General features: G+C 60.3%; 51 protein-coding genes and 4 pseudogenes (2 of these 55 running past the window's edge). 24 read left to right on the top strand and 31 right to left on the bottom strand.

Annotated features, from left to right (window positions below):
* The 6 genes from hslU to AC3WQN_RS09255 all read left to right on the top strand — a co-directional run.
* Window positions 1-731, top strand: partial view of an ATP-dependent protease ATPase subunit HslU gene (gene hslU / locus AC3WQN_RS09280; protein WP_103401307.1) — the 3' portion only. It extends 607 nt beyond the left edge of the window; only the last 731 of its 1338 coding nucleotides appear in the window; its start codon lies off the left edge, out of view; its stop codon occupies window positions 729-731.
* 218 nt (window positions 732-949) lie between these two features.
* Entirely contained in the window at window positions 950-1330 is a 381-nt protein-coding gene (locus AC3WQN_RS09275) for a gamma-butyrobetaine hydroxylase family protein (protein ID WP_095078009.1), read from the top strand.
* A 241-nt stretch (window positions 1331-1571) separates the two neighbouring features.
* Entirely contained in the window at window positions 1572-3251 is a 1680-nt protein-coding gene (gene phaC / locus AC3WQN_RS09270; RefSeq protein ID WP_103401308.1) for a class II poly(R)-hydroxyalkanoic acid synthase, read from the top strand.
* A 157-nt stretch (window positions 3252-3408) separates the two neighbouring features.
* Window positions 3409-4266, top strand: a complete 858-nt coding sequence (gene phaZ / locus AC3WQN_RS09265) for a poly(3-hydroxyalkanoate) depolymerase (RefSeq protein ID WP_103401309.1) — start codon at window positions 3409-3411, stop codon at window positions 4264-4266.
* Between the two features lie 112 nt (window positions 4267-4378).
* The gene (gene phaC, locus AC3WQN_RS09260; RefSeq protein WP_103401310.1) at window positions 4379-6061 is read left to right on the top strand and encodes a class II poly(R)-hydroxyalkanoic acid synthase; all 1683 of its coding nucleotides are present in this window, start codon (window positions 4379-4381) and stop codon (window positions 6059-6061) included.
* A gap of 62 nt (window positions 6062-6123) precedes the next feature.
* A complete protein-coding gene (locus AC3WQN_RS09255) occupies window positions 6124-6744 on the top strand; it encodes a TetR/AcrR family transcriptional regulator (protein WP_103401311.1) in 621 nt (206 codons plus the stop codon).
* Window positions 6745-6858: 114 nt separating this feature from the next.
* On the opposite strand, the gene AC3WQN_RS09250 is transcribed toward AC3WQN_RS09255, so the two are convergent.
* From AC3WQN_RS09250 to AC3WQN_RS09240, 3 genes are all read right to left on the bottom strand, one after another.
* Window positions 6859-7644, bottom strand: coding sequence for a phasin family protein (locus AC3WQN_RS09250; RefSeq protein WP_103401312.1), 786 nt, complete (start codon window positions 7642-7644; stop codon window positions 6859-6861).
* A 10-nt stretch (window positions 7645-7654) separates the two neighbouring features.
* Window positions 7655-8077 carry a phasin family protein gene (locus tag AC3WQN_RS09245; RefSeq protein ID WP_103401313.1) on the bottom strand — a complete coding sequence of 141 codons (423 nt, stop codon included), beginning with the start codon at window positions 8075-8077 and terminating at the stop codon, window positions 7655-7657.
* A 254-nt stretch (window positions 8078-8331) separates the two neighbouring features.
* Window positions 8332-8607 (bottom strand): polyhydroxyalkanoic acid system family protein, encoded by a 276-nt coding sequence (locus tag AC3WQN_RS09240; RefSeq protein WP_103401314.1) that lies wholly within the window; start codon window positions 8605-8607, stop codon window positions 8332-8334.
* Between the two features lie 155 nt (window positions 8608-8762).
* On the opposite strand from AC3WQN_RS09240, the gene ubiE reads away from it, so the two are divergent.
* From ubiE to AC3WQN_RS09180, 12 genes and pseudogenes are all read left to right on the top strand, one after another.
* Entirely contained in the window at window positions 8763-9533 is a 771-nt protein-coding gene (ubiE, locus tag AC3WQN_RS09235) for a bifunctional demethylmenaquinone methyltransferase/2-methoxy-6-polyprenyl-1,4-benzoquinol methylase UbiE (RefSeq protein ID WP_095078001.1), read from the top strand.
* Complete coding sequence (locus AC3WQN_RS09230) at window positions 9533-10156, top strand: ubiquinone biosynthesis accessory factor UbiJ (protein WP_103401315.1); 624 nt, start codon at window positions 9533-9535, stop codon at window positions 10154-10156. Before ubiE ends, AC3WQN_RS09230 begins: the two co-directional genes overlap by 1 nt.
* Window positions 10153-11757: a ubiquinone biosynthesis regulatory protein kinase UbiB gene (ubiB, locus tag AC3WQN_RS09225; protein WP_103401316.1), complete on the top strand. Its 1605-nt coding sequence runs from the start codon at window positions 10153-10155 to the stop codon at window positions 11755-11757. The genes AC3WQN_RS09230 and ubiB overlap by 4 nt, the downstream gene beginning before the upstream one ends.
* Window positions 11758-11838: 81 nt before the next feature.
* A complete protein-coding gene (gene hisI, locus AC3WQN_RS09220) occupies window positions 11839-12240 on the top strand; it encodes a phosphoribosyl-AMP cyclohydrolase (protein ID WP_095144618.1) in 402 nt (133 codons plus the stop codon).
* The gene (locus AC3WQN_RS09215) at window positions 12233-12565 is read left to right on the top strand and encodes a phosphoribosyl-ATP diphosphatase (protein ID WP_103401317.1); all 333 of its coding nucleotides are present in this window, start codon (window positions 12233-12235) and stop codon (window positions 12563-12565) included. Before hisI ends, AC3WQN_RS09215 begins: the two co-directional genes overlap by 8 nt.
* Window positions 12566-12590: 25 nt before the next feature.
* Window positions 12591-12869: a twin-arginine translocase TatA/TatE family subunit gene (locus AC3WQN_RS09210; protein ID WP_103401318.1), complete on the top strand. Its 279-nt coding sequence runs from the start codon at window positions 12591-12593 to the stop codon at window positions 12867-12869.
* Between the two features lie 10 nt (window positions 12870-12879).
* Window positions 12880-13299 carry a Sec-independent protein translocase protein TatB gene (gene tatB / locus AC3WQN_RS09205; RefSeq protein ID WP_103401319.1) on the top strand — a complete coding sequence of 140 codons (420 nt, stop codon included), beginning with the start codon at window positions 12880-12882 and terminating at the stop codon, window positions 13297-13299.
* Window positions 13296-14090: a twin-arginine translocase subunit TatC gene (gene tatC / locus AC3WQN_RS09200; protein WP_492589066.1), complete on the top strand. Its 795-nt coding sequence runs from the start codon at window positions 13296-13298 to the stop codon at window positions 14088-14090. Before tatB ends, tatC begins: the two co-directional genes overlap by 4 nt.
* The gene (locus tag AC3WQN_RS09195; protein ID WP_103401415.1) at window positions 14087-14794 is read left to right on the top strand and encodes a 16S rRNA (uracil(1498)-N(3))-methyltransferase; all 708 of its coding nucleotides are present in this window, start codon (window positions 14087-14089) and stop codon (window positions 14792-14794) included. The genes tatC and AC3WQN_RS09195 overlap by 4 nt, the downstream gene beginning before the upstream one ends.
* Before the next feature lie 235 nt (window positions 14795-15029).
* Window positions 15030-16088 (top strand): annotated as a pseudogene (locus tag AC3WQN_RS09190) (methyl-accepting chemotaxis protein); the annotation flags it as partial.
* Window positions 16074-16946, top strand: coding sequence for a methyl-accepting chemotaxis protein (locus AC3WQN_RS09185; RefSeq protein ID WP_492589484.1), 873 nt, complete (start codon window positions 16074-16076; stop codon window positions 16944-16946). The pseudogene AC3WQN_RS09190 and the gene AC3WQN_RS09185, both read left to right, overlap by 15 nt.
* 198 nt (window positions 16947-17144) lie before the next feature.
* The gene (locus tag AC3WQN_RS09180; RefSeq protein ID WP_103401417.1) at window positions 17145-20000 is read left to right on the top strand and encodes a phosphatidylinositol-specific phospholipase C domain-containing protein; all 2856 of its coding nucleotides are present in this window, start codon (window positions 17145-17147) and stop codon (window positions 19998-20000) included.
* A gap of 82 nt (window positions 20001-20082) precedes the next feature.
* Here the strand turns inward: AC3WQN_RS09180 and AC3WQN_RS09175 are convergent, their stop codons facing one another.
* The 20 genes and pseudogenes from AC3WQN_RS09175 to hutU form a co-directional block, all read right to left on the bottom strand.
* The gene (locus tag AC3WQN_RS09175) at window positions 20083-20553 is read right to left on the bottom strand and encodes an HIT family protein (RefSeq protein WP_103401418.1); all 471 of its coding nucleotides are present in this window, start codon (window positions 20551-20553) and stop codon (window positions 20083-20085) included.
* A gap of 66 nt (window positions 20554-20619) precedes the next feature.
* The gene (locus AC3WQN_RS09170) at window positions 20620-21354 is read right to left on the bottom strand and encodes an amino acid ABC transporter ATP-binding protein (protein WP_095077991.1); all 735 of its coding nucleotides are present in this window, start codon (window positions 21352-21354) and stop codon (window positions 20620-20622) included.
* Entirely contained in the window at window positions 21347-22306 is a 960-nt protein-coding gene (locus AC3WQN_RS09165; RefSeq protein ID WP_103401419.1) for an amino acid ABC transporter permease, read from the bottom strand. The genes AC3WQN_RS09170 and AC3WQN_RS09165 overlap by 8 nt, the downstream gene beginning before the upstream one ends.
* A 182-nt stretch (window positions 22307-22488) precedes the next feature.
* A complete protein-coding gene (locus tag AC3WQN_RS09160) occupies window positions 22489-23286 on the bottom strand; it encodes a transporter substrate-binding domain-containing protein (RefSeq protein ID WP_103401436.1) in 798 nt (265 codons plus the stop codon).
* A gap of 192 nt (window positions 23287-23478) precedes the next feature.
* Window positions 23479-26049: a glucans biosynthesis glucosyltransferase MdoH gene (mdoH, locus tag AC3WQN_RS09155; protein ID WP_103401420.1), complete on the bottom strand. Its 2571-nt coding sequence runs from the start codon at window positions 26047-26049 to the stop codon at window positions 23479-23481.
* Window positions 26042-27835 carry a glucan biosynthesis protein G gene (locus AC3WQN_RS09150; protein ID WP_178081929.1) on the bottom strand — a complete coding sequence of 598 codons (1794 nt, stop codon included), beginning with the start codon at window positions 27833-27835 and terminating at the stop codon, window positions 26042-26044. The genes mdoH and AC3WQN_RS09150 overlap by 8 nt, the downstream gene beginning before the upstream one ends.
* 307 nt (window positions 27836-28142) lie before the next feature.
* Entirely contained in the window at window positions 28143-28580 is a 438-nt protein-coding gene (dtd, locus tag AC3WQN_RS09145; RefSeq protein ID WP_103401422.1) for a D-aminoacyl-tRNA deacylase, read from the bottom strand.
* A complete protein-coding gene (pip, locus tag AC3WQN_RS09140; protein WP_103401423.1) occupies window positions 28577-29548 on the bottom strand; it encodes a prolyl aminopeptidase in 972 nt (323 codons plus the stop codon). Before pip ends, dtd begins: the two co-directional genes overlap by 4 nt.
* Before the next feature lie 353 nt (window positions 29549-29901).
* A complete protein-coding gene (locus tag AC3WQN_RS09135) occupies window positions 29902-31083 on the bottom strand; it encodes a hypothetical protein (RefSeq protein WP_103401424.1) in 1182 nt (393 codons plus the stop codon).
* Window positions 31084-31198: 115 nt separating this feature from the next.
* A pseudogene (locus AC3WQN_RS09130) lies at window positions 31199-31681 on the bottom strand (alpha/beta hydrolase fold domain-containing protein); the annotation flags it as partial.
* A gap of 106 nt (window positions 31682-31787) precedes the next feature.
* Window positions 31788-32504: pseudogene (locus AC3WQN_RS09125) on the bottom strand (glycine betaine ABC transporter substrate-binding protein).
* 206 nt (window positions 32505-32710) lie between these two features.
* Entirely contained in the window at window positions 32711-33514 is an 804-nt protein-coding gene (gene hutG, locus AC3WQN_RS09120) for an N-formylglutamate deformylase (protein WP_103401425.1), read from the bottom strand.
* A gap of 10 nt (window positions 33515-33524) precedes the next feature.
* Window positions 33525-34730, bottom strand: a complete 1206-nt coding sequence (gene hutI / locus AC3WQN_RS09115; protein WP_103401426.1) for an imidazolonepropionase — start codon at window positions 34728-34730, stop codon at window positions 33525-33527.
* A gap of 17 nt (window positions 34731-34747) precedes the next feature.
* Window positions 34748-36157, bottom strand: coding sequence for an amino acid permease (locus AC3WQN_RS09110; protein ID WP_103401427.1), 1410 nt, complete (start codon window positions 36155-36157; stop codon window positions 34748-34750).
* Window positions 36158-36237: 80 nt separating this feature from the next.
* On the bottom strand, window positions 36238-37776 hold the full coding sequence (gene hutH, locus AC3WQN_RS09105; RefSeq protein ID WP_095148232.1) for a histidine ammonia-lyase: 1539 nt from the start codon (window positions 37774-37776) through the stop codon (window positions 36238-36240).
* Window positions 37777-37889: 113 nt separating this feature from the next.
* Entirely contained in the window at window positions 37890-39413 is a 1524-nt protein-coding gene (locus AC3WQN_RS09100) for an HAL/PAL/TAL family ammonia-lyase (RefSeq protein ID WP_103401428.1), read from the bottom strand.
* 156 nt (window positions 39414-39569) lie between these two features.
* The gene (locus tag AC3WQN_RS09095) at window positions 39570-40394 is read right to left on the bottom strand and encodes a quaternary amine ABC transporter ATP-binding protein (protein WP_095144604.1); all 825 of its coding nucleotides are present in this window, start codon (window positions 40392-40394) and stop codon (window positions 39570-39572) included.
* Entirely contained in the window at window positions 40391-41242 is an 852-nt protein-coding gene (locus AC3WQN_RS09090) for an ABC transporter permease (RefSeq protein ID WP_095077980.1), read from the bottom strand. The genes AC3WQN_RS09095 and AC3WQN_RS09090 overlap by 4 nt, the downstream gene beginning before the upstream one ends.
* 69 nt (window positions 41243-41311) lie before the next feature.
* On the bottom strand, window positions 41312-42280 hold the full coding sequence (locus tag AC3WQN_RS09085; protein WP_103401429.1) for an ABC transporter substrate-binding protein: 969 nt from the start codon (window positions 42278-42280) through the stop codon (window positions 41312-41314).
* Window positions 42281-42510: 230 nt separating this feature from the next.
* Complete coding sequence (gene hutU / locus AC3WQN_RS09080) at window positions 42511-44193, bottom strand: urocanate hydratase (RefSeq protein WP_095077978.1); 1683 nt, start codon at window positions 44191-44193, stop codon at window positions 42511-42513.
* Between the two features lie 453 nt (window positions 44194-44646).
* Here hutU and AC3WQN_RS09075 point away from each other — a divergent pair, with 453 nt between their 5' ends.
* Window positions 44647-46284 (top strand): methyl-accepting chemotaxis protein, encoded by a 1638-nt coding sequence (locus AC3WQN_RS09075; RefSeq protein WP_103401430.1) that lies wholly within the window; start codon window positions 44647-44649, stop codon window positions 46282-46284.
* A gap of 6 nt (window positions 46285-46290) precedes the next feature.
* On the opposite strand, the gene AC3WQN_RS09070 is transcribed toward AC3WQN_RS09075, so the two are convergent.
* Together AC3WQN_RS09070 and hutC are read right to left on the bottom strand one after the other, a co-directional pair.
* Window positions 46291-46863, bottom strand: coding sequence for a HutD/Ves family protein (locus tag AC3WQN_RS09070; RefSeq protein ID WP_103401431.1), 573 nt, complete (start codon window positions 46861-46863; stop codon window positions 46291-46293).
* A gap of 9 nt (window positions 46864-46872) precedes the next feature.
* On the bottom strand, window positions 46873-47541 hold the full coding sequence (gene hutC / locus AC3WQN_RS09065; RefSeq protein ID WP_256577936.1) for a histidine utilization transcriptional repressor HutC: 669 nt from the start codon (window positions 47539-47541) through the stop codon (window positions 46873-46875).
* 187 nt (window positions 47542-47728) lie between these two features.
* Between hutC and AC3WQN_RS09060 the strand changes: the two genes are divergently transcribed.
* Window positions 47729-49093 carry a formimidoylglutamate deiminase gene (locus tag AC3WQN_RS09060; protein WP_103401432.1) on the top strand — a complete coding sequence of 455 codons (1365 nt, stop codon included), beginning with the start codon at window positions 47729-47731 and terminating at the stop codon, window positions 49091-49093.
* Window positions 49094-49279: 186 nt separating this feature from the next.
* Here AC3WQN_RS09060 and AC3WQN_RS09055 read toward each other — a convergent pair whose 3' ends face one another.
* The gene (locus AC3WQN_RS09055; RefSeq protein WP_103401433.1) at window positions 49280-49849 is read right to left on the bottom strand and encodes a lipocalin family protein; all 570 of its coding nucleotides are present in this window, start codon (window positions 49847-49849) and stop codon (window positions 49280-49282) included.
* Between the two features lie 31 nt (window positions 49850-49880).
* Window positions 49881-50135, bottom strand: coding sequence for a hypothetical protein (locus AC3WQN_RS09050; protein WP_095144599.1), 255 nt, complete (start codon window positions 50133-50135; stop codon window positions 49881-49883).
* 280 nt (window positions 50136-50415) lie between these two features.
* Here AC3WQN_RS09050 and AC3WQN_RS09045 point away from each other — a divergent pair.
* From AC3WQN_RS09045 to AC3WQN_RS09030, 4 genes and pseudogenes are all read left to right on the top strand, one after another.
* Window positions 50416-51450, top strand: a pseudogene (locus AC3WQN_RS09045) (HAMP domain-containing protein); the annotation flags it as partial.
* Between the two features lie 63 nt (window positions 51451-51513).
* Window positions 51514-52308, top strand: coding sequence for a methyl-accepting chemotaxis protein (locus AC3WQN_RS09040; RefSeq protein ID WP_492589482.1), 795 nt, complete (start codon window positions 51514-51516; stop codon window positions 52306-52308).
* Window positions 52309-52395: 87 nt separating this feature from the next.
* Entirely contained in the window at window positions 52396-52668 is a 273-nt protein-coding gene (locus tag AC3WQN_RS09035) for a type II toxin-antitoxin system Phd/YefM family antitoxin (RefSeq protein ID WP_103399756.1), read from the top strand.
* Window positions 52665-52997 (top strand): type II toxin-antitoxin system RelE/ParE family toxin, encoded by a 333-nt coding sequence (locus tag AC3WQN_RS09030; RefSeq protein ID WP_103399755.1) that lies wholly within the window; start codon window positions 52665-52667, stop codon window positions 52995-52997. The genes AC3WQN_RS09035 and AC3WQN_RS09030 overlap by 4 nt, the downstream gene beginning before the upstream one ends.
* A gap of 13 nt (window positions 52998-53010) precedes the next feature.
* Here AC3WQN_RS09030 and AC3WQN_RS09025 read toward each other — a convergent pair whose 3' ends face one another.
* From AC3WQN_RS09025 to AC3WQN_RS09010, 4 genes are all read right to left on the bottom strand, one after another.
* Complete coding sequence (locus AC3WQN_RS09025; protein ID WP_103399754.1) at window positions 53011-53613, bottom strand: DUF924 family protein; 603 nt, start codon at window positions 53611-53613, stop codon at window positions 53011-53013.
* 2 nt (window positions 53614-53615) lie between these two features.
* Window positions 53616-54626 carry a class 1 fructose-bisphosphatase gene (locus AC3WQN_RS09020; protein WP_095144595.1) on the bottom strand — a complete coding sequence of 337 codons (1011 nt, stop codon included), beginning with the start codon at window positions 54624-54626 and terminating at the stop codon, window positions 53616-53618.
* 292 nt (window positions 54627-54918) lie between these two features.
* Window positions 54919-56292, bottom strand: coding sequence for a DUF3999 domain-containing protein (locus AC3WQN_RS09015; RefSeq protein WP_103399753.1), 1374 nt, complete (start codon window positions 56290-56292; stop codon window positions 54919-54921).
* Window positions 56289-57671: the end of a DUF2339 domain-containing protein gene (locus AC3WQN_RS09010; RefSeq protein WP_103399752.1), read on the bottom strand. Its footprint extends 2187 nt past the window's final position; 1383 of the gene's 3570 nt are visible here — the last part of the coding sequence; the start codon falls outside the window, past its right edge — the gene reads right to left on this strand; its stop codon occupies window positions 56289-56291. The genes AC3WQN_RS09015 and AC3WQN_RS09010 overlap by 4 nt, the downstream gene beginning before the upstream one ends.

Below are 57671 nucleotides of genomic sequence, written 5' to 3'. Positions count from 1 at the left end.
ACATGGGCAAGGGCAAGCGCAAGAATCGCAAGCTCAAGGTCAAGGAAGCACTGAAACTGGTCCGCGACGAAGAGGCCAGTCGCCTGGTCAATGACGAAGAGCTCAAGGCCAAGGCACTGGAAGCGGTCGAGCAGCACGGCATCGTGTTCATCGACGAAATCGACAAGGTCGCCAAGCGCGGCAATTCCGGCGGCGTCGACGTCTCCCGCGAAGGCGTACAGCGCGACTTGCTGCCACTGATCGAAGGCTGCACGGTCAACACCAAGCTGGGCATGGTCAAGACCGACCACATCCTGTTCATCGCTTCCGGCGCGTTCCACCTGAGCAAGCCGAGCGACCTGGTGCCTGAATTGCAAGGCCGCCTGCCGATTCGCGTCGAACTCAAGGCCCTGAGCCCGGAAGATTTCGAGCGCATTCTCAGCGAGCCCCATGCGTCCCTGACCGAACAGTACTGCGCCCTGCTGAAAACCGAAGGCCTGGGGATCGAATTCCTGCCGGACGGTATCAAGCGCTTGGCGGAGATTGCCTGGCAGGTCAATGAGAAAACCGAGAACATCGGTGCCCGTCGCCTGCACACCCTGCTCGAGCGCCTGCTCGAAGAGGTGTCGTTCAGTGCCGGTGACCTGGCCAGCTCCCACAGCGACCAGCCGATCCGCATCGACGCCGACTACGTCAACAACCACCTGGGCGAATTGGCGCAGAACGAAGACCTGTCTCGTTATATCCTGTAGGTCACATTCTGTGTGAGCGGGCTTCTGTGGCGAGGGAGCTTGCTCCCGCTGGATCGCGAAGCGATCCCGAAATCGGCGAACCGGGTCTATCAGAAACACCCGGTTCGGCGCATTTACGACGGCTGCGCCCGAGCGCGGACCGGCCAGCGGGAGCAAGCTCCCTCGCCACACGATCACCCGCCGACACAGGGCCTCCATAAAGACGGACGACCGGCCCCATGACGACCCAACTCCCCACCGCCATCAACCTGCACAAAGCCTCGAAAACCCTGACGCTCAAATATGCGTCCGGCGAGGAATATCACCTGAGCGCGGAATTCCTTCGCGTGCACTCCCCCTCCGCCGAGGTCCAGGGCCACGGCAAACCTGTCCTGCAGTTTGGCAAGATCAACGTCGGCCTGAGCAAGGTAGAACCGGCCGGTCAGTACGCACTGAAATTGACCTTCGATGACGGCCATGACAGCGGCCTGTTCACCTGGGAATATCTCTACGAGCTGGCGCGACGTTATGACGCACTCTGGGACGACTATCTTGCCGAGCTCAAAGCCGCCGGAAAATCCCGCGACCCCAGCGAGTCTGTCGTCAAGCTGATGCTCTAGCTCAAGGCTCTCGCACTTTAGAGCGCATTTTCTAATTTCATCTGTTTGAATGCGTCGGCCAAAGGCCAATGACGGGCCTGCTTGCGAAAAAAATTAAACTCCGGTAACCAATGGATCTGGCAAGTTCCGTGCATTTGTAGCGGTGTGCAATTAACGGTCACCTGAGAGTAGTGCCTGGCATTTGCTGTGTGACTACACAGCTAGACTCAGGAACTCATATCAGGACAATGGAGCGTCGTAGATGAGTAACAAGAATAACGATGACCTGAAAACCCAAGCCTCGGAAAATACCCTGGGGCTCAACCCGGTCATCGGCTTGCGTCGAAAGGATCTGCTTACCTCTGCCCGCATGGTGCTGACCCAGGCCATCAAACAACCCATCCACAGTGTCAAGCATGTTGCCCATTTCGGCATCGAGCTCAAGAACGTCATGTTCGGCAAGTCCGAACTACAACCGGCAGGCGATGACCGTCGCTTCAACGATCCGGCCTGGAGCCAGAACCCGCTGTACAAACGCTACCTGCAAACCTACCTGGCGTGGCGCAAGGAACTCCACGACTGGATAGACGAGAGCAACCTCTCCGATCAGGACATCAGCCGCGGGCACTTCGTGATCAACCTGATGACCGAAGCCATGGCCCCGACCAACAGCGCGGCCAACCCCGCGGCGGTCAAACGCTTCTTCGAGACCGGCGGCAAGAGCCTGCTCGACGGCCTCTCCCACCTGGCCAAGGACCTGGTCCACAACGGCGGCATGCCGAGCCAGGTCAACATGGGCGCCTTCGAAGTCGGCAAGAGCCTGGGCACCAGCGAGGGTGCCGTGGTTTTCCGCAACGACGTGCTGGAGCTGATCCAGTACCGCCCCACCACCGAGCAAGTGTACGAGCGCCCGCTGCTGGTAGTACCGCCACAGATCAACAAATTCTACGTGTTCGATCTGAGCCCGGAAAAAAGCCTGGCGCGCCACTGCTTGCGCAGCAACCTGCAGACCTTCATCGTCAGCTGGCGCAACCCGACCAAGGAACAGCGCGAGTGGGGGCTGTCGACCTACATCGAGGCGCTCAAGGAAGCGATCGACGTCATCACGGCCATCACCGGCAGCAAGGACGTGAACATTCTCGGCGCCTGCTCCGGCGGCATCACCTGCACCGCACTGCTGGGGCACTACGCCGCGATCGGCGAGAAGAAGGTCAACTCCCTCACCCTGCTGGTCAGCGTGCTCGACACCACCCTTGATTCCCAGGTTGCGCTGTTCGTCGACGAACAGACCCTGGAAAGCGCCAAGCGTCACTCCTACCAGGCCGGCGTGCTGGAAGGTCGCGACATGGCGAAAGTCTTCGCCTGGATGCGCCCCAACGACCTGATCTGGAACTACTGGGTCAACAACTACCTGCTGGGCAACGAGCCGCCGGTGTTCGACATCCTGTTCTGGAACAACGACACCACCCGGTTGCCCGCGGCGTTCCACGGCGACCTGATCGAAATGTTCAAAAGCAACCCATTGACCCGTGCCGATGCACTGGAAGTGTGCGGCACGCCCATCGACCTCAAGCAGGTCACGGCCGACGTCTATGCCCTGGCAGGCACCAGCGACCACATCACCCCGTGGAAGTCCTGCTACAAGTCGGCGCAGCTGTTCGGTGGCAAGGTCGAATTCGTGCTGTCGAGCAGCGGGCACATCCAGAGCATTCTGAACCCTCCGGGCAACCCGAAATCGCGCTATATGACCAGCACCGAGATGGCGGCGACGGCGGATGAATGGCAAGAAAACTCGACCAAGCACACCGACTCCTGGTGGCTGCACTGGCAGGCCTGGCAGGCCGAGCGCTCGGGCAAACTGAAAAAGGCCCCGACCGCGCTTGGCAACAAGACCTACACCGCAGGTGAGGCCGCACCGGGGACCTATGTGCATGAACGCTAACTGATACCTCCCTCCCCCTGTGGGAGCGGGCTTGCCCGCGAAGACGGCGGCACATTCAACAACGATGTGTCAGTCGGTTCGCCGGCGCGAGCAGCTCGCTCCCAGAGGGGATGAGGGAGAACATAGAGCCAGCGATACAACCCACAGGGCTTGAAGCATGCCGCAACCGTTCATATTCCGTACCGTCGATCTGGATGGCCAAACCATCCGCACCGCGGTACGTCCCGGCAAGCCTCACTTGACGCCCTTGCTGATCTTCAATGGCATTGGCGCCAACCTGGAGCTGGTATTTCCGTTCATCCATGCACTGGATCCGGACCTGGAGGTGATCGCCTTCGACGTGCCAGGTGTGGGCGGATCATCGACACCCCGCCGCCCCTATCGATTTCCCGGCCTGGCCAAACTAACCGCACGGATGCTCGATTACCTCGATTACGGCCAGGTCAATGTGGTCGGTGTGTCATGGGGGGGCGCCCTCGCCCAGCAGTTCGCCCACGACTATCCCGAGCGCTGCAAGAAGCTGGTGTTGGCGGCGACGGCGGCCGGTGCCGTGATGGTGCCGGGCAAGCCGAAAGTGCTGTGGATGATGGCCAGCCCCCGACGCTACATTCAACCGTCCCACGTAATCCGTATCGCGCCACTGATCTACGGTGGCGCGTTCCGCCGCGATCCGAACCTGGCCGCGGAGCACGCCAGCAAAGTGCGTTCGGCGGGCAAGCTGGGGTACTACTGGCAGCTTTTCGCCGGCCTGGGATGGACCAGCATTCACTGGCTGCACAAGATTCATCAGCCGACCCTGGTACTGGCCGGTGACGACGATCCGCTGATACCGCTGATCAATATGCGCGTGCTCGCCTGGCGTATTCCCAACGCCCAGCTACACATAATCGACGACGGTCATTTATTCCTGATCACCCGGGCCGAAGCCGTCGCCCCGATCATCATGAAATTTCTCCAGGAAGAACGCCAACGGGCGGTCATGCATCCGCACCCGACGCCCCATGGCAGCACTTGACTGACGGCGTACACCGACAAGGCAGTCGGGAGCCGCAGGGAGGTTCGCAGCCAAGCGTATGCGCTGCGAGCGTGATGTACTTGTTGAAGGCTTGACGAAGGAGTGTTGACTCATGCGAGACAAACCAGCGCCGGGCACCTTGCCCACAGCCGCTGCATTCATCAATGCTCAGAATGCGATCACCGGTCTGCGCGGCCGGGATCTGTTCTCGACACTGCGTAGCGTTGCCGCCCACGGCTTGCGCCATCCGGTGCACAGCGCCAGGCACGCGCTGGCCCTGGGCGGTCAATTGGGCCGAGTGTTGCTGGGCGAGACCCTGCATCACCCCAACCCTGCGGACAATCGCTTCGCCGACCCAAGCTGGAGCCTGAACCCCTTTTACCGGCGCAGTCTCCAGGCCTACCTGAGCTGGCAGAAACAGGTCAAAAGCTGGATCGATGAAAGCGGCATGTCTGACGATGATCGCGCCCGTGCACACTTCGTCTTTACCTTGCTCAACGACGCGGTATCGCCCTCCAACACCCTGCTCAATCCCCTGGCGATCAAGGAGCTGTTCAACTCCGGCGGTCACAGCGTGGTCCGTGGCCTGACCCATCTGTTCGATGACCTGATGCACAACAACGGCCTGCCCAGCCAGGTCGCCAAGCACGCGTTCGAGGTCGGCAAAACGGTTGCCACCACCTCCGGCTCCGTGGTGTTTCGCAATGAGCTGCTGGAGCTGATGCAGTACAAGCCCATGAGCGAAAAACAGTACGCCAAACCCCTGCTGGTGGTGCCTCCGCAGATCAACAAGTACTACATTTTCGACCTGAGCCCGAACAACAGCTTTGTGCAGTTCGCCCTGAAAAACGGCCTGCAGGTGTTCATGATCAGCTGGCGCAACCCGGACGTGCGCCACCGTGAATGGGGCCTGTCCAGTTACGTCGAAGCCGTGGAAGAAGCCATGAACGCCTGCCGGGCAATCACCGGCAGCCGCGAGGTCAACCTGATGGGTGCCTGCGCGGGCGGGCTGACCATTGCCGCGCTGCAAGGGCATCTGCAAGCCAAGCGGCAGCTACGGCGGATCTCCAGCGCCACCTATCTGGTGAGCCTGCTGGACAGCGAGCTGGAAAGCCCGGCCGCCCTGTTTGCCGACGAGCAGACCCTCGAAGCGGCCAAGCGTCACTCCTACCAGAAAGGCGTGCTCGAAGGTCGCGACATGGCCAAGGTCTTTGCCTGGATGCGCCCCAACGACCTGATCTGGAACTACTGGGTCAACAACTACCTGCTGGGCAAAGAACCGCCCGCGTTCGACATCCTCTACTGGAACAACGACAACACGCGCCTGCCAGCGGCCTTCCACGGCGACCTGCTGGACTTCTTCAAGCACAACCCGCTGACCCATCCCGGCGGCCTGGAAGTCTGCGGCACGCCAATCGACCTGCAAAAAGTCACCGTCGACAGCTTCAGCGTTGCCGGTATGAACGACCACATCACCCCGTGGGACGCCGTCTACCGTTCAACCCTGCTGCTGGGCGGCAACCGGCGTTTCGTCCTGTCCAACAGCGGTCATGTGCAGAGCATTCTCAACCCGCCGAGCAACCCCAAGGCCAACTATGTCGAAAGTCCAAAACTGACCAGCGACCCACGGGCCTGGTATTACGACGCCAAACATTTCGATGGCAGTTGGTGGACCCAATGGCTTGGCTGGATACAGGAGCGGTCCGGCACGCAACGCGAAACCCTGACGGCGCTGGGCAATCAGCATTACCCACCGATGGAGGCAGCGCCAGGCACCTACGTGCGCGTGCGCTGATCTGTCTTTGTGCCATGGCCGGCCTGCTGGCCGTGGCTCGACTCGATCACTAAGAAGACTGGATGAAAACCCGCGACCGGATTCTCGAATGTGCCCTGTTGTTGTTCAACCAGAAGGGCGAACCGAATGTCTCCACCATGGAAGTTGCCAATGAAATGGGGATCAGCCCAGGCAACCTCTACTACCACTTTCACGGCAAGGAGCCGCTGATCCTGGGCCTGTTCGAACGCTTCCAGAGCGAACTGACACCACTGCTCGACCCGCCGTCGGATGTCCGGCTGACAGCAGAAGACTACTGGCTGTTCCTGCACCTGATCATCGAGCGGCTGGCCCACTACCGCTTCCTGTTCCAGGACCTGTCGAACCTGGCCGGACGCCTGCCGAAACTGGCCAAGGGCATCCGCAACCTGCTCAACGCCCTCAAACGGACACTGGCCTCGTTACTGGCGCGACTCAAGGCAGAAGGGCATCTGGTCAGCGACACCCAGGCCCTGGGGCAACTGGTGGAACAGATCACCATGACCTTGCTGTTCTCACTGGACTATCAGCGAATTCTCGACCGCGAAGGAGAGGTACGGGTGGTGGTCTACCAGATCATGATGCTGGTGGCCCCGCACCTGCTGCCACCGGCAAAAATCGCCACCGAGCGCCTGGCGCTGCAATACCTGGAAGAGCACGAGTAGGTCCGGCCCGGAAACGATCCGTCACCCTGCGCCAGCACCCGTGAAAAGCGCTGAGTCCGCAAACAAAAACGCCCGGCCTTCGCAGGCCGGGCGTTTTTGCATGTCCCGTATGAATCAGGACTGACTGGTTGGCGCCGATGGTACTGGCGTTACAGTCGGGGCCGCAGCTGGCGCGGGTGCCGAGACGGAGTTCGCCGGGCTTACCGCAGCGGCAGGCGTTGCCGGTTTGGCAGCGGCCATTGCTGGTTTCGGCGCGGCAGCTTTCGGGGCTGCTGGCTTCTTGGCCACTGGTTTCTTCGCTGCGGCTGGCTTGGCCGCTGCGGTTTTCGCAGCAGGCTTGGCGGCAACCGGTTTAGCTGCGGGCTTGGCCGCTGCCGGTTTGGCGGCTGCGGTTTTCGCTGCTGGCTTGGCGGCAGGTTTTGCAGCAGCCTTGGCCAGCGGCTTGGCTGCGGTTTTTGCCGCAGGCTTGCCCGCAACAGGTGCAACCTTGGCGCCGGTGAGTTTTTCGATTTGCTTGGTCAGGGTATCGACCTTGCTATGCAGCGCCTTGACTTCGTTGCGGCTTGGCACGCCAAGACGGGAAATGGCACTGTTCAGACGCTTGTCGAAAGCCCCTTCCAGTTCGTCCCACTTGCCCAGTGCGCGATCTTTAACGCCACTGATGCGCGACTTGGCCGATGTAGCGGATTCTTTGGCAGCGTCAACTTTTTTGCCGACGGCGCTCTTGGTGAGCTTCTCGGCTTTCTCGCCATCCTTAACCAATGTATCGAAGAGTTTGCTGCCGTCAGTGTCGATCTTCGAGTACACGCCTAAACCGGCAAGCCAGATCTTGCGGGAGTAGTCTTCGACCTTCCCGATCCACGAGCTGCCTTCTTTCTCGGTGTTCTTTTTACCAGCCATCCCGTTCTCCTTAATGTTTACGCGCGACACGTTCGAGCAATGCCGTCAGCTCATCGAGCTTAGCAGAGAGTGTCTCAACGTCATGTTTAGACGCAATGCCGATACGATTCAAGGCACCGGCGACACGCGCATCAAATGCCTTCTCGACTTTGTCGAACTGGACTTCGACACGGTCCCTGAGGCTGACGACATCAGTCTTGACGCTATCAATCTGGGTGTTGGCGGCTTCAAGTTGTTCACTCACAACTTCTTTGCCTTTCTTTTCAACAGTTTGACCAGCCTTGATCAACTCTTGAAAGTAGTCGCTACCTTCCTGACCGACCTTGGCGTAGGCACCCAGGCCTGCCAGCCAGATCTTGCGGGCATAGGATTTCACTTCATTCACCGTGGTCGGCTGAACGTCAGTTTTTTTCTTCAAGGTTACTTTGGCCATGGTGCACCTCACGCGCAGAAGGTTTGAGGAACTGCCCGCAAAAGAGTCGGGCTCAGGCACAAGGTAGGGAGAAAAATTAGAAACGGCACCCTAAGAACCAACACAAGCCGTTGGGTACGCCACAAAAAACCGTGGGAGCGGGCCGGGCGGCGCTCCGCTTGCCCGCGAAGACGATGTGACGACCGCAGAGAATGCCACGGATGTACCGGGCTCTTCGCGGGCAAGCCCGCTCCCAAAGTGATTGCATTTCACAATCAGACCAGTGCTTTGTCGAGGGCCTTTTCGATTTCCGCCTTGATGGTGCCGCTCATGGCCGACATCAGCATGCCCAGCTCTACATCGATGCGAATCGAGTCCTCGCCGACATGCACCGCGCCCTTCACTCCGGAACGCTTGAGGTTCAGGGTGTCGCCCGACCATTGCGGCTCCAGGCCATACTGATCGGCCAGCTTGCTCGCCAGCTTGTCGGCCTTCTCGCGGGCGGCTTCCTTACCCAGACTGTGGGCACGCTCAACACTAATATGGGCCATTGAATGACTCCTGATTTATGAATGCCTGGCCGGCACATCCTGACCCCTGCTGCGTCAAAACGTCCCGACGGTTGCCCATCTTACCTTCAGCCTTGCCAAGACAAAGCATCCCTTGGGGATTAGAATGTCGCGCAATCTCTTTTGGTGACAGCGATATGACTGACCAGCGCAAAGGCAGCGATGCCGAACCCACCACACACTTCGGCTTCAAAAACGTTCCGGAAAGCCAGAAAGCGGAAAAAGTCGCCGAGGTGTTCCACTCGGTAGCCGCCAAGTACGACTTGATGAACGACGTGCTGTCCGGCGGCATGCACCGCCTGTGGAAGCGTTTCACCATCGAACTGTCGGGTGTACGCGCAGGCAATCGCGTGCTGGACATCGCCGGCGGCACGGGCGACCTGGCGGCCAAATTCTCCCATCTGGTCGGCCCGACCGGTCAGGTGGTGCTGGCCGACATCAACGAGTCCATGCTCAAGGTCGGTCGCGACCGCCTGCTGGACAAGGGTGTGGCCGGCAACATCGAATTCGTCCAGGCCGACGCTGAAAAGCTGCCGTTCCCGGACAACCACTTCGACTGCGTGACCATCGCCTTCGGCTTGCGCAACGTCACCCACAAGGAAGACGCCCTGCGCTCGATGCTGCGGGTACTCAAGCCGGGTGGTCGCCTGCTGGTGCTGGAGTTCTCCAAGCCCACCAACGCGCTGATGTCCAAGGCCTACGATGCCTACTCGTTCGCCTTCATGCCGATGGTCGGCAAGCTGATCCTCAATGACCCGGAAAGCTATCGCTACCTGGCCGAGTCGATCCGCATGCACCCGAATCAGGAAACCCTGAAGTCGATGATGGTCGAAGCCGGTTTCGACCGGGTGACCTACCACAACATGACTGCCGGCATCGTCGCCCTGCACCGCGGCATCAAGCCCTGATGTTGCTCGCCGGCCTGCTCGCCAGCGTCGAACTCGGCCTCAACCGGGTACTGCGGCTCGACAGCACAGCCCTGCCGCGCCTGGCCCATTTGAGCGGCAAGGTGATTGCCGTCGAGTGTCGCAGCCCGGCGCTTGAGCTGTTCATCCTGCCCAGCGATGAAGGCCTGATGCTGGCGTCCCATTGGGAAACCGCGGCCGACTGCACCTTGCGCGCACCCGCCTCGAGCCTGTTGGCGCTGGCCATGAGCAAGGACAAGACCTCGGTCCTGCACCGCCCCGAGGTGGAGCTGGACGGTGACAGCGGCGTGCTGCTGGAACTGGCCACCGTGTTGCAGGACCTGGAGCTGGACTGGGAGTACGAACTCTCACGCTGGCTCGGCCCGGTTGCCACGCAACTGATTGGCGGCCACCTGCGCAGCCGCGCACGCTGGTATCAACAAGGATTCACCAGCCTGAACCAGAACCTCGCCGAATACCTCGCCGAAGAATCGCGCACCCTGGTCGGCCAGCGCGAAGCCGAAGCGCGGTTCAGCGAGCTGGACCAGATCAAACTCGACCTGGAACGTCTTGAGGCGCGCTTCGAGCGTCTCTCCCGATCCCTTGATTCAAGCGATAACGCATGAAGCTGCTTGCCGTCCGCCGTTTGTTGCGCATCCAGCGCGTCGTGATCCGCTACCGCCTCGATGACCTGCTGTTCGCCCTGCCACTGCCGTGGTTCCTGCTGGCGTTGCGTTATGCGTTGCCGTGGCGCTGGTTCCCGCGCAAGACCCTGGACCTGAGCCGGGGCGCTCGCTTGCGCCTGGCCTTGCAGGACCTGGGGCCGATCTTCATCAAGTTCGGGCAGATCCTGTCCACCCGCCGCGACCTGCTACCCGAAGACATCGCCGATGAGCTGATGTTGCTGCAGGACCGGGTACCGCCCTTCGATTCTCAGGTGGCGGTCAAGCTGATCGAAGATCAACTGGGCAAGAAGATCAGCGACGTGTTCAGCCGCTTCGACATCGAACCGCTGGCCTCGGCCTCGGTCGCCCAAGTGCATGCCGCGCAACTCAAAAGCGGTGAAGAGGTGGTGGTCAAGGTCATCCGCCCCGGCCTCAAGCCGATCATCGCGCAGGACCTGGCGTGGCTGTTCATTCTCGCTCGCGCCGCGGAAAAGTTCTCTGCCGACGCACGCTTGCTGCACCCGGTAGACGTGGTCAGCGACTACGAAAAAACCATCTACGACGAGCTCGACCTGCTGCGCGAAGCGGCCAACGCCAGCCAGCTCAAACGCAATTTCGACGACTCGCCACTGCTGTACGTACCTCAGGTCCACTGGGACTGGTGCCGACCGAAAGTGCTGGTGATGGAGCGTATCTACGGGATTCAGGTCACCGACCTGGCGACCCTGGCCGACCAGCGCACCGACATGAAAATGCTCGCCGAGCGCGGCGTGGAGATCTTCTTCACCCAGGTGTTCCGCGACAGCTTTTTCCACGCCGACATGCACCCGGGCAACATCTTCGTCAGCACCGTGAACCCCTGGAGCCCGCAGTACATTGCCATCGACTGCGGGATCGTCGGCAGCCTCACCCCCGAGGACCAGGACTACCTGGCGCGCAACCTGTTCGCGTTCTTCAAGCGTGACTACCGTCGCGTCGCGCAACTGCACATCGATTCGGGCTGGGTACCGGCCGAAACCAAACTCAACGAATTCGAGGCGGCGATCCGCACGGTGTGCGAGCCGATCTTCGAAAAGCCGCTGAAGGACATTTCCTTCGGCCAGGTACTGATGCGCCTGTTCCAGACCGCGCGACGCTTCAACATGGAAGTTCAGCCACAGCTGGTATTGCTGCAAAAGACTCTGCTCAACATCGAAGGCCTGGGCCGTCAGTTGTACCCGGACCTTGACCTGTGGAACACCGCACAACCCTTCCTTGAACGCTGGATGCGCGAACGCGTGAGCCCCAAAACCCTGCTGGGCAACCTGCACAGTCAGGTCGAGCAACTGCCGCACCTGGCCAACATGACCCGCGACCTGCTCGAGCGCATGTCCCAGCCCCACGTGGCCAACCCGCCACCTGCCTGGCACCGCCGCTCGGACGACTGGTTCCTGCGCCTGCTCGGCACCGCCCATCTGGCCGGCGGCGCGATCCTGCTGGCCGGCGGCCCATTGAACGAACTGGGCCACTGGCCGGGGGCGATCATGGTAGCCGTGGGCTTGTATCTGGTCGTTCGCCGATAGCCAGCCGGGTTGCCGGCTGGCACACTGTTTCACATCATCGAGGCCCAACGAACAGGTTGGGCCCGATTGTTGGAGTCGAAGATGAAAAACTGGCTGGACGAGATCAAATGGGACAGTGACGGCCTGGTGCCGGCCATCGCCCAGGATCACAAGACCGGGCGTGTGCTGATGATGGCCTGGATGAACCGCGAAGCGCTGGAACTGACCGCCCTCGAGAACCGTGCCATCTACTGGTCACGCTCGCGTGGCAAGCTGTGGCGCAAGGGTGAAGAGTCCGGCCATGTGCAAACCCTGCACGAGATGCGCCTGGACTGCGACGCCGACGTGATCATCCTGATGGTCGAGCAGATCGGCGACATCGCCTGTCATACCGGTCGCCAAAGCTGTTTCTACCGCGTCTTTGAAAACGGCGACTGGAAAACCGTCGACCCGGTGCTCAAGGATCCGCACGCCATCTATTGCGCAGGACACACCCATGAGTGACACCCTGACCCGTCTGGCCCATGTGCTGGAAGAACGTAAAGGCGCAGCCGCCGACAGCTCCTATGTCGCCAGCCTGTACCACAAGGGTTTGAACAAGATTCTGGAAAAGGTCGGCGAAGAGTCGGTCGAGACCATCATCGCCGCCAAAGACGCCGCCATCAGCGGAGATTGCAGCGATGTCATCTACGAAACCGCCGATCTGTGGTTCCATAGCATGATCATGCTGGCCCAACTGGGGCAGCATCCACAGGCGGTGCTCGACGAGCTGGACCGCCGTTTCGGCCTGTCCGGTCACGTAGAGAAAGCCTCGCGTCCGTCCGCCTGAACAACTATTAGAGAGGAGCAGCAACATGGGCATTTTTGACTGGAAACACTGGGTCGTCATCCTGATCGTCGTGGTACTGGTGTTCGGCACCAAGAAACTGAAAAACCTCGGCACCGACGTCGGCGAGTCGATCAAGGGCTTTCGCAAGGCCATGAATGACGACGAAAAGCCCGCCGAGCCGGGCGCTGCGCCAACCGCGCAACCAGCACCGCCCGTGCAGCCACATGCCTCGACCCTGAACGAGCCGCACACCATCGATGTGCAGGCCCAGAAAGTCCAAGAGCCGACCCGCAAAGACTCGTGAGCACAGACTAATGTTCGGTATCAGCTTCACTGAACTGCTGCTTGTCGGCCTCGTTGCCCTGCTGGTGCTGGGTCCCGAGCGTCTGCCGGGCGCTGCGCGCACCGCCGGCCTGTGGGTAGGACGGCTCAAGCGCAGCTTCAACGCGATCAAACAGGAAGTTGAACGTGAAATCGGCGCCGACGAAATTCGCCGGCAGCTGCACAACGAGCACATTCTGTCGCTGGAGCAGGAGGCCCGCAAAATCCTCACGCCCGTCCAGCAGCAACCGACCCCCTTTGAATCGGTGGCCGAGCAGTCGATTGCACCTGTCGTAGCACCGACTGAAGTGCCGCCAGTCGTCGCCACACCACCGGCAACACCGGTGACTCCTGCGGCGGCAACCCCTGCGCCTGCTCCCCTCGACTCAACACTGCCGCCGCGAGCCCCATGAGCGATATTCCAGAGAACGACCAGCACATGCCGCTGGTTTCGCACCTCACCGAGTTGCGCACTCGCCTGCTGCGCTGCGTCGCGGCGATTTTCCTGATCTTCGCCGGGCTGTTTGCCTTCACCCAGCAGATCTACACCTTCGTCTCGACGCCTCTGCGTGCGTACCTGCCCGCTGGCGCGACGATGATCGCCACCGACGTCTCATCACCGTTCCTGACGCCGCTGAAACTGACGATGATGGTCTCGCTGTTCCTGGCGATTCCGGTGATCCTGCATCAGCTCTGGGGCTTCATCGCGCCAGGCCTGTACAAGCATGAGAAGCGCATCGCCGTACCGTTGCTGGTGTCGAGCATCGTGCTGTTCTACGCCGGCATGGCCTTCGCCTACTTCCTGGTGTTCCCGCTGATCTTCAAGTTCTTCGCCGCCGCCACCCCGGCCGGCGTGGAAATGATGACCGATATCACCAGCTACCTCGATTTCGTCATGACGCTGTTCTTCGCCTTTGGCGTGGCGTTCGAAATCCCGGTGGCCGTGGTACTGCTGGTGTGGATCGGCGTGGTCGACGTCGCCTACCTGAAGAAGATCCGCCCGTACGTGATCATCGGCTGCTTCGTGGTCGGCATGATCCTCACCCCGCCGGACATCTTCTCCCAGACCCTGCTGGCCGTGCCGATGTGGATGCTGTTCGAAGTGGGCATCCTGTTTGGCAGCCTGATCAGTAAACGCGGCACGCACCCGGACGACCAGCCGGCTGACGATCACAACGACCAGCCACCAGCGACCCAACCGTGAACCTGCTGCTCCTTGAAGAGGCCGACTTCATTGCGGCCGACCGGGTGATCCTGCGTGATCGCCGGCTGACCCATATGCAGGAAGTCCACCGCTGTGAAGTGGGTGACAGCATGCGAGTCGGACGCATCGGTGGGCTGATGGGTTCGGCCGAAGTGCTGCGCCTGGAGCCGGCGGAAGCAGAGCTGCGGGTCACGCTCGACCAGCCGCCGCCGGCCAAGCTGCCACTGACCCTGATCCTCGCCCTGCCGCGGCCGAAGATGCTGCGTCGGGTGTTTCAGACCGTCGCCACCATGGGTGTGCCACGGGTGGTGCTGGTCAACAGCTACCGGGTGGAGAAAAGCTTCTGGCAGACGCCGTTCCTGGAGCCCGAAGCCATTCGCGAGCAACTGATCCTGGGGCTGGAACAGGCTCGCGACAGCGTGTTGCCGGAAATCGTCATCGAAAAGCGCTTCAAGCCCTTCGTCGAGGACCGTCTGCCCGCCATCACCGACGGCACCCTGGGGCTGGTCGGTCATCCGGGTAACTTCCCGCCCTGCCCACGCGGGCTGGACGAGCCGGTCACCCTGGCCATCGGCCCGGAAGGCGGCTGGATCCCCTACGAAATCGATTTGCTGGGCAAGGCCGGCCTGCAACCGGTACAGCTCGGCGAACGCATCCTGCGGGTTGAGACCGCCGTCACCGCGCTGCTGGCACGTCTCTTTTAGATTCAGACACTATCCCTGTGGCGAGGGAGCTTGCTCCCGCTTGGGCGCGCAGCGACCACCGTCTTTCATTGCACTGACAATGTATCTACAGGATGACGACGGCTGCGCCGCCGAGCGGGAGCAAGCGCCCTCGCCACACATGATTTCAAGTGAAAATCCCACCGCTCTATAGATCCACGCCACGCAGCCGATACAGTCCCCATAAGTCCAATAGTGGTCCCCGGGGAGTCGTCGCATGTACCGTTGGTTAGCCGAGAATCTTGGAAACGTGAGCGTCAATCGCAAGCTGGGCATTGGCTTTGGCCTGGTTCTGCTGTTGACCCTGTTGATCACCGTCAACGGCTGGTCGGGCATGAGCAGCATCATCAGCCGCGGCGACAAGCTGGGTTACATCTCCAGCCTCAACGAGCTGACCAAAGACCTGCGTATCGCCCGCATGGACTATGAAATGCGCCGTGGTGAACAAGGTCCCGCTGCCGTGACCGATCTGCTGAACAAGCTCGACAGCGGCCTCAAAGGCGCACTGACGATGATTGAGCAACCGGCTGACCTGACCCTGCTCAACCAGCAACTGGAGGCCGTCAGCGAATACCGGCACGCCTTTGCCGACATGACCCAGGCCACCGCCAACCGCGAAGCCGCCCGCGCCCAGCTCGGCGCCACCGCCGACAATGCCGTGGCCCGCGTGGCCGAGGTCGAAAAAGCCCTGCTGCAGAGCGATAACGTCAGCCAGTTCAACGCTGTCGTCGAACTCGGCAAGCTGCTCCAGCAAGCGCGCTTCCAGGTGCGCGGCTACACCTACAGCGGCAAGGTCGAGGCCCAGCAACCGGCACTGGACGCCATCGACAATGCCCTGAAATACCTCAAGGCCTTGCCCGGGCAACTGCCGGAGCAGCACGTCGGCAACCTGCAACAGGCCAGCGACGCGCTGATCGGCTACCGCGCGGCCGTCGCCCAGTTTCGCGACGCCCAACAGGCCAGCGCCACAGCCCTCAAGGACATGTCCGGCCAGGGTGACCTGCTGATGGACCTGAGCAAACGACTCACCGCCTCGCAAACCGTCGTGCGTGACACTGACGCCGCCCACGCCAAGAACACCCTGCTGCTGGCTACCGTGCTGGCGCTGGTGTTCGGCCTGCTCGCCGCCTGGGCCATTACCCGGCAGATCATCATCCCGCTGACCCAGACCCTCAAGGTCGCCGAGCGCATTGCCGCCGGCGACCTGACCCACAACCTCATCTCGCAGCGTCGCGATGAGCTGGGTCAGTTGCAACGCGCCATGCAGAGCATGAGCGTCGGCCTGCGCGAACTGATTGGAGGTATCAGCGATGGCGTGACGCAGATAGCCAGCGCCGCCGAAGAACTCTCCGCCGTGACCGAGCAAACCAGTGCCGGGGTCAATAGCCAGAAGGTGGAAACCGACCAGGTGGCCACCGCCATGAACGAAATGGCCGCCACCGTGCAGGAAGTCGCGCGCAACGCCGAGGAAGCCTCCGAAGCCGCCGTCGCTGCCGACCAGCAGGCCCGTGAAGGTGACAAGGTGGTCGGCGAAGCCATCGCCCAGATCGAGCGTCTGGCCACTGAAGTCGGCCACTCCACGGTCGCCATGGGTGATCTGAAGCGCGAGAGCGACAAGATCGGCAGCGTCCTGGACGTGATCAAGTCCGTGGCCCAGCAAACCAACCTGCTGGCCCTCAACGCCGCCATCGAGGCCGCGCGTGCCGGTGAAGCCGGCCGGGGCTTTGCCGTGGTCGCCGATGAAGTGCGCAGCCTGGCGCAACGCACCCAGAAGTCCACCGAAGAGATCGAGGAATTGATCGTCGGCCTGCAGAGCGGCACCCAGCAGGTCGCCACCATCCTGGACAACAGCCGCAGCCTCACCGACAGCAGCGTCGAGTTGACCCGTCGCGCCGGCGGCTCGCTGGACAACATCACCCGCACCGTTTCAGCGATTCAGGCGATGAACCAGCAGATCGCTGCCGCCGCCGAGCAGCAAAGCGCCGTGGCCGAAGAGATCAACCGCAGCGTGCTGAATGTGCGTGATGTGTCCGAGCAGACCTCGGCCGCCAGTGAGGAGACGGCAGCCTCCAGTATCGAATTGGCGCGACTGGGTACCCACCTGCAGATGCTGGTGGGCAAGTTCAGGGTCTGACCCCAGTCACCGACCGCGCGAGCAAAACCGCCTTGAAACCGTTCAACGCTCGCGCAGCCGACCTAACGACTACCTCAATCAAAAATACTAGATAATAAATCGCTTTGAAGCACTTATCTCCTAGCAGAACTGATAGTAGCCGGTGGGATTCAGCTATGCATTAATCAATCCTGTTGCTCCGCCAACAGGAGATCTGTCATGTCAATTCAAGAGTACTGCCAAGGTCCCGAAGCTGAATTACAAGATACTTTTTTGCTCCCGCCTACTGTATCTGACACAGAGAATGATGTTCTGAACTACAACAGCCTGACGACCAACCCGGTTGTCGGCGTTTCGCCTTGGCTGGGAATCAACAGCGAATCAAGAATATGGCTACATTGCGAGTGTACATACACTGACGAAGGCCCAGGCATCATTAAGCTGGCGGAAGCCGTACGGGTGGGCACCCCGACAGGCGCATTGGCGTTTTCCTGCGAACTACCACTTGATGAACTTTCGAAGCTGGCCGACAACACATCCATCGATATAGTCCTGATGGTAAGTACCAATGGCACATTGGAAAAACAACATCTCAATAGCACACGCCACAGCCTGATGTTTCAACACCCAATAGTTCTGACCAATTACAGTCGCTGGATGACAGACATTGGTTCAAACATAGAGCACTTACAAGTACATGATCTAATATTACCCGAGGCCCACAATGCCGGCGTCGATCAAAAGGGCGCCGGATGGCCAACGGATCAGTGGGGCGCCTGCCAGGATGACACTTTTACCTACCAACTGCGCAATGGTATTCGAGCTCTTGACTTGCGCCTATACAGAAACCCAAATGAGATGTACACCGACAAAGAGTACATATTCAAACACGGAAGGTTTCACTCCAGACGTTATTTAAACGACTGCCTTCATGCGGTTTTAGAGTTCGTAGAGCAAAATCCCGGGGAAATAGTCATATTAGATTTTCACTCCACAGAGCTCGACTGGAGAGAAAATAATGTCGTCAGTACTATAGAAATTGTACTTGGCAAGCACTGCATCCCCGGCTCGGCAGAACTCTATACGATCGGGCGAATCCGCAAACAGCACCCTGGCCGAAACGTTATTGTCGGCTTCCGAAATCCATCTTGGTTATGCTGGGGAAGACTTCATCAAACCTTTACCGGAAATGACTACAACAATGCACAGCAACTCCGCCTTCACATTATCGAACAGATGGATAATCCGCCAAAAACAAACGAACTCTGGTCGATTTTTGCAGCGGGCTACAATAGCCTGGGACCTGTACGTTTTTCACCTAGAGCTGCGCACTGGAGTAGTTTTTTTGACGCAACCAGATCGAGCTCCTACAGAAAACCAACTAAGGGAAACTTAATCAATATTGACTTTTTCGCCGGAACAGGCGTAGTAGATCGGTGTATCAACGCCACGAGAGAGAGGGCAAACAAAGCCAGCACTTCCCCTCCAACCCGTCTGACAGCCAGTAACATAACGACTCATTCAATTCATTTAAAATGGGAGCGCCCAGTAGACAATGAAGCAATTAGAGACTACCGAATTCTTGAAGACGGCAAAATTATTTCGAACACACCTGGTACGGAATACGTAGTATCCGGATTGAATGATGGCACAACGTACAATTTCGAAGTCTACGCCTTTTTCACCGCCGAATCCGGATTTGGTGCAGCAGCTTTCATAAGCGCCACTACGATAGGAATACCAGACACAACAAAACCCAGCAAGCCGACTGATCTCAAGCTTGTCTACCTCAACGACAATAATCTTGCTCTACTTAGGTGGACCGCTGCGACTGACAACATTGCAGTCACCCACTATGTAATTTACCGAAATGGAACACCGGTCGACACGCTCAGCAGCGAGCACACATTCTACCCGGTAAACGAAACAGGTATCGTCACATACAGGGTCCGCGCATTTGATGCTGCTGGAAACTTCGCCGACTCCGATCCGCTGACAAACAACCCTGACACCTTACCCCCTAGTAAACCCGGTAACCTTAGAGCCGACGATATCAAGTTCGACTCCATCACGTTGGAGTGGGAGCCGTCCACAGATAACGTCAGGGTCACCGGCTATCAGGTCTACCGAAATGACATAGCGATCGACACGGTCAACAGCACCTTTTACATCGACCGCCTCCTCATCGCCAACACACACTACAGTTACAAAGTACGCGCACTGGATGCAGCCGGAAACTTTACCGACTCAGACACTCTGAGAATCATCACCCTACCCGACACACCCGACACGACAGCACCTACAAAACCCACCAATCTCAGAGCCACCCACATCACCGACAGCACTGTCACCCTGGAGTGGACAGCATCCAGTGACAACATCGGGGTTAGCCACTATGAGATCTTGCGTGACAACACACCAATCAACATAACTACTAACACCGGTTATACCGACCGCGGGCTGAGCCTGGATAGGGCGTACGTTTTCCGGGTACGTGCAGTAGACGCCGCCGGAAACTTCAGTCTCTCCGACCCGATTACGGTACGCACCTCCGATCAGGATATGACACCGCCAAGCGTGCCGGGAAACCTCAGAGCCAGCATAATCACCAATAACTCAGTCACCCTTGAGTGGAACCCGTCATATGACAATGTTTGGGTTAGTGGGTATGAGGTTCGCAATGGCGGCGCACTGCTCGGCACAGTCCTCGACACCCGGTACAACGTCGTAGGCCTTAGTAGTAATACCAACTACACCCTCTCGGTTGTTGCCTTGGATGCTGCGGAGAACCGCTCGGACAGCACGGTGATTTGGGTAACAACCTCACCAGAAAGTAATGCCCCAACCGAACTGAAACTGTTCCGACAGCCTTCCAGCGGAAATTACTCCTGGAAGCCACCCATCAACAGCATTGGTGTGACGGGATACCAAGTATCCCTTGACGGAGAGATCCTTCGGGAAATCAACGATACCTTTATCACGCTGTTTAATTTGAAACCTGGCGTCATCCATCTCTTTGAGGTGCGAGCCAGACGCAACGGAGTACCCTCCGATCCAGCGTCTATCAGCGGTTGATCGAGAACAGGGGAGATCGTTCTCGTTATCAAATAATTGCCTTGAAATGCGGGAGGCCAGAGGCTGGAACCGGCCTCCCGCGTTACGCGCGGAACCCACCAACCCGGCGAATCTGGTGTGCCAGGGCCGCCAGGTCGTGGTTGACCTGGCCTTTGAAGTCATGGGACGAGATATAGCCTTCGTAGCGCTCGAAGAACTTGTCGACGTTGGAGCTGATGGGCTTGAAGGCGCTTGAGTCGCCCGTCCCGTGCATGGGGAAGAGCTTGGCGTGCAAATGGTCGATGCCATAACCTTCGAGCATCAAGCCAGTACGGCCGACGTCCGGCAGCGCGCGGTCGATCAGCAAAGCGACTTTTTTCGCGGCGATCATCAAGCCTGACAACACCTCGTCAGACTGCGCGAACGCGTAGCTGCCTGAGTGTTGCCTGGGTACAACCACCGAGAAGCCCGGCGTATTGGGACGGCTGGAGAGGAACGCCACATGAGCCTCGTCCTCCCAGATCAGGTGCATGGGCGCCTGACCGGCGAGCATTTTGCAAAAGATACAGTCCATGTTGTTCAAGCCCTTCCGTGGAATCCTTGATAAACGTTTCGACCGGCCAGCTATTTAGTCCCGTCCTTACAGGACCTGACGCAAGAACGCCTGCGCCCGCGGATCCTTCGGCGCATCGAAGAACTCGGCCGGCGAGGCGTCTTCCAGCAATTTGCCGTGATCGAAGAACAGCACCCGGTCCGCCACTTCCCGGGCAAAGCCCATTTCGTGCGTCACACAGACCATGGTCATGCCTTCCACGGCCAGGGTCTTCATCACGTCCAACACTTCGCCGACCATTTCCGGGTCGAGCGCCGAGGTCGGTTCATCGAACAACATGACCTTGGGCTCCATCGCCAATGCCCGGGCGATTGCCACCCGCTGTTGCTGACCGCCGGACAGGCGTGACGGGAACTCGTGGGCCTTCTGCGCAATACCGACCTTTTCCAGCAGCGCCATGGCCTTGGCCTCGCGCTCCTTCTTGCCGCGCTTGCGCACGACCTTCTGCGCCAGGCAGAGGTTTTCCAGTACGGTCATGTGCGGGAACAGGTTGAAGTGCTGGAACACCATGCCGACTTCACGACGATAGGCGTTGACGTCGGTTTTTGGGTCGGCCAGTTGCAGGCCGTCGATGCTCACCGAACCCGAGTCGAACTCCTCCAGGCCATTGAGGCAGCGCAGGAAGGTCGACTTGCCGGAGCCGGACGGACCGATCACCACCAGCACTTCGCCCTTGGCCACTTGCGTGGTGACGTTGTCGACCGCGCGAACCACCTGGCCACGGGTATCGAAGACTTTTATCAGATCGCGGACTTCAATCACTTTGCGCGAGCCTCCGCTCAAGCCGGCTGGCCATTTTCGACAGCGGCAGGTTGATCAACAGGTACAGCCCGGCCACGCAGAACAGGATTTCGAACGGCGAGAACGAGGTGGTGATGACTTCACGGCCGCTTTTGAGCAGCTCGGTGATGGCAATCACCGACACCAGCGAGGTGTCCTTGACCAGGCTGATGAACTGCCCAGCCAACGGCGGCAGCACGCGTTTGAACGCCTGCGGCAGCACCACGTGGCGCATCGACTGGCTGGCATTCAGGCCCAGCGAGCGAGCGGCTTCGTTCTGCCCACGGGCAATCGACTGTACGCCGGAACGAATGATCTCGGCCACATAGGCACCGGTGAACAGCGACAGCGCAGCGATCCCGGCGAATTCGCGGGACAGGTTCAGCACCGTGCCGATAAAGAAGTAGAAAATGAAGATCTGCACCAGCAGCGGCGTACCGCGCACCAGTTCGATGTAGACGATCGACAGGTCACGCAAGGTCGGGTTGTTCGACAGCCGACACAGGCCCGTTGCCAGCCCGATCAGCAGCCCGAGCACGCCCGACACCACCGACAGCCACAGCGTTGTCCACAGCCCCCACATCAGCGGCCCCGCGGCCCAATGCCGGGTGACACCAATCACGTCACCCTCGGCCACATCGTCGCCACGGGCCACTTGCAGGCTGTTGTCGTCGACGGTCAGCACCTGTTCGGTGCCGGCATCGTTGCGCAGGGTCACTTCAGCCTTGTCGCCCTTGCGCACCAATTCACTGACGGTGGAGATGTCGGCGGCACGCTGGGTTTCTTCGGCGTGGTAGGCGAAGTACTGCGGCACGCGATTCCAGCGCCACTCGTAGGACATCAGCGAGGTGGCGTAGTACAACGCGCCGGCCATGCCGATCAGCACCAGCACGGTCAGTACGTGCCAGGGCCATTGGGGTTTTTTATGTTTCATCTAAGGGTAAATCCATAACGATCAGGGCGCCCGCTCCCTCTGTGGCGAGGGAGCTTGCTCCCGCTGGGGTGCGAAGCGGCCCTGAAATCAGCCACCGCGCAACGTCGGGTAGAACGAGTCAACCGGTTTACGACTGCTTCGCAGCCGAGCGGGAGCAAGCTCCCTCGCCACAAAGATCGGCCTTACTCCATGTCTTTTTGCCAAGCGGTGTCTTTGAACCACTTGTCATGGATGCGATCGTAGGTGCCGTCTTCGTGGATCTGGTTCAGGAAGTTGTTGATGAAGTTGAGGCTGTCGTAGTCGCCCTTCTTCAGACCGAAGGCCAGTGGCTCGTAGGTGAACGGCTTGTCGAGGAACACCAGTTTGCCGTTGCCAACCTTGTTGACCGCGACCACGTTGTACGGTGCGTCGTAGATAAAGGCATCGGCCTTGCCGTTGACCACGTCGAGCACGGCTTCCTGCTCGTTGTCGTAGCCGTGGTACTTGGCCTTGGAGATCAGTTTCCTGGCGACCATCTCGCCGGTGGTGCCCTGCTTGGAGGTGATGCGGTAGTCAGCGGTGTTCAGGTCTTTGTAGGACTTGATGGTGCCTTCCAGTTCCTTGCGGATCAGCAGGGTCTGGCCGACCACGATGAAGGGTTCGCTGAAGTTCAGGCGCAGGTTGCGTTCCTGGGTCAGGGTCATGCCGCTGCCGATCATGTCGAACTTGTCGGTCAACAGGGCCGGGATGATCCCGTCATAGCCGGTGGACACCAGCTCCAGCTTGACGCCCATGGCCTTGGTCATGGCCTTGAGGAGATCGACTTCGAAGCCGATGATTTCGCCGCGCTTGTTGGTCATTTCGAACGGCATGTAAGTCGGGTCCATGCCGACTTTCAGCGTGCCGCGCTTGACCGCGTCGTCGATGGCGCCGGCTTGCGCCGCGTTGACTGCAACCAGTGCCGTGACGCCGAGCAGCAGCATCGAGAGATACTTCTTCATCATCAAAGTCCCCAATCTTTTTGTAGTAAGGCGCGCAAATCGCCGTTTTCCTTTGGAAAACCGGCAGATACGGACAAAAAGTTGTCCGGGCGTACCAAGGAAGGGAGCGATGCTAACGCACTCGGCCGTTTGCACAAGGGGTTACAGAAAATCCGCTAAAAAAAAGCCCCGCGGGTTAGCGGGGCTTTCTCATCAGGCTGGTTGCGCCTGGATTATGGCCGGCTTGAGCGGCAACAGCGGTGCATGAGGGTCGGCTTTCACCGAGTCTCGCCACGCGCCCAGCCACTCGGCATGGCCTTCGCTCCAGACCTGCTCATGCAGGCGAGCCAGGGCCACCGGATCGCTGAGCAATTGCAGGCGGTCATGGTTGTTCAACCCGGCAGGCCCGACTTTCAGGGCATGCCTGACCCGCTCGGTGCGCAGCCACTCGATCGGCTCGGCCTGACCGTGACGCGAGGTCGCCAGCGAGCACGCCAGGGCGTTCTGCTGCGGGTCGACCACGGCACGGATAAAGCCGTCGTTCAGGGCATGCCAACGGTTTTCGTGGGTGTACTGGTCAGTCGCCAGCAAGGCCTGTGGCGGATTGTATTCCTCGGGAATCAGGAACAGGCTCTCGTCACGGGATTTCAGGCCCAGGCCCACGCGACTGGAGATCACCGACACCGGGATCGACAGCATCAGCGAGCCAACGATCGGCACCAGCCACCACAGGAAGCTCGGGTTCAGCCAGATCACCAGCAAGGCCCAGAAGAAGCCCAGCAGGGTCTGCGGACCGTGGCGCTTGACCGCTTCGCTCCACGGCGTGGAGTCGTCGTCACGCTGTGGCGAGTTCCAGGTCGCGGCCCAGCCGAGGAACGCGGCGAGCACGAAACGGGTGTGGAAGATCATCCGCACCGGCGCCAGCAGCATAGAGAACAACATCTCCAGCAGCATCGACATCGTCACCTTGAACTTGCCGCCGAACTCTTTCGCGCCCTTGGCCCAGATCAGGATGATGCTCAGCAACTTCGGCAGGAACAGCAGCACAATGGTGGTCGAGAACAGGGCGATGGCCTTGTCCGGATGCCATTGCGGCCACAGCGGATACAGTTGGCGCGGCTCCAGGAAGTACTGCGGCTCCATCAGCGTGTTGACCGCCAGCAGCGCCGTCGACAACACCAGGAAGAAGAACCACAGCGGTGCCGACAGGTAGGACATCACGCCGGTCAGGAACACCGCACGGTGCACCGGGTGCATGCCCTTGACCAGGAACAGGCGGAAGTTCATCAGGTTGCCGTGGCACCAGCGACGGTCACGCTTGAGTTCATCCAGCAGGTTCGGCGGCAGTTCTTCATAGCTGCCCGGCAGGTCGTAGGCAATCCACACGCCCCAGCCGGCACGGCGCATCAGCGCAGCTTCAACGAAGTCGTGGGACAGGATGGCCCCCGCAAAGGCACCTTTACCGGGCAACGGCGCCAGGGCGCAGTGCTCGATGAACGGCTTCATGCGGATGATCGCGTTGTGACCCCAGTAGTGGGATTCGCCCAGTTGCCAGAAGTGCAGGCCGGCCGTGAACAGCGGACCGTAGACACGGGTGGCGAACTGCTGCATCCGCGCATACAGGGTGTCCATGCCCGACGCACGCGGCGCGGTCTGGATGATCCCGGCGTCCGGCGTGGCTTCCATCAAGCGCACCAGACTGGTCAGGCACTCACCGCTCATCACCGAGTCAGCGTCGAGCACGACCATGTACTTGTAGTCACCGCCCCAACGACGGCAGAAGTCGTCGAGGTTACCGCTCTTGCGCTTCACGCGGCGGCGACGGCGGCGGTAGAAGATCTTGCCGAAGCCCTTGGCTTCGCGGCAGACGTCCAGCCAGGCCTGCTGCTCGGCCACGCAGATGTCGGAATCATTACTGTCACTGAGGACGAAGAAGTCGAATCGATCCAGGTCACCGGTCGCAGCGACCGACTCGAAGGTTGCGCGCAAACCGGCGAACACCCGTGGGACGTCTTCGTTGCAGATCGGCATCACCAAGGCGGTACGAGCGTCCTTGGGAATCGGCTCGTTACCGGCGCTTTTACCGGAAATGCGGTACTTGTCATGCCCGGTGAGCAACTCGAGGAAGCCCATCAGCGCCGTCCAGAAACCGGCCGAGACCCAGCAGAACAGAATCCCGAACAGAATCAGGATGCTGGTTTGCAAGGCATACGGCAGCACCTGAGTGGCGGTTTGCATCAGTGGTTGATGCAGAACCTCGTCCAGATCGACGAACGACCAGCCCTGGTACGGCATGATGCCTTTCATGTACCAGCCGGCGACGATGGTCTGGCCGAGCATCAGCACCAACAGGATGTAGCGACGGATCGAACCGACGGTACGCCAGCGCGCGGCCGGCAACACACGCTCATCTTTCGGCGGGTTCGGCGGGTTGGTACGCCCGGTCAGGCGCCGCCAGCCACGCACCAGGATGTTGGTACGCCATGGCTCGGGTACGACCTTGGTCCGACGAATCGGTGGGGTGGCCTTCAGGCACACCCGACCGCTGGCGTCGAGCGCCAGCATCTCGGCGTCCTCCAACTCCTGCGCGGAATTGAGGGTCAGTCGACGACCCACCGAGGCTTGTGCAGCCTCGACCGGTTCGTCGAACGTCCTGGACGACAGGCGCTCATGCAGCTCGCTGAAGGACTTGCAGCCCGCCAGTTCGGCGCGCTGCTCATCGGTCATTGGCAGGTGGGCCAGGTACTCGCTGAGAGACTCTGGCTGTGCTTGGGAATTACTCATCGGCAGGCAACTGATAGCTCCAGGTCTCGGTCAAGACTTGCTCGGTTTTAACCGCTGACTCTGAGGTGGAGAGTGGTGTGGCTGGGTTCGCGTCGGCAGCCACAGGCTGCTTGGCGTCTTTGTTGTCCTTGTCCTTGTCCTTGGCATCGTTGCCAGCTTGCTGGGCTTCAGCCTGCCTGGCTTCCTTGTCTTTCTTCTCCTGCTGTTTGGCGGCGACCTTGTCAGCCTTGGCAACAGCGGAGTTCGAGGTGGCTACCAGGGTCTTGGCTGGCTCGACAGGGGTAACGTCCTTGACCAGGGCCGCGCGCATCTCGGTGGACTTGCTCGGGTCCTTGATCTTCATGCGCAGCGTCAGGCGCCAGCCCTTGGTTTCAGGGTTGTAGCGCACGCTGTTCTCGACCAGTTCGGCGTTGTCACCCACGCTCACCTGGCTACGCACTTCGGCCGTCTCCGGCAGGGCCTGCAGGGACGGGCCTTCGAAGTCCACCAGGTAGGCGACGCTGCCGTCCGGCTGGCGAATCAGGTTGGACTGCTTCACGTCACCGGTGGAACGCAGGGTCTGTTCAACCCAGGCGCTGTCCGGCGAGTGCAGGGAAGCCTCGTCGATGGTCCAGTGCATGCGGTACGCGAAGTCCAGCGGCTGACCTGCTTCCGGCAGTTTTTCCGGGCTCCAGAAGGCAACGATGTTGTCGTTGGTTTCGTCGGCGGTCGGGATCTCTACGAGGTCGACAGTGCCTTTGCCCCAGTCGCCCTTTGGCTCGATCCAGGCGCTTGGGCGCTTGTCGTAACGGTCATCGAGGTCTTCGTAATGGCTGAAGTCACGACCACGCTGCAGCAGACCGAAACCACGCGGGTTCTCAACCTGGAAGTTGCTCACGGCCAAGTGTTTCGGGTTGTTCAACGGGCGCCAGATCCACTCGCCGTTACCGGCATGGATCGACAGACCGCTGGAATCGTGCAGTTCGCGACGGTAGTTGAGGACTTTCGACGGCTGGTTGGCGCCGAACAGGAACATGCTGGTCAGCGGGGCAATCCCCAGCTTGCTGACCTTGTCACGCAGGAACATCTGCGCCTTGACGTCGACAACAGTGTCGCTGCCCGGACGCAGGGTCAGGCGGTAGGCACCGGTGGCACGCGGCGAATCCAGCAGGGCGAAAATCACCAGGTGCTTGTCGGTCGGTTTTGGCTGCTCGATCCAGAATTCGGTGAAGCGCGGGAACTCTTCACCCGACGGCAGTGCGGTGTCGATGGCCAGGCCACGGGCAGACAGGCCATAGACATGGCCCTTGCCGACGACGCGGAAGTAACTCGCGCCGAGCATGGTCATGATTTCGTCTTGCTTGTCGGCCTTGTTGACCGGGTACAGCACACGGAAACCGGCATAACCCAGTTGTTCGGTGGCCTTGGGATCGAACTTCACGTCGCCGAAATCGAAACGATTCGGGTCGTACTTGATCTCTTCAACGGTGCTGGCGGTGATTTCGTTGATCTTCACCGGCGTGTCGAAGTGCATGCCCTGGTGATAGAACGACAGCTTGAACGGGGTTTTCTTGTCGGCCCATTCAGCTTTTTCGGTCAGGAAGCGGATTTTTTGATAATCCGCGAACTTCATTTCACGGAATTCGTTTGGCAGATTGCTGCGCGGGGCTTCGTACTTCTTCCCGGCCAGCTCTTTTGCCTTGACCGCCACATCATCCAGGTTGAATGCCCAAAGCTGGCCGGCGCTGAGCAGGCAAAGCAGTGCAGAGCCCGTCACCAGTGCATTACGTAACCGTTTAGCAGACATTCTTGGTGCATTACAGGGACTAACAATCACGAGCAACCCTCGCCGAAAACAAATCAAAAAACCAACGGCTAGCTATCTATGCGCCAGGTTGGCGAGCATTGTTCCGACTCCGCTGGGGCAAAATGATTCCCCAAACGGTCGCGAACAAGTCTCTACCTAAGTCAAAAATGGGCCAACGAACGCTGATCCCCGTAGCGCGGGATTATCTAGTAGCCCGCGTTACAACGCATCAGGGGTAACAAAGTATTTATCGCGAAAAACCCCTGTTTCACCCTGAAATACGCCTGAAAAGATGTTTCAAACGCTTTCAGGTCTGCAACAGGAAGGTCACCGGGCCGTCATTGACCAGGTGCACCTGCATATCCGCGCCAAATCTGCCCGATGCGACTTTGCCATGCAACTGTTGCGCCCTGGCTAATAAATAGTCAAAAAGCGCTTCTCCCAGTGCCGGTGGGGCTGCGGTAGAAAAGCTCGGGCGCAACCCGTTCTTGGTGTCGGCGGCCAGGGTGAACTGCGAGACCAACAGCAAACCACCCTCGACATCGGCCAGGGACAGATTCATCTTGCCCTCGGCGTCGCTGAACACCCGATAGTTAAGCAGCTTATGCAGAAGTTTGTCGGCACTGGCCTTGGTGTCGTCCGGCTCCACGGCCACCAACACCAGTAGCCCTTGGTCGACAGCACCCACAATCTCCCCCGCCACTTCGACTCGCGCGCCACGCACGCGCTGTAGCAGGCCCTTCATGCTTCTTCAGGCGGCAGATCGAGCAAGCGCCGCGCCATCTGGCTGGCTGCGCGCACCAAGGCATCGGTGATCCCCGGTTCGGACGCCGCGTGACCGGCGTCGCGGATCACCTGCAGCTCACTGTTGGGCCAGTTCTGATGCAACTCCCAGGCATTGTCCAGCGGGCAGATCACGTCGTAGCGGCCGTGGACGATGACCCCCGGCAAATGGGCGATCTTGCCCATGTTGCGGATCAACTGGTCAGGCTCGAGAAACGCATTGTTGGTGAAATAGTGGCATTCGATCCGGGCAATCGACAGTGCGCGCTGCGGCTCGGAGAAGCGATCGACCACCAGCGGGTTCGGGCGCAGGGTGGCCGTACGGCCTTCCCAGAGCGACCAGGCCTTGGCCGCGTGCATCTGGGCAATCTGGTCGTTACCGACCAGACGCTTGTGGAATGCATTGAGCAGGTCGTCGCGTTCGTCGTGGGGGATGGGCGCGATGTAGTCCTGCCAGTAGTCAGGGAACAGGCGGCTGGCGCCGGCCTGGTAGAACCATTCGATTTCCTGCGGACGGCAAAGAAAGATCCCGCGCAGAATCAGACCGTGCACACGCTCAGGATGGGTTTGCGCATAGGCCAGAGACAGGGTCGAGCCCCAGGAGCCGCCGAACAGCACCCATTTTTCGATGCCCAGATGCTGGCGAATCCGCTCCAGGTCGGCGACCAGATCCCAGGTGGTGTTGTTTTCCAGGCTGGCATGCGGGGTCGAACGGCCGCAACCACGCTGATCGAAGGTGACAATGCGATACAGATTCGGATCGAAGTAGCGCCGGCTCTGTGCATCGCAACCCGCCCCCGGGCCGCCATGAATGAACACCACCGGCAAACCTTCCGGTGAACCGCTCTCGTCGACATACAGCGTGTGGGTTTCATCGACGGCCAGATCGTGCCGGGCGTAGGGTTTGATCTGCGGGTACAAAGTCTGCATTGCGCGCTCCGTAAGGGGTCGAGGTCATCCCTGGGGGGACTTCTATTATTCTGCCGTCCGGCATCATAAACCCGAATGGTGCAATGAGCATGTCCTTGGAGAGTCAGAGTTTTGCCGCGAGATACCAGAGCAGAGGATCGGACTGCGCCACCGTGATGAATGCCGGCGACAGACCACGAGGAAAAGGGTGCCCCCGCAAACAGAAAAACCGCCATCTCAGCGAATTGGTTGAAATGGCGATTTTAGGCTTAACCTTCAATCCTCATGGTCAATTGAAACGGTTGCGCCACGGCGAACTCGATCGGTTCGATGAGTCGAGGCGGATACAAGTGGCGACGACAATCCGTTGATCCTTAATCCACGGCAAACTGAACCATCCCACTGTTCGGGGAAACTAGACCGTCTTTAGTCTGCCGCGCTGCGATGAGATGAGTGCCACGGCCAAGCATGAGCGAGGCACTCCACTTATTACCCACGACCTCTGCTTCGATCGACCAGGAACCCCGATAGTCAAATACTTCAACGGTAGCACCTACTTCACAAAGTCCTTCGGCCACCACGACGTCACCGTAAAAGAAACGATCTCCAAAGCGAGGCTCCATTAGTAATGGTGGATGGGGGTTTTCACCGGCATCAACTACGCCGATTTCCAAGCTTTCGTTCCGTCCAGATATTCTTCTTTCGTGTCCATCAGTCACAATAACATATAGAAAATGACGACCAGCCCGGGACAGCGGCCCGAGGCGTACGTACCAACGATTGCCGATTACATGTCCTACATTACCCATCGGATAGGGGGGCATGATTCCCACATAAGCATCACCGCGCGTGTTCGAAGTTGGTGTACAAATGCCCGTGAAATCGGCATAACCACCCACCGCGTAAACACTTTCATTGGGGGGATTAGTAATGGTTATTTTTAGCTTATTGTTCTCCAGCCCTATACCGATCCAGCGTTCCGTAACGTGAGAAACAACATTGTTAACTACCTTCGTGATCTTAACGTAGGATATTTGGGCTTCTTCCCAGCTGTGGCTGAAATACCAAAAAGCTCCATCCACATCGCCCGTCCCTAACAAGGTGTCATCCACATCCCGGATGTAAATCGCTTCCCCCGATACATGAGGGCCCGAGAACAAGACATTGTCACCTACAGCAGCAAAACTATTGAAAGCTGCCGGCGCAGTCACCATCGGTGCAGCCACCGAGGATGGTTTTCGTACATGGAAGTTACGCTCCTCGGCTGGATTTGAAACAACGCCATCAAGGGTTTGCCGCACCTGAATACGTCTAGCCCCTGGCCCAACGTTATTCAACGTAATACACCAATTGGTGCCAATCGCCGGTACGGGCTCCCATGTAAAGGCAAACAATATTTCCACGACGGCACCCTCCAGACAGGTACCCGCGCAGCGGACATTAACGCCATCATGCTCAATACCTTCTTTAGGCCACTCAATCACCGGAGGCGGAATATTTTGAGTTCCAGAAGCATCGACTGTTTTTTCGAGTGAAACCTGTTCTATGCCTGTCATGACTTGAGCACTCCTTATTCGAGCAAAATTGCTGCGCTGCCAGGAGATTGTTACGGCAATCAGAGGCGCAAAACACCTGTCACAAATGACAGTTGCGACAAACGGCTGCCATCAATCAGAGTTTTGCCGCCAGATAACCGAGGAGCGTTTCGTACAATGCATCCACCTCGTCAGCCTGCCCTCGCGCCCGCAAACAACGTGAACCAGCCCCACGCCGTAATACAGCGGCGGCATTCAGCCGTTCGGCATAGAGCCCGCCGTCATCACGCAGCGGATCGAACTGCGCCACCGCAATCCATGCCGGTGGCAGTTCGCTGAAATCCGCGGCGAGCAACGGCATCGCATAGGCTCCCGGCTTGGCCGTGCCGCGCAAGTACAACGCGTTATAGCAATCCACATTGCTGCTGAGCAATGGCGCATCAAAGCATTCACTGCGCGACGCTAACCGGTGATCGCCCCCCAGCCCCGGACAGATCAGGACCTGCGCAGCCGGCAACGGCTCACCGGCGTCGCGCAACGCCAGACATAGTGCAGCAGCAAGATTGCCACCCGCACTGTCACCGACCACCAGCGTGCGTTCGGGGTCCAGTTGAAAGGGCACACACACGCCTGGCGCAACCCGTTCAGGCTGCTTTCGGTGCTGTAGAAACTCAGGGTTTTGTCGACGAACGCCGAAAGCTGTTCTGATAAAGGATAGGTTGTCATCAGTTTTTCAGGCTGGCCTGAACCGTGGTCACACCATCCTTGCCATCAACACTGCTGACACCCGCCAGCCAGCGCTGAAGATCTTCCGGATGGTCACGCAGCCATTTTTTGGCGACGTCCTGGGGGCGTCTGGCGCTCCATGATCGGCACCATCAACTGACTTTCCTGAGCGGCGGTGAAAGTCAGGTTTTCCAGCAGGCGATTGACGTTCGGGCACCGCTTGGCGTAATCGGGAGCGGTCACGGTGGAGACAGTCGCCGCCCCTTCGTTCGACCCGTAGACGTCTTCGCTGCCGGTCAGGTAGGCGATCTTCATGTTGATGTTCATCGGGGGTGGGGGCCAGCCGACGAACACTACGAACGCCTTGCGATTCACCGCACGCTGAACGGCAGCGAGCATGCCCGCCTCACCGGATTCGATCAGTTTGAAGTCCTTCAGGCCGAAGTGATTGGTTTCCAGTAACCAAGGAAGATATCCAGGCGATTGTCGCGGATGCCGGCGAAGATGATTTGCTGCACGGCGCTGGTCTGCTTACTTTCGTAGCCAAGGCCATTGAGCAGCACATCGGCCATGCCGCTGGTGGCGATCACGTCGGTCCAGTTGACCACGCCCATGCGTACGGTTTTACAGGAGGAGGCGTCAGCGGCCATGGCGCCGGCGCTCAACAGAGCGGTGCCGCAGAAGATTGAGAGACAGCGGGTGAACCGTCTTTTCATCAGAAGGGTCTCGTACGGCAGCGGATTATTGTCGGGCCGGTGTCTATGTGCACCGTGACCAGGGCATTACGCAGCAGACGAGCGGTGAAAGCGACCTGTGGCGACCGTGTTTGCACGGTGGCGACTAAAAGATCGCAGCCTGCGGCAGCTCCTACAGGTTTTGTGTACCCCAGTAGGAGCTGCCGCAGGCTGCGATCTTTTGATCTTTAACCCTTGTAGTGCTGCTGCCCCCAGGCCAGTAGCCCTTGCAGCAGTTCTTTCAACACCACCTGGGTCGGCGCCGCCAGGTCGGGGCGATAGCGGAACGGCTCGAACTCTTCCATATAGGTGCACTGGCCCAACTCCAGTTGCACCGCATGAATGTTTTCCGCCGGGTTTCCGTAATGCCGGGTGATGTGACCACCCTTGAAGCGCCCGTTGAGTACATGACTGTAGTCCGGGTGCCGGGCACAGATGGCTTCCAGTTGGCTGGCCAGCTGTGGATCGCAACTGGCGCCATTGAAGGTGCCCAGGTTGAAGTCCGGCAGCTTGCCGTCGAACAGGTGCGGGATCACCGAGCGGATCGAATGGGCATCGAACAGCAGCGCGTAGCCGAACTCGGCTTTGAGTCGCGCCAACTCCTGCTGCAAGGTGCCGTGGTACGGCGTCCAGATCTGTTCCAGGTAGGTAGCACGTTCCTGCGCGGACGGCTCCAGCCCTTCGCGGAACAACGGCACGCCATCAAACAACGTCGCTGGGTACAGGCCGGTAGTCGCACCGACGTACAGCGGCTTGTCGTCGGACGGACGATTAAGGTCGATGACGAACCGTGAGTACTCCGCCGCCAGGGTGCTGGCGCCCAGTTCAGCGGCAAACTCGTAGAGCGTTGGAATGTGCCAGTCCGTGTCCGGCAGGCTGCGTGCCTCAGGGATCAAACCGGCCTCGACCGCAGGCGTCAGGCGCACACCGGCATGGGGCATGCTGATCAGCAGCGGCACCCGGCCTTGTTTGAAGTTCAGAACCTTATCCACAGCTGTTCTCCTATAACTCGACTTCAACGCCGTGACGCACGACGCGTTTTTCCAGGTCGCCGCCCAACCAGTACGACAGGTCGGCCGGACGATCGATCTGCCAGGCGACGAAGTCAGCGACTTTGCCCACTTCCAGCGAGCCATGGGTCTGTTCCATGCCCAAGGCCTTGGCCGCATGGATGGTCGCGCCCGCCAGGGCCTCTTCCGGGGTCATGCGGAAACAGGTGCAGGCCATGTTCAGCATCAAGCGCACCGACAACGCCGGTGAAGTACCGGGGTTGAGATCGCTGGCGATGGCGATCTTCACCTGGTGCTTGCGCAAGGCCTCCATTGGCGGCAACTGGGTTTCACGCAGGAAATAGAAAGCCCCCGGCAGTAACACCGCAACGGTACCGGAGGCAGCCATGGCAATGGCATCGTCTTCGGTCATGAACTCCAGGTGATCCGCCGACAACGCGTGATAACGCGCCGCCAGGCTGGAACCGTGCAGGGACGACAGCTGCTCGGCGTGCAGTTTCACCGGCAAACCGAGCTTCTGTGCGGCGATGAACACCCGCTCGACCTGGGCCGGCGAAAACGCCAGGTACTCGCAGAACGCATCCACCGCATCCACCAGCCCTTCGGCTGCCAGTGCCGGGAGCATTTCGCTGCAGATATGGTCGATGTAGTCGTCGGCGCGGTCGGCGTACTCCGGCGGCAAGGCGTGAGCGGCCAGGCAGGTGCTGCGCACGCTGACCGGCAGTTCGGCGCCAAGACGACGGATCACCCGCAGGATTTTCCGCTCGCTGGCCAGGTCCAGGCCATAACCGGATTTCATCTCGATGCTGGTCACACCGTCACGCAGCAGGCTTTTCAGGCGCTTGGCGGCACTGGCAAACAGCTCGTCCTCGCTCGCTGCGCGAGTCGCGCGCACGGTGCTGGCAATGCCACCACCGGCGGCTGCGATCTCGGCATAACTGACGCCTTGCAGACGTTGTTCGAACTCGCCACTGCGGTTACCGCCGAACACCGTATGGGTGTGGCAGTCGATCAGGCCCGGAGTGACCCAGGCCCCCGCGAGGTCATGGACCTCGGGGTAATAATCGGACGGCAGCTCGCTACGTGGACCAATCCACTCAATGTGCGCACCTGACGTCACGATGGCGGCATCCTCGATGATCGAGTAAGTGCCCTGCGCCATGCTTGCAACGTGGCAGTGTTGCCAGAGAGTTTTCATCCGAGGCCTCCGTTAGGTTATCGATGGGACAAAGAAGAGTCGGGGGTGACCTCGACCGCTTGCCCGGCCGCCGGTTTGACCCACAGCTTGTAAGCGATCACCAGCAGCACGATCCACACCGCGCCGACCACCAGCGCCGCCTGGGTATCCGGGAAGTAACCCAGTACGCCGAAGACGAACAGCATGAACACAATCGCCGCTGCCGGTGCATAAGGCCAGAACGGAACCGGGAAGTGCAACTGAGCGACTTGCTCGCGAGTCATGGAGCGACGCATGGCCACCTGAGTGACCAGGATCATCAACCAGACCCAGACGGTCGCGAAGGTCGCAATCGAGGCGATCACCAGGAACACGTCTTTCGGGATCAGGTAGTTCAACACCACGCCGCCGAGCAACGCAGCACCCATCACCACCACGGTCATCCAGGGCACGCCCTGTTTCGACAGTTGGGCAAAACTTTTTGGTGCATGACCTTGCTGGGCCAGACCGTACATCATGCGGCCGGCACCAAAGATGTCGCTGTTGATCGCCGAGACTGCCGCCGAGATCACCACGATGTTGAGGATGGTCGCCGCCGAGCTGATGCCCAGGTTGTCGAAGATCTGCACGAACGGGCTGCCCTGGCTGCCAATCTGCGGCCACGGATAGATGGCCATCAGCACAAACAATGTCAGCACGTAGAACAACAGAATCCGCAGTGGCACCGCATTGATCGCCCTTGGAATCACCCGCTGTGGGTCCTTGGCTTCACCCGCCGTGATACCGATGATTTCGATACCACCGAAAGCGAACATCACCACGGCCAACGATGCGATCACGCCACCAATGCCGTTAGGCATGAAGCCGCCATGGGCCCAGAGGTTGTCCAGGCCGGTGGCCTGTTCGGTGCTGGCCGAGCCGATCCCGAACAGCATGATGCCGAAACCGCCGAGGATCATCGCGACGATGGCAGCGACTTTCAGTAGCGACAGCCAGAACTCCATCTCACCGAAGACTTTGACGTTGCACAGATTAAGCCCGCCGATCAGCAGCACGATGCCCAATACCCAGACCCAGCGCGCGACCTCCGGGAACCAGAAGCCCATATAGATGCCGAACGCGGTGACGTCCGCCAGGCAGACGATGATCATCTCGAAGGCATAGGTCCACCCCAGGATGAAGCCGGCCATCGGCCCCAGGTAGGTGCTGGCGTACTGACCGAAAGAGCCTGCAACCGGGTTATGCACCGCCATCTCGCCGAGGGCGCGCATGACCATGAACACCGCTGCGCCACCAATCAGGTAGGCCAGCAGCACGGCCGGGCCGGCCATCTGGATGGCCGAGGCAGAACCGTAGAAAAGCCCGGTGCCGATCGCCGACCCCAGTGCCATGAAGCGAATATGTCGGGCGGATAGCCCGCGTTTCAAGCCTTTATCTGGCTGTTGCATTTCTCGTCCCTAATTATTCTTATCGGGGAAATCGTCATGTTGATCGTTCCCACGCTCCTGCGTGGGAACGATCATCGGACTTACAGGCTCGGCAGCAATTTCGCTACGACCAGCTCATTCAGGCAGCGCGATGCCAGCAGCTCGCTCGCGGCATTGATGTCCGGTGCGAAGAAACGGTCTTTCTCGTAGAACGGCACTTTGGCGCGCAAGGTGCTGCGGGCTTTTTCCAGTTTCGACGAGGTTTTCAGGCCGTCGCGCAGGTCCAGGCCCTGGCAGGCAGCCAGCCACTCGACCGCGAGGACACCACGGGTGTTCTCGGCCATTTCCCACAGGCGCTTGCCAGCCGCCGGGGCCATGGACACGTGGTCTTCCTGGTTGGCGGAAGTCGGCAGGCTGTCCACCGAATGCGGATGGGACAACGCCTTGTTCTCGCTGGCCAGTGCGGCCGCGGTTACCTGGGCGATCATGAAGCCGGAGTTCACGCCACCGTTGGCCACCAGGAACGGCGGCAGTTGCGACATGTGCTTGTCCATCATCAACGAGATGCGGCGTTCGCTCAGGGAGCCGATTTCAGCGATGGCCAGGGCCATGTTGTCGGCGGCCATGGCAACGGGTTCGGCGTGGAAGTTACCGCCGGAGATCACGTCACCTTCAGCCGCGAACACCAGCGGGTTGTCCGATACGGCGTTGGCTTCGATCGCCAACACTTCAGCGGCCTGGCGGAACTGGGTCAGGCAGGCGCCCATGACTTGTGGCTGGCAACGCAGGGAGTACGGGTCCTGAACCTTCTCGCAGTTCTCGTGCGAATCGGACACTTCACTGCGCTCGCCCAGCAGGTCGCGGTAAGCCGCGGCAGCGTCGATCTGGCCTTTCTGGCCACGGGCAGCATGGATCCGCGCATCGAACGGCGAGCGCGAGCCCAGTACCGCTTCAACGGTCAGGCCACCCAGCGCCAGGGCGCCAGCGAACAGGTCTTCACCTTCGAACAGGCCACGCAGGGCGTAAGCAGTCGACACTTGAGTGCCGTTGAGCAGGGCCAGGCCTTCTTTGGCGGCCAGGGTCAGCGGGGTCAGGCCGGCAACTTTCAGCGCTTCGGTGGCCGGCAGCCATTCACCTTTGTAACGGGCCTTGCCTTCGCCCAGCAGCACCAGCGACATGTGGGCCAGAGGCGCCAGGTCGCCGGACGCACCGACCGAGCCTTTCAATGGGATGTGCGGGTAGACCTCGGCGTTGATCAGGGCGATCAGCGCGTCGATCACTACCCGGCGAATACCGGAGAAGCCACGGCTCAGGCTGTTGACCTTGAGCACCATGATCAGGCGCACCAGGGCGTCGGAGATCGGCTCGCCGACACCGGCGGCGTGGGATAACACCAGCGAGCGCTGGAGGTTTTCCAGGTCTTCGCTGGCAATACGGGTCGAGGCCAGCAGGCCGAAACCGGTGTTGATGCCGTAGGCCGTGCGGTTTTCCGCGAGGATCTGTTCCACGCAGGCAACGCTGGCTTCGATTTGCTCCGATGCACTGTCGTCCAGCGTAACGCTGACCGGTTGTTGGTACACGGCACGCAGTTGGGCAAGGCTCAGTTGGCCTGGGATAAGGTTCAGCGCAGTCACATTCATTCTCCTTTTGAGAGTTTTCTATTAACTAACCAGACGCTCCGGATAATTCCGTTGTCCGTCGCTTCCCGCTTTTTGAGGGGGGTTAGCGCCTTGGCACGCTGGCTGGGTCGATATCAGTTCAGGGTCGGTAAAGCGTTGTGCAGCAATGTCGGGTCTTTCAAAATCGAGGCCGCACTGGCGATGTCCGGTGCCAGCCAGCGGTCCTGGTCGTAGGCCGCAACGCGCTCGCGCAGCAGGCGCCAGGCGGTGTCGGTACCGGCGCCGAAACGCTGCTCCTTCAGGAATTCGAATGCCTGGGCGGCCAACAGGTACTCGATGGCGAGGATCTGCGTGCAGTTTTCCAGCACCCCGTGCAGCTTCAGCGCCGCGTTGGTGCCCAGGCTCAGGTGGTCTTCCTGCAGGCCCGAGGTCACGTAGTTGTCGAGTACCGCCGGTTGCGCCAACTGACGGTTTTGCGCACACAGCGAGGCTGCGACGTACTGGACGATCATCATCCCGGAGTTCACCCCGGGATTGGCTACCAGGAACGCCGGCAGGCCACTGACGTGCGGGTTGATCAAGCGATCGAGGCGACGTTCGGCAATCGAGCCGATTTCCGCCATGGCAATCGCCAGCAGGTCGGCCGCCATGGCCACCGACTGACCGTGGGGGTTAGCCTGGGACACCACCCGGAAGTTGTCCGGCGTGCCCAACAGCATCGGGTTGTCGGAAACGCCGTTGAGCTCGGTTTCAATCTGCCGGGTCGCGTGTGCCAGCTGATCGCGGGCAGCGCCGTGAACCTGCGGGATCGAACGAATGCTCAGGGCATCTTGAGTACGAATACCCAGGCTGGACGCGATCACTTCGCTGCCATCGAGCAAGGCCCGCAGGTTGATCCCCACCTGCTGCATGCCCGGGTGCGGTTTGAGCGCAATGATCTCGGCATCGAACGCCGCGATCTGACCGCGCTGGGCTTCGAAGCTCATGGCGCCGATCACGTCGGCCCATTGCAGCAAATGGGTAGCGTCGGCCAGGGCCAGGCAGCTGAGGCCGCTCATGCACGGCGTGCCGTTGACCAGGCACAGGCCGTCTTTGGCGCCGAGAACGACCGGCTTCAGACCTTCTTCGGCCAAGGCTTGCTGCGCCGGGACGATCTGCCCGCGGTAGCTGACATTGCCGACACCCAGCAGGGCAACGCCGATGTGGGCCATGTGCGTCAGGTAACCCACCGAGCCTTGGGACGGCACTTGTGGGGTGATGCCCCGGTTGAGCAGCGCCAGCAGCCCTTCGACAACTTGCCGGTGCACGCCGGACTTACCATTGCTGTAGTTGAGGATCGCCGCGCAAATGATCGCCCGGGTCTGCTCGTTCGTCAGTGGCGCGCCAACGCCACAGGCGTGGCTGAGCAAGGTGTTGCGCGATAGCTGGCTCAACTGCTCGCCTTGCAGGGAGACGTTGCACAGCGCGCCTAGACCGGTGTTGACGCCATAGGCGCGTTCGCCGCTGACGACGATGCGCTGGACGATGGCCTGGGCGTTTTCGATCCGCGCCCAGGTACTGGCCGCCAGCTCAAGCTGCGCGCCACCCCGTGCGACCGCCACCACATCCTGCCAACGCAACGGGGTATCGGCGATAACGTTTTTTTCAGTCTGGGACATTTGAAGCCTCATACAAACTTTGTTGATGCGTTACACCCGTGGCGAGGGAGCTTGCTCCCGCTGGGGTGCGAAGCAGCCCCAAACATTCTGCGACCGCTACGCGGTCGAACGGGAGCAAGCTCCCTCGCCACACAACAGTCTCGCCATCATCGACACTCAAACCACCGCCGCGCGCCGCTGCACGAAACGGTCAACGTACTCATCCGCCGGCGAATGCAGGATCTCTTTCGGCGTGCCAACCTGGATCAGGCGGCCGTCCTTGAGGATCGCGATACGGTTGCCGATGCGCACGGCTTCATCGAGGTCATGGGTGATGAACACGATGGTCTTGTGCAAGGTCTTCTGCAGCTCCAGCAACTGGTCCTGCATTTCGGCGCGGATCAGCGGGTCAAGGGCGCTGAAGGCTTCGTCCATCAGGATGATGTCAGTGTCGGCCGCCAGTGCCCGGGCCAGGCCGACGCGCTGGCGCATGCCACCGGACAGCTGATGCGGGTATTTGTTTTCGTAACCTTTGAGGCCCACGGTGTTGATCCAGTGCAGGGCGCGCTCACTGCACACTTGCTTGCTTTCGCCGCGCACTTTCAGGCCGTAGGCGACGTTGTCCAGCACACTCTTGTGGGGCAGCAGGCCGAAGCTCTGGAACACCATGCTGATCTTGTGCCGGCGAAACTCGCGCAGTGCTTCCATGTCGTATTGCAGGATGTCCACGCCGTCCACCAGGATCGCGCCGCTGGTCGGGTCGATCAGGCGGTTGAAGTGGCGCACCAGTGTCGACTTGCCAGAACCCGACAGACCCATGATCACGAAGATCTCGCCGGTGCCGATGCTCAGCGACAGGTCGTTGACCCCGACCACGCAGCCGGTCTCGGCCAGCACCTGGTCTTTGCTCTTGTTCTGGCGAATCATGTCCAGCGCGTCAGCCGAACGATTGCCGAAAATCTTGAAGACGTTTTTGACTTCGATCTTGGCTGCGTTGCTCATTTGCTCACCTCATGCCGTGGCCGGCCGTAGGCCTGGGTAATGCGGTCGATGACCACAGCGAGAATCACGATCGCCAGACCTGCTTCCAGGCCACGTCCGACGTTGAGGGTCTGAATGCCGACCAGCACGTCCTCACCCAAGCCACGGGCACCGATCATCGAGGCGATGACCACCATCGACAGGGCCATCATGGTGGTCTGGTTGATCCCGGCCATGATGCTCGGCAGGGCCAGTGGCAATTGCACACCGAACAGTTGCTGCCAGCGGTTGGCACCAAACGCATTGATCGCCTCCATCACCTCGCCGTCGACCTGGCGGATACCCAGGTCGGTCAGACGAATCAGCGGCGGCGCGGCGTAGATCACCGTGGCGAAAATCGCCGGGACCTTGCCCAGGCCGAACAGCATCAGCACCGGAATCAGGTACACGAAGCTCGGCATGGTCTGCATGATGTCCAGCAGCGGCATCAGCACCGAACGCAGACGGTTGCTGCGCGCCGACAGAATGCCCAGCGGCACGCCGATCAGCACCGAGATGACCGTCGCCACCAGCATCAGCGCGAGCGTCTGCATCAGCTTGTCCCACAGGCCAACCGCACCGACCAGGAACAGCAGACCGACAATGACGCCCGTGGTCACTACTTTGCGGGTCGCGTGCCAGGCAACGCCCGCCACGATCGCCAGCATCAACCACCATGGCGCCGCACGCAGCAGGCCTTCGAGGTTGACGATGGCCCAGAGCAGGGTGTCGGAGATGTGGCGGAACACATCACCGTAGTTGGTGACCAGCGAATCGACCCAACTGTTGACCCAGTCGGCGATGGAAAAGGTAAAGCTTTCAGGAAACATAAGAGGCTCTCAATCAAGGGGTTGCGATCAAGTGTCCGACTGCCGCCTACGGCAGCCGGAAGGCTTGACCTACAAGGCCGCGTCGATTTTCTTGGCTGCGTCTTCACTCACCCAGGCGTGCCAGACTTCAGGATGTTCCTTCAGGAAGATCTTGGCCAGTTTTGGCGACTCGATCCGCTCTTTGGTCATGCGCGCCAGGTTCTGGTTCAACAGATCGATGGGCAGGTTGACCTTCTCGAGCACGGTGACCAGTTCCGGAGCCTCGTCGTGGAAGGTCTTGGACAGACCGACCTTGATGTTCACGCTCTTGTCCACACCTGGCTTCTCTTCCAGCTTCACCACGTCGATCTGGCCCATCAGCGGGGTTGGCGACCAGTAGTAGAACAGGATCGGCTCGCCACGCTTGTAGCTCGACAGTACGGCGGCATCCAGCGCCGGGCCGGTGCCTGGGCGGAAGTTGGTGTAGGTGCTTTCCAGGCCATAGCTCTTGAGCATCTCGCTGTTGTCCAGCTCACAGGTCCAGCCAGCCGGGCAGTTATAGAAACGGCCCTTGGACGGCTCTTCCTGGTCCTTGAACACCGCTGAGTATTTACCCAGGTCGGCAATGTTTTTCAGGTCCGGCGCCTTGGCTTCCAGCTTGCGCTTGGCATCGCCTTCAATCACATAGCGCGGCACGTACCAGCCTTCGACGGCACCCACCACCGGCGCGCCGACACCGACGACCTTGCCGGCTTTCTCGGCCTTGTTCCAGACTTCGCTGCGGCCTACCCACTCCTCGGCGAAGACTTGAATATCGTTGCTGCTCAGGGCGTTCTCCATGGTGATGGAGTTGCCTGGCAGGCTGTCAGTCTTGCAGTCGTAGCCTTTCTCCAGCACCACCTGCATCACGTCGGTCAGCAGCATGCCGCTTTCCCAGTTCAGCCCGGCGAATTTCACCGGCTTGCCGGATTCACACCAGCCGGCGGCCTGAGAGGCGCCTGCGCTGGCCAACAGGCCCACGGAAATCAAAGTGCTCAGCAGAGTCTTGTTCATTTTCATTGTGTGACGCTCCTAATCAAGAATTGGCTTACGGCAGTCAAGAGGCATCCAGTCCTGTCCACGTCCAATTGAGCCAGTCCGCTGTAGCGCGGCGTGCTCCACTCAGCTTTTGTACGGTCACCGCCTTGATCTGCGGGCTATCGCCTGGACGATCGCCAACCTCTGCGGGCACTGCTACAGGCGCTGGCTTGCCTGACACGCGGACAAGCCAGCCCCTGCGCGACCAGGTGTTACTTACCCGTGATCATCGGCAGGTTCAGACCCTGCTCTTTGGCACAGTCGATCGCGATCTGGTAGCCGGCGTCGGCGTGGCGCATAACGCCAGTGGCCGGGTCGTTGTGCAGAACACGAGCAATACGCTCAGCTGCTTCATCAGTACCGTCGCAGACAATCACCATGCCCGAGTGCTGGGAGAAGCCCATGCCGACGCCGCCGCCGTGGTGCAGGGAAACCCAGGTCGCGCCGCTGGCGGTGTTGAGCAAGGCGTTGAGCAGTGGCCAGTCGGACACGGCGTCGGAACCGTCCTGCATGGATTCGGTTTCGCGGTTAGGGCTGGCAACCGAACCGGAGTCCAGGTGGTCGCGGCCGATCACGATCGGTGCCGACAGCTCGCCGCTGCGTACCATTTCGTTGAACGCCAGGCCGAGCTTGGCGCGCAGGCCCAGGCCTACCCAGCAGATACGGGCCGGCAGACCCTGGAAGCTGATGCGCTCGCGCGCCATGTCCAGCCAGTTGTGCAGGTGGGCGTCGTCCGGGATCAGTTCCTTGACCTTGGCGTCGGTCTTGTAGATGTCTTCGGCATTACCCGACAGCGCCGCCCAGCGGAACGGGCCGATGCCACGGCAGAACAGTGGACGGATGTAGGCCGGTACGAAACCCGGGAAGTCGAATGCGTTCTCGACGCCTTCTTCTTGCGCCATCTGGCGGATGTTGTTGCCGTAGTCGAAGGTCGGAACCCCCATCTTCTGGAAGTCCAGCATGGCCTTGACGTGCACGGCCATCGATTGCTTGGCGGCTTTCACCACGGCGGCCGGCTCGGTCTTGGCGCGAGCGCGGTATTCGTCCCAGGTCCAGCCGGCTGGCAGGTAACCGTTGAGCGGGTCGTGGGCGCTGGTCTGGTCGGTGACCATGTCCGGGCGTACGCCGCGCTTGACCAGTTCTGGAAGGATTTCAGCCGCGTTGCCCAGCAGGGCGATGGAAATCGCTTTGCCTTCCTTGGTGTATTTGGCGATACGCGCCAGAGCGTCGTCAAGATCGGTGGCTTGCTCATCGACATAGCGGCTGTTCAAACGGAAATCGATGCTGACCTGCTGGCATTCGATGTTCAGCGAGCAAGCGCCGGCCAGCGTCGCGGCCAGAGGTTGAGCACCGCCCATGCCGCCCAGACCTGCGGTCAGGACCCAACGGCCTTTCAGGTCATCGTTGTAGTGCTGGCGACCGGCTTCGACGAAGGTTTCGTAGGTGCCTTGAACGATGCCCTGGCTGCCGATGTAGATCCAGCTGCCGGCGGTCATCTGGCCGTACATGGCCAGACCCTTGGCGTCGAGTTCGTTGAAGTGTTCCCAGCTCGCCCAGTGCGGCACCAGGTTGGAGTTGGCGATCAGTACACGCGGGGCGTTGCTGTGGGTCTTGAACACGCCGACCGGCTTGCCGGATTGCACCAGCAGGGTCTCGTCGTCGTTCAGGTTGGTCAGGCTTTCGACGATCTTGTCGTAGCATTCCCAGTTACGTGCCGCACGACCGATACCACCGTAAACCACCAGTTCTTTAGGGTTCTCGGCGACTGCCGGGTCGAGGTTGTTCATCAGCATGCGCAGCGGCGCTTCGGTCAGCCAGCTCTTGGCGGTCAGCTTGTTACCGCGAGCAGCGCGGATTTCAACGTCACGAAATTTTGTCGGCTTATTCTCAGTCACGAAAAGAACTCCTCAGTAATCAATCCAAACCAACCCAGGCAGTGGGCGAGCGAGCCAATGGGCAATCAATGCACATCGGCGAATCAGTGGACGACGGTCGAGTCTCCGTGACTCATACGCATACGTCTTTACTTGTACATACAAGCATATGCAATCAAGCGGCCAACTTGTTGGCGAACCGTTCAATAAAGTCCTGAGTCTGGCTGAAATGCCCATGGGGCAAGGGTTTAGCGAGCGGCGATTTTTTTTGGAGAAGTTTTGCGAGGAGGAGACGAATGTTACTTGAGCGGGATTTTGCGCCACGCTGGGGCGTTCGGTAACACGCGAGACACAATTGAGTGCATTCAAGAAACACCCTGCAACCACATCAGAAGCGTCCCACTCCACCTCCATCAATCCTCGCCGACTTCGTAAGCAAGCCCCCTTTGATGTCACTCACGCGAGGAACACCCTATGAAACAGTGGAAAGTCAGAACCCATCTCCTGCTGCTTGCCGGCACCCTGCTGACCAGCTTGATGTGCATCGGCGCACTCGGGCTGTACGGGATGCGCTCCACGGTCCAGGGACTGGAGACGGTTTACCTCGACCGGGTCATCCCGCTGCAGGACTTGAAGAAAATTTCCGAGCTGTATTCCGTCCGGATCGTCGACGCCATACACAAGGCCCGGGACGGCGCCTACACAGCAGCACAAGCCGCTGAACAGATCAGCCTGGCGTTACCGGAGATCGAACAACGCTGGCTCAGCTACCAGTCGACGCAGTTGATTGCCGACGAAGTGCAACTGATCAGCGAAATCACCCCACTGATGCAGGCAACCGAAGCCCCGCTACGGCACTTGCAGGCGCTACTGAACCGCAGTGATCTCTCAAGCCCGAGCCTGGAGCACTTCGCCGCCCGACAGCTCTACCCCTTGATCGACCCGTTGACCTCGCTGTTTTCGCAACTGACCGACGCTCAACTGGAAGAGGCCCGAAAACAGTACGAGCTCAGCCACGCTCGCTACGAGTTCTATATGAAGCTGGAGGCGATTGTCCTGGCGCTGACGCTGCTGTTCGCAAGCCTCTACGCCGCGATGTTCTGCGCCAGACTGGTGCGCTACCTCGGTGCCGAGCCCCACGAACTGGCCGCCATCAGCACACACATCGCTCAGGGCCAGCTCTTCGATCCGCCAACCATCACCGCAACCACTACGGGGGTCATGCAGTCCGTCGAGGCGATGCGGCGCAGCCTGCGCACCATGATCGGCAAAATTCGCGAGGCCTCGCGGCACATCGAGGCCTCGACGAGAAGCCTCGGCACCTCGTCCGAGCAAGGCCTGAAACAGGCCGCCGAACAAACCAGTGCAGCGTCTTCCATTGCCGCGGCCGCTGAACAGATGTCGGCCAACATCACCCACATCGCCGAGAGTGCCGTGCAAGCGCGCGATACCACGCAAAAAGCCGAACAGATCACCGTCCAGGGCATTGCCACCATGGATCGATCCATCATCGAAATGCAGCAAATCGCGCAGTTGGTGACGCAGACATCGAGCGATCTCGATCAACTGACCCTGCATTCCAATTCCATCGGGAAAATCGTCGACGTGATCCACAACATCGCCGAACAAACCAACCTGCTCGCACTCAATGCCGCCATCGAGGCCGCCCGGGCCGGGGAGCAAGGCCGCGGGTTTGCCGTAGTTGCCGAAGAAGTACGGGAGCTGGCGATCCGCACGACCCGATCCACCGCCGAGATCGTGACGCTGGTGACTACAATCCAGAGCGGCATGCGCAAAGCGAACAACAGCATGAGCGCCGGCCGTGAGCGCGTGCTGCAGGGCCAGCAACTGATCGACAGCGCTGGCGCATCGATGAATGATGTAAAAAGCGCACTGGATGAGTCACTCGGCGCGGTCAGCCAGATCTCCCATGCCTTGCAGGAGCAGCGTGCAGCCAGTGAAGACGTCGCGCGCAATGTGGAAACCGTCGCACAGCGTGTTGAGGAAAATGTCTCGGCACAACAGGACGTCGTGACAACCACTCACGCACTCAAGCGGATGTCGAGTGAGCTGGAAGAAACCGTTCGAGGCTTCATCCTCGAACGGGAATAACCGGCATTACCGGTGCTGCGTCAACTCGATCACGCAGCACGGGCCATTGACGGCCATTTCCAGCAAACCGGTGTTACCGTCCAGTTGCAGGCAATCATGACGACCCAGTTGCTGGGTACCGTCACTCAGCTTCACTTCAAGTTGCTCGGTAACACTGAACACCAACACGCTGCCGGCGGAGGTAAAGAAACGCCGCTCACCGTCCAGCCACTGTAACCGTGCGCCAAAACGCTTTGGCGCATAGATCAGGTTGAAGTCACGTATCGCCCCACCCAGCAGTGTGCAGGACACCTGGCTCTCGCCACTGAAGGCAAAGGGATCCAGCGGTAACAGGGGGCGTGCGGCTTGGCCGTCGACGGTCAAGGTCATGCCGTCACCTTGCAGCACGGTGATGACCCGCTGATACCCGGCGAAGGTGGAAAAGCCGCCGGACTCACCGATATCGGCAATCGACAGGCGCCAGCCGAACCCGTCCAGGCCCGTGCCCGCATCGCGGGTGATTTCTTCGGTGCTACCGCCGCCGTTTTTCCACGGCATGCGCGGATAATCAGCCGCGCGCAAGACCTTCAACTGACTCATTTACGCCTCTCACTTATGAAACCGCCCTTCCAGGCGATGACGGGAACCGGGGTGGATCAAACGAGCGGCGGTCACCGGCTGACGACCCGACCAGGTGCGGCGACGAATCAGCAGGCACGGCTCGCCCTTTTCGATTTGCAGCAGTTTGCATTCGCTCGATTCGGCCAGGATCGCCTCGACGACGTGCTCGCCCTCCGTCAACGGCGCCACCTGGTTCAGGTAGGCGTATGGCGTTTGCACGGTGAAGTCCTGCTTGAGGTAGTCCGGCGCCACCAGCGCGTTGACGAAGCGATCCTCGATTTGCACCGGGATGTCGTTTTCGTAGTGCACGATCAGCGAATGGAAGACCTTCTGCCCTTCACGCATGTCCAGCGCCAGGGCGCGCTCGGAACCGGCGGCTTCTTCTTCCAGGGTAATGACCTGGCACGTGTGGCGATGGCCACGGGAGGCGATTTCGTCGGCGATGTTGTGCACTTCAAACAATGCAGACTGGCTCTTGGGTTCGGCGACAAAGGTGCCGACGCCCTGCATGCGCACCAACAGGCCGTCCGCCGTCATCTCGCGCAGGGCGCGGTTGATGGTCATGCGACTGAAACCCAACTGGCTGACCAGCTCGCTTTCCGACGGCACACGGTAGTGCGGCGGCCAGTTCCCACTGTCGATTTGCTGGGTGATCATCTGTTTGACGCGGGCGTACAAGGGCGCCGGACTGTCGCCCAGATTGGCACTCAGCGGCGTGATGGCAGGCGGAGTCGGCACAGGAAATCCTTGTTGATTGATGAAGGTGACTAGCTTGCCGGAGTTTACCGAGCAGGCAAACGTCTGTATATGTATATACAAATAACACACGATGGGGTGCTGAACCATGTCCGCCTTCTTTGCCGAACGCGCGTTACTGCCTAGTGGATGGGCCAACAATGTACGTCTTGAGGTCAGTGCCGATGGCCTGCTGACCCACATCCAGGCCGATGCGAGCGCTGAAGGCGCCGAACGATTGAGCGGCCCTGTGCTGCCGGGCATGCCGAACCTGCACTCCCACGCGTTCCAGCGGGCGATGGCCGGCCTGGCCGAGGTGGCCGGCAATCCGAACGACAGCTTCTGGACCTGGCGCGACCTGATGTATCGCCTCGTCGGAAAAATCAGCCCGGAACAACTGGGGATCATCGCTCGCCAGCTGTACATCGAAATGCTCAAGGCCGGCTACACCTCGGTCGCCGAATTCCATTACGTGCACCACGACCACAACGGCCAGCCTTACGCGGACCCGGCCGAACTGTCGCTGCAGATCAGCCAGGCGGCCAGTGCCGCGGGGATAGGCCTGACCTTGCTGCCGGTGCTCTACAGCCATTCCGGGTTTGGTGGCCTGGCACCGAACGACGGCCAGCGGCGCTTCATCAACAGCACGGAAAACTACCTGAGCCTGCAAGCACGCCTGCAACCGATCCTGGCGCAGCAAGCGGCGCAAACCCTGGGAGTGTGTTTCCACTCGTTGCGCGCGGTCACGCCACAACAAATCAGCGAAGTACTGGCGGCCAGCGACAAGCAGTGCCCGGTACACATCCATATCGCCGAACAGCAAAAGGAAGTCGACGACTGCCTGGCCTGGAGCGGTCGCCGTCCATTGCAATGGCTCTACGAAAACACCGAAGTCGATCAGCGTTGGTGCCTGGTCCACGCCACCCACGCCAACCCCGAAGAAGTCAGCCTGATGGCCAGGAGTCGTGCCATCGCCGGCCTGTGCCTGACCACCGAAGCCAACCTGGGCGACGGGATTTTCCCGGCCGTGGATTTCCTCGCCCAAGGCGGACGCATGGGCATTGGCTCTGACAGCCATGTATCGCTGAGTGTGGTGGAAGAACTGCGTTGGCTGGAATACGGCCAGCGCCTGCGCGACCAACGCCGCAATCGCTTGTATGGCGCCAATCAGCCGATGGTCGGTCGCACCCTGTACGACGCCGCGCTCGACGGCGGCGCGCAAGCCCTGGGCCAGCCGATAGGCGCCCTGGAGGTCGGCAAGCGCGCCGACTGGCTGGTACTCGACGGCAACGACCCTTACCTGGCCACCGCCAGTGGCGACGGGATTCTCAACCGTTGGTTGTTTGCCGGCGGCGATCGTCAGGTGCGCGACGTCCTGGTGAACGGCAAGTGGGTGGTACGCGACGGGCATCATGCCGGCGAGGAAGAAAGCAGCCGGGCCTTCACCCAGGTACTGCGCAACCTGCTCGGCTGATCGCAGGGACTGGCCGAAGGCTTTTGTGGCGAGGGAGCTTGCTCCCGCTGGGTTGCGAAGCAACCCCAAGCTCAGTCAATGAGTTCCTGGCAAAGGAATTCGACAACCGAACTGCGACTGCTACGCCCGAGCGCGGACCGGCCGACGGGAGCAAGCTCCCTCGCCACAGGGCTTCACCGCTGCCGCTTACTTCGAGGTCTGTGCCATCTTGGTGTCCGACACCCGCCAGATCAGGCGTGTGGTGTCGTAACCCTGCTGACGCGCCCTGCTCAGCAGTTCTTCACGGGTATCGGCATTGACTTCGGGCTTGCGCGACAGCAGCCAGAGGTAACGTCGATCAGGGTTGCCGACAATCGCCGTCTGGTAGTCGTCGCTGACGTACAACACCCAGTAATCGCCCTTGAATCCACCTGGCAACAGGCGGGTAAACCAGTTATCGAAGTTCACCCACAGCTTGTCGGCCTTGCCCGGAACCTGCGGCGTCGCGGTGCCCCGAACCTCTTCCCACGTCCACTCAGGCGTCAGGCAGCGATTGAGCACATCCATGTCACCGTCCGGCTTGAGGGCATAGTGGGCTTCGGACTGCGCGCAGTTACGCTGGAAGTACATGGGCATGCGCGCCAGCTCGTACCATTTGCCCTGGTAACGCTTGAGGTTGACACTACTGGCCGTTTTCGGCGCAAGCGCATCATTGCCAGAAGTGGCGCAGCCGGCCAACAACAGACCGGCCAAAAGAGCTATTACTAACCGCATCATTATTCTTCTCCCGTGGGCACATAGCCCCGGTTTACTTCAGGCCTTGTCCGGAAAACATCAACACTTTGTCACCGGCGAATTGCACGCTGATAAAGCTGTTCTTATCGCCCCAGGTGCAGCTGGACATGCCCAGCGCGCCGGAACAATCGGCAGGTTTTCCCAACAGTGTTTCGACTTCGACCTTGGGCATGCCCGCCGACAGTTTCGAGTAGTTTTCCTGGTTGACCTTGCTGCAGGCGGCTAACAGCACGCAAAACGACAGCAAGGCGATAGAACGCAGCGACATGGTGAAACTCCTGGAAAGAGGGGAAGGCATGGCTGCCAACCAGAAGCTTAGAAGAGAAAACCCCCTTCTGGTTCCCACCGCCGCCGGGTATTTCTTGAACGGTTGCCTGTGCATTTTTCCCGTAAATCAGACACTTTCTCGCGCCGGTCGACATTTCGTCGATTTTCGCCAAGCCCGCCTAATCTTTGGCGCCGACCTGTCGACATAGAAGCAGCGCCTGGCCTCGACCGAGGCAATTTGACGCACCTCGCTGATCAGTCCTCCCGCGGTAGCTCCTTTAATGACCAGAAACATGAAGTTCAGCCACAAGATCCTGCTCGCCGCTGCCCTTGTGGTGGCCGTTGCGTTTGCCTGTTTCATCCTGTTCAACGACTACCGCCAGCGCCAGACCCTGCGCGCCAGCACCGAATCCTCGATGCAGGAACTCGGCAGCCTGACCACCAGCAACATCCAGACCTGGCTGGAAAGCCGCATGCAGCTGCTGCAATCGCTGGCCCAGCAAGTGGCCGTCGACGGCCCGGCACTGGACGCTCTCAAACGCGCGATCGACCTGCCGGCGTACACCAGCAACTTCCAGCTGAGCTACTTCGGCGGTGCCGACGGCGTGATGTTCTCGGTGCCGGCCGGCAATCGCACAGCGGACTACGACCCGCGAGCCCGTGGCTGGTACAAGGCCGCCAACGGCGCACAGCAGACCATCGTCACCGAACCCTACATCGCCGCGTCCTCGGGCAAGCTGGTAATCACCGTGGCCACCCCGGTACGCCATCAGAACCAGATGATCGGCGTGGCCGGGGCCGACATCGACCTGGGCAACGTCAGCGCGATCATCAACTCGCTGGACTTCGACGGACACGGCCACGCCTTCATCGTCAGCGCCGATGGCAAAATCCTCATTCACCCCGACAGCAAACTGGTGCTCAAAAACCTTTCCGAAGCCTATCCGGCCGGCACGCCAAAGGTCAGCCCGGGCATGCAGGAAGTCGAGGTCAACGGCAAGACCCAGTTCATCTCCTTCACCCGCGTCAACGGCGTGCCCTCGGCCGACTGGTACGTGGCCCTGGTGCTCGACCAGGACACCGCCTTCTCCATGCTCAGCGAGTTCCGCACCTCGGCGATCATCGCCATGCTGATTGCAGTGGTGATCATCATCGCCCTGCTGGGCATGCTGATCCGCGTGCTGATGCAACCCCTGCTGACCATGGGCCGGGCCATGCACGACATCGCCGAAGGTGAAGGCGACCTGACCAAGCGCCTGACCATTCATGGCCATGACGAATTCGGCGCACTGGGCACTTCGTTCAACCGTTTCGTGGAGCGGATCCACACCTCGATCCGCGAAGTGTCGTCAGCCACCGGCCAGGTCAACGAAGTGGCCATGCGGGTCGTCAGCGCCTCCAACTCGTCGATGTTCAATTCCGACCAGCAAGCCTCGCGCACCAGCAGCGTCGCGGCAGCAATCAACCAGCTCGGGGCCGCCGCCCAGGAAATCGCCCAGAACGCCGCCCTCGCATCGCAGCACTCCAGCGACGCCCGTAGCCTGGCCGAGGACGGTCAGCAGGTGGTGGATAAAACCATCACGGCGATGCAGCAGCTGTCAGCCAAAATCAGCGACTCGTGCGGCAGCATCGAAACGCTGAACAGCAACACCGTGAACATCGGGCAGATTCTCGAGGTGATCACCAGCATCTCGCAGCAAACCAACCTGCTGGCCCTCAACGCCGCGATCGAAGCCGCTCGCGCCGGTGAAGCCGGACGCGGCTTCGCCGTGGTCGCCGACGAAGTGCGCAACCTCGCCCACCGCACCCAGGATTCGGCGCAGCAAGTGCAGAAGATGATCGAAGAACTGCAAGTCGGTGCCCGTGAGGCCGTCGCGATCATGACCGACAGTCAGCGCCAGAGCGAAAGCAGCGTCGGCATCGCCAACCAGGCCGGCGAACGCCTGGACAGCGTGACCCAGCGCATCGGCGAAATCGACGGCATGAACCAGTCGGTCGCCACCGCCACCGAGGAGCAGACCGCCGTGGTCGAGTCGATCAACGTCGACATTACCGAGATCAACACACTGAACCAGGAAGGGGTGGAAAACCTGCAATCGACCTTGCGAGCCTGTGCCGACCTTGAGCAGCAGGCGGCGCGGTTGAAGCAGTTGGTGGGTAGTTTCAGGATCTGAGCACGCTATATGCGCCTGTCCGGCGGGACTGACGAAGGACTGAATTAAGACTAAACTCAGTCCTGTCGCCGAGCAGAGCCCAATCTCATGAAACTTTCATCTCAAATCAAACCGATCAGTTACCTGAAAAGCCACACTGCCGAAATCGTCAAAACGATTACTGAGAGCCGTGAGCCATTGGTCATCACCCAGAATGGTGAAGCAAAGCTTGTGGTCATGGATGTGAAAAGCTTTGAGGAGCAAGAAGACACGATGGCCCTGTTAAAGCTTCTGGCGATGGGTAATCGTGAAATTGAAGAAGGCAAATTCCGGGAGGCTGAAGATGTCTTTGTCGAACTGGACAGAGTCGAACATCAATGAGCTTCAAGGTCGTCATTCTTCAATCCGCCGAACTGGATTTAAAGGAACTTCGTACCTATCTCAGCAGACAGTTCTCTACCCAAGCCTGGCAGACCACCTATAACGATCTGAAAGCCGCCATACGTCGCCTGGGAGACTCGCCCTATGCCGGGTCGATCCCTGATGAAATCGAAAAGCTCAATCTCCACCAGTATCGACAGATCCTCTCAGGAATGAACCGCATCATCTATGAAGTAAGAGCACAGACGGTCTACGTCCATATCATTGCCGACACACGGAAAAATCTACCAACATTGCTGATGAAGCGACTGCTTCAAGGGAATCCGTGAACGCGCAGCAGGTTTAGAACCGCGATCCAGGTTGCGAAAGAAACGCGACTTCCTCAGCCGTGGATGCCCTGCCCAACACCGCATTGCGGTGGGGAAAGCGTCCAAACCGGGCGATGATTGCCTGATGCCGTTCGGCGTAATCGAGGTTATCGGCAAACACCGCGCGTTCCGCCTCGGGTTGTTCGGCCAGCAACTGCGCAAAGCGCGAAACTGCCTCGTTCTGCACCGCCAGGTGCTCGCAATGCTCGAACACCAGGTAGATGAACACCCGCTGGATCGGCCGCAATTGCCGGTCGAAATCCGCGGCAATGCCCTGCGCCACAAGCTTTTGGGCACGCAGATCACCGGCATAGGATTTGGGGTTTTCGCGAAAGATCATTCGCGGTAACTGGTCGAGCAACAACACCAGGGCCAGCCAACCTTCGGGACGTTGCGTCCACTCAGGTAGTCCGCCGGCCAGTGCCTGTTCCACCAGGTCCCCGAAACGCGTGCGCGCTTCGAGGTCCTGGCTGTCACGCTTACCGAACCACAGACCGCCCTTCTGCGCCGCTACTTCGTTTGGGCTGTCGGCTGAACCGAACCACCAATCAAGCAACGGCTGCCAGGGCGCGGTCATGGTTACTCCTTGTGGTAAGCCGTGACGCGTTCAACTTCCTGCTTCGAGCCCAGGAACACCGCTACGCGCTGGTGCAGGCCTTCGGGCTGGATGTCGAGGATGCGCTGGTGACCGTCGGTGGACGCGCCGCCAGCCTGTTCAACCAGGAACGACATCGGGTTGGCTTCGTACATCAAGCGCAGTTTGCCCGGCTTGGAAGGCTCGCGGCTGTCACGTGGGTACATGAACAGGCCACCACGGGTCAGGATGCGGTGTACGTCGGCTACCATCGCGGCGACCCAGCGCATGTTGTAGTTCTTTTTCAGCGGGCCTTCTTCGCCAGCCAGCAATTCGCCGACGTAGCGTTGTACCGGGGCTTCCCAGTGGCGCTGGTTGGACATGTTGATCGCGAATTCCTGAGTGGACTCCGGGATTTTGATGTCTTCATGGGTCAGCACGAAGCTGCCCATTTCACGGTCCAGGGTGAAGCCTTTGACGCCGTCGCCCAGGGTCAGTACCAGCATGGTCTGTGGACCGTAGATCGCGTAACCGGCGGCTACCTGCTGGGTGCCTGGCTGCAGGAAGGCCTTTTCGTTCAAGGCTTCGTTCTGGCTCAGGTGTTCGTTCGGGCAACGCAGCACCGAGAAGATCGTACCGACCGGTGCGTTGATATCGATGTTCGACGAGCCGTCCAGCGGGTCGAATACCAGCAGGTACGCGCCTTTCGGGTATTTGCCCGGGATCTGGTAGGCATTGTCCATTTCTTCGGACGCCATGCCGGCCAGGTGACCGCCCCACTCGTTGGCTTCGAGCAGGATCTCGTTGGAGATCACGTCGAGTTTCTTCTGCACTTCGCCTTGCACGTTTTCAGTGCCCATGCTGCCCAGAACACCACCCAGGGCGCCTTTGGAGACGGCGTGGCTGATTTCCTTGCAGGCACGCGCCACCACTTCAATCAAAAAGCGCAGATCGGCAGGGGTGTTGTTGCTGCGGGTCTGCTCAATCAAATAGCGACTCAAGGTAACGCGGGACATGGACGGCTCCGGAGGAATGGGGGCTAAAAACCCGCGCAGTTTAACGCGAGTCGATGCGCAATTGTTCCTATCAGACGAGATTCGCTCAATAGAGTTCATGCGCGGGGATGAGCGTAGTTCGAATCGAAAGGGTCGTGGCGTGAGGATTGACAGAAAATCGGCGGCTTTTGCCAGCAAACAGGCCACCTTCGCCAGCCCGCTCACTCCCACACGGGTCGGCATCGCCTTGGCGAACTCGATCAACGGCGGAAGCGAGCGGGCTCGTGATGGGATGCCAAGGCACCCCCATCATTCAGGACTTGGCAGGCGGCTTGCGCAGCAAACTGAACGCCATCGCCGCCAGGAACACTACGCTCAGCAACAACACGGCCCACAAGCCGATTTTCTTCCAGTTCGTCGCCAGGGCAGCCGACGGCGCCAGCTCTGTCGCCTGCGTGACGGCAACCCCGCCATCCACCGACGCCTGCCCCAGAGTCGTCAGGCGCTCGGGCCGGTAATCAGGAATCAGCGTCGCCAGCGGCAAATTCGCCGCTTTCACCGTCGCATTGCCCAGCGCCAGGGTGTACGGCCCGGCTCCTCGTGCAAGGAACACCAACTGCGTCGAGCGAACGGCATAACGCACCTTCGGCGCCTCGGCCCCCAATCCGCCGCCACGCTCATCCACGGTCAGCTTCAACTGTTGCACGACATGGCCGGGCACCTGCAATTGATTTTGCACCACGTCCTGTCCGTTCTGTGTCAGGCGATAGAGCAGGCCGCTGCTCAAGGTCTGCCATGGCAGGCTGGTTTCTCGACGCCCTTCCAGGGTCACCGGTGCCAGGCTGTTGGCCTCGCCCAGTTCGACCTCGACACGCTCCACCCGCAGGCCCATCGGCAACTGCCAGGTGTATTCACCGTACCTCAAACGGCTACCGGACAACGGCCCGGACCAGACCAGGGGTTGCGAGACCGCACTGGAGCTGGCGCTTTTCAACTGCACCGAGGTCAATGCCGGGGCCGTCTCCGGGGCTTGCCACAACAGGCGCAAGTAACGCGCGCGCTGCCCTGGCAAAGCGACTTCGTGCTGTTCGACCCGCTCATCAGCAAATGACAATCGCGCGACCTGCCCTTCTCCCCACCCGTGCCACCGCTGCAGGTCGTCGCTGGCCTCGATGCTGAAGCGCTGGAAGCCATCGCGTTCACTGGTCCAGTCTAGGATCAACTGCTGCAAGGGTGCCTTGATCGCGCTGGCGTCCAGCAACCAGCCACGCAGCACTTCTTCGCCGGCCTCCAGCTGACTGGATGGCTGAACCTCCACCAGCGTGCCATTGGCACTGGATTGCACCCGCACGCCTGGCACCCCGTCACGAGCATCGGCGCTGTCATACAGCGGGAACCACTTCACCTCATTCAGCACACCCTCGTCGCCATCCGGTGCCTGCTCCCGCGCCAGTGAATAGGCCTGTGCTTCACCGTTGCCGTTGAACACCCGCACATCACCCAGATCGGTCTGGCGCGCACTCAACTGCACGTCCAGCGGCAGCGACAGGCGATACCAGGGCCCTTCGCCGCTCAGGCTCAACGGCACTTGCGTGGTGAAGTCCGTCGGCACTTCCTGTGCCTGGACCGACAATGCCATACAGAATCCAACAACACCCAGCCAGCCCGGGTTCAACTTCATGTTCAAGACGACGCTCCTTCAGATTCATTGCCCGGTGCCTGCGCCCCGGGTGCAGCATCGACACGCTTGGGTGGCAACGGGGCGAAATAGCCCACGACCAACAACAAGACACCCACGCCGATAAACGACACGATCCGTGCCAGCCCGCCACGGTTGCTCAATTCAACAAAGATCAACTTGGCGACTACCAGTGCAATCAATGCCGCCCCCACCAGCCATACTTCCCGACGATGACGCAGATGCCCGCCAATCATCAGACTCAAGGCAATCAGCGTCCAGACGATCGACAGTCCCGCCTGCACCAGCATCGACTCCAGCAAGGCATCCAGTTCGAACGGCACCCCTCCCCACTGGTGAGCACTGCGCATCACCAAGGCCGTGAAGAAGACGAACAGCGAAACCCCGGCCACCCCCTCAGTCGCTGCTGCGGCGTAGGGCAAGCGAATCGACAACTGGTCAAGCGCACTGCGCGACCAGGCATATACGCCGAACAAGGCAAACAACAGGCCGATTTCCAGTGGATTGAGCAACGGCACATAGGGCAAAGGCTCGGCCGTGCCATCACTGGCGATGTTCGCCAACCAGAACCAGCCGAGCATCAGCAGTGCCAGCGGCAGTGCGGCATACACGCGGTACTCGCGGGCATGGGCCGACACCGGCCACGGCCAGGCGCGAGGCGCAGCCATCAGCAGCAGATACAGGCTCGGCAGAATAGCCCAGCCCAGCCAGCGCCAGGCGTTGTACTGCTCGGACAGCACCAGCAGGCCATAACGCAGCTCCAACGCCAATACCGCGATCAACAACCAGCAGCCCAGCACATGGGCCGTGCTCGACACGCGTGGCGGGAGCATCGCAGCCATACGCCGCAGCGAGATGAAATGCACCGCGAACACCGCCAGCCAGGCCAGCCAGCCAAAGTCGGCAGCCGGGTGATAACGCGAATGCCAGGCCGCGACCAGCACCAGCGACGCGACGGGAACCAACAAACAGCCAAGAATGCCCAGCGACGGCCACTTCAAGCGCAACGCCAGCCACGCCCATAGCGCGACACTCAATGCCGAGAAACCCAGCAACAGCGCGGCCTGCAGGTGCAGCGGCGCGAACCGCAGCACCTCGGTGACCACGGCCAACGCCCACCAGGCCGCGCCCCACACCAGCAACAGTTCGGACAGACGACCTAGGCTCAATGCATCGAACGCGCTGGCGTGCTGGCCAAACTGCAAGCGCCAGGCGCCCACCATGGCCGCCAGACCCAACACCATGGGCGTCCAGAACCCGCTATGGCCCAACGGCCGCAAACCTTCACTGAGCAGCGGCCCAAGTAGCCCGGGAGCGGCGACCAGAAACGCCACCCCACCCGTCACCTGTAACAACAGACCGAAGAC

Source organism: Pseudomonas sp. FW300-N1A1, from assembly GCF_058789115.1.
Note: the sequence above shows the minus strand (reverse complement) of the source record. Positions and strands in the feature narration are given on the sequence as shown.

Coding starts and splice junctions, on each gene's coding strand:
- AC3WQN_RS09275 (WP_095078009.1), top strand. CDS start 950: ATGACGACCCAACTCCCCACCGCCATCAACCTGCACAAAGCCTCGAAA.
- phaC (WP_103401308.1), top strand. CDS start 1,572: ATGAGTAACAAGAATAACGATGACCTGAAAACCCAAGCCTCGGAAAAT.
- phaZ (WP_103401309.1), top strand. CDS start 3,409: ATGCCGCAACCGTTCATATTCCGTACCGTCGATCTGGATGGCCAAACC.
- phaC (WP_103401310.1), top strand. CDS start 4,379: ATGCGAGACAAACCAGCGCCGGGCACCTTGCCCACAGCCGCTGCATTC.
- AC3WQN_RS09255 (WP_103401311.1), top strand. CDS start 6,124: ATGAAAACCCGCGACCGGATTCTCGAATGTGCCCTGTTGTTGTTCAAC.
- AC3WQN_RS09250 (WP_103401312.1), bottom strand. CDS start 7,644: ATGGCTGGTAAAAAGAACACCGAGAAAGAAGGCAGCTCGTGGATCGGG.
- AC3WQN_RS09245 (WP_103401313.1), bottom strand. CDS start 8,077: ATGGCCAAAGTAACCTTGAAGAAAAAAACTGACGTTCAGCCGACCACG.
- AC3WQN_RS09240 (WP_103401314.1), bottom strand. CDS start 8,607: ATGGCCCATATTAGTGTTGAGCGTGCCCACAGTCTGGGTAAGGAAGCC.
- ubiE (WP_095078001.1), top strand. CDS start 8,763: ATGACTGACCAGCGCAAAGGCAGCGATGCCGAACCCACCACACACTTC.
- AC3WQN_RS09230 (WP_103401315.1), top strand. CDS start 9,533: ATGTTGCTCGCCGGCCTGCTCGCCAGCGTCGAACTCGGCCTCAACCGG.
- ubiB (WP_103401316.1), top strand. CDS start 10,153: ATGAAGCTGCTTGCCGTCCGCCGTTTGTTGCGCATCCAGCGCGTCGTG.
- hisI (WP_095144618.1), top strand. CDS start 11,839: ATGAAAAACTGGCTGGACGAGATCAAATGGGACAGTGACGGCCTGGTG.
- AC3WQN_RS09215 (WP_103401317.1), top strand. CDS start 12,233: ATGAGTGACACCCTGACCCGTCTGGCCCATGTGCTGGAAGAACGTAAA.
- AC3WQN_RS09210 (WP_103401318.1), top strand. CDS start 12,591: ATGGGCATTTTTGACTGGAAACACTGGGTCGTCATCCTGATCGTCGTG.
- tatB (WP_103401319.1), top strand. CDS start 12,880: ATGTTCGGTATCAGCTTCACTGAACTGCTGCTTGTCGGCCTCGTTGCC.
- tatC (WP_492589066.1), top strand. CDS start 13,296: ATGAGCGATATTCCAGAGAACGACCAGCACATGCCGCTGGTTTCGCAC.
- AC3WQN_RS09185 (WP_492589484.1), top strand. CDS start 16,074: ATGCAGAGCATGAGCGTCGGCCTGCGCGAACTGATTGGAGGTATCAGC.
- AC3WQN_RS09180 (WP_103401417.1), top strand. CDS start 17,145: ATGTCAATTCAAGAGTACTGCCAAGGTCCCGAAGCTGAATTACAAGAT.
- AC3WQN_RS09175 (WP_103401418.1), bottom strand. CDS start 20,553: ATGGACTGTATCTTTTGCAAAATGCTCGCCGGTCAGGCGCCCATGCAC.
- AC3WQN_RS09165 (WP_103401419.1), bottom strand. CDS start 22,306: ATGAAACATAAAAAACCCCAATGGCCCTGGCACGTACTGACCGTGCTG.
- AC3WQN_RS09160 (WP_103401436.1), bottom strand. CDS start 23,286: ATGAAGAAGTATCTCTCGATGCTGCTGCTCGGCGTCACGGCACTGGTT.
- mdoH (WP_103401420.1), bottom strand. CDS start 26,049: ATGAGTAATTCCCAAGCACAGCCAGAGTCTCTCAGCGAGTACCTGGCC.
- AC3WQN_RS09150 (WP_178081929.1), bottom strand. CDS start 27,835: ATGTCTGCTAAACGGTTACGTAATGCACTGGTGACGGGCTCTGCACTG.
- dtd (WP_103401422.1), bottom strand. CDS start 28,580: ATGAAGGGCCTGCTACAGCGCGTGCGTGGCGCGCGAGTCGAAGTGGCG.
- pip (WP_103401423.1), bottom strand. CDS start 29,548: ATGCAGACTTTGTACCCGCAGATCAAACCCTACGCCCGGCACGATCTG.
- AC3WQN_RS09135 (WP_103401424.1), bottom strand. CDS start 31,083: ATGACAGGCATAGAACAGGTTTCACTCGAAAAAACAGTCGATGCTTCT.
- hutI (WP_103401426.1), bottom strand. CDS start 34,730: ATGAAAACTCTCTGGCAACACTGCCACGTTGCAAGCATGGCGCAGGGC.
- AC3WQN_RS09110 (WP_103401427.1), bottom strand. CDS start 36,157: ATGCAACAGCCAGATAAAGGCTTGAAACGCGGGCTATCCGCCCGACAT.
- hutH (WP_095148232.1), bottom strand. CDS start 37,776: ATGAATGTGACTGCGCTGAACCTTATCCCAGGCCAACTGAGCCTTGCC.
- AC3WQN_RS09100 (WP_103401428.1), bottom strand. CDS start 39,413: ATGTCCCAGACTGAAAAAAACGTTATCGCCGATACCCCGTTGCGTTGG.
- AC3WQN_RS09095 (WP_095144604.1), bottom strand. CDS start 40,394: ATGAGCAACGCAGCCAAGATCGAAGTCAAAAACGTCTTCAAGATTTTC.
- AC3WQN_RS09090 (WP_095077980.1), bottom strand. CDS start 41,242: ATGTTTCCTGAAAGCTTTACCTTTTCCATCGCCGACTGGGTCAACAGT.
- AC3WQN_RS09085 (WP_103401429.1), bottom strand. CDS start 42,280: ATGAAAATGAACAAGACTCTGCTGAGCACTTTGATTTCCGTGGGCCTG.
- AC3WQN_RS09075 (WP_103401430.1), top strand. CDS start 44,647: ATGAAACAGTGGAAAGTCAGAACCCATCTCCTGCTGCTTGCCGGCACC.
- AC3WQN_RS09070 (WP_103401431.1), bottom strand. CDS start 46,863: ATGAGTCAGTTGAAGGTCTTGCGCGCGGCTGATTATCCGCGCATGCCG.
- hutC (WP_256577936.1), bottom strand. CDS start 47,541: ATGATCACCCAGCAAATCGACAGTGGGAACTGGCCGCCGCACTACCGT.
- AC3WQN_RS09060 (WP_103401432.1), top strand. CDS start 47,729: ATGTCCGCCTTCTTTGCCGAACGCGCGTTACTGCCTAGTGGATGGGCC.
- AC3WQN_RS09055 (WP_103401433.1), bottom strand. CDS start 49,849: ATGATGCGGTTAGTAATAGCTCTTTTGGCCGGTCTGTTGTTGGCCGGC.
- AC3WQN_RS09050 (WP_095144599.1), bottom strand. CDS start 50,135: ATGTCGCTGCGTTCTATCGCCTTGCTGTCGTTTTGCGTGCTGTTAGCC.
- AC3WQN_RS09040 (WP_492589482.1), top strand. CDS start 51,514: ATGCGGGTCGTCAGCGCCTCCAACTCGTCGATGTTCAATTCCGACCAG.
- AC3WQN_RS09035 (WP_103399756.1), top strand. CDS start 52,396: ATGAAACTTTCATCTCAAATCAAACCGATCAGTTACCTGAAAAGCCAC.
- AC3WQN_RS09030 (WP_103399755.1), top strand. CDS start 52,665: ATGAGCTTCAAGGTCGTCATTCTTCAATCCGCCGAACTGGATTTAAAG.
- AC3WQN_RS09025 (WP_103399754.1), bottom strand. CDS start 53,613: ATGACCGCGCCCTGGCAGCCGTTGCTTGATTGGTGGTTCGGTTCAGCC.
- AC3WQN_RS09020 (WP_095144595.1), bottom strand. CDS start 54,626: ATGTCCCGCGTTACCTTGAGTCGCTATTTGATTGAGCAGACCCGCAGC.